This window comes from Thermomonas sp., from assembly GCF_041919455.1.
Taxonomy (GTDB): Bacteria; Pseudomonadota; Gammaproteobacteria; order Xanthomonadales; family Xanthomonadaceae; genus Thermomonas.
The window spans coordinates 111,468-166,632 of the sequence record NZ_JAYRTQ010000002.1 but is presented as its reverse complement, the minus strand read 5'-3'; the positions used below and the strand labels follow the sequence as shown (position 1 = coordinate 166,632).

54 protein-coding genes (2 of these 54 only partly in view) are annotated in these 55,165 nt (G+C 68.1%); 21 read left to right on the top strand and 33 right to left on the bottom strand.

Annotated elements, in window-relative coordinates:
- The 7 genes in view from ribH to glyA are tightly spaced (at most 29 nt apart) and all read right to left on the bottom strand, a layout consistent with a single transcriptional unit that may run on beyond the window.
- Positions 1-265: the 5' portion of a 6,7-dimethyl-8-ribityllumazine synthase gene (gene ribH / locus ACE3T8_RS02005; protein ID WP_374606384.1), read on the bottom strand. The gene continues 203 nt to the left of window position 1, outside the view; the window shows 265 of its 468 coding nt (coding positions 1-265); its start codon is at positions 263-265; its stop codon lies off the left edge, out of view.
- 29 nt (positions 266-294) lie between these two features.
- The gene (gene ribB, locus ACE3T8_RS02000; protein WP_374606383.1) at positions 295-1,410 is read right to left on the bottom strand and encodes a 3,4-dihydroxy-2-butanone-4-phosphate synthase; all 1,116 of its coding nucleotides are present in this window, start codon (positions 1,408-1,410) and stop codon (positions 295-297) included.
- Positions 1,407-2,009 (bottom strand): riboflavin synthase, encoded by a 603-nt coding sequence (locus tag ACE3T8_RS01995; RefSeq protein ID WP_374606381.1) that lies wholly within the window; start codon positions 2,007-2,009, stop codon positions 1,407-1,409. The genes ribB and ACE3T8_RS01995 overlap by 4 nt, the downstream gene beginning before the upstream one ends.
- A gap of 6 nt (positions 2,010-2,015) precedes the next feature.
- Positions 2,016-2,768 carry a class I SAM-dependent methyltransferase gene (locus ACE3T8_RS01990; protein WP_374606379.1) on the bottom strand — a complete coding sequence of 251 codons (753 nt, stop codon included), beginning with the start codon at positions 2,766-2,768 and terminating at the stop codon, positions 2,016-2,018.
- Positions 2,765-3,856, bottom strand: coding sequence for a bifunctional diaminohydroxyphosphoribosylaminopyrimidine deaminase/5-amino-6-(5-phosphoribosylamino)uracil reductase RibD (gene ribD / locus ACE3T8_RS01985; protein ID WP_374606377.1), 1,092 nt, complete (start codon positions 3,854-3,856; stop codon positions 2,765-2,767). Before ribD ends, ACE3T8_RS01990 begins: the two co-directional genes overlap by 4 nt.
- Positions 3,853-4,377 carry a transcriptional regulator NrdR gene (gene nrdR, locus ACE3T8_RS01980; protein WP_374606376.1) on the bottom strand — a complete coding sequence of 175 codons (525 nt, stop codon included), beginning with the start codon at positions 4,375-4,377 and terminating at the stop codon, positions 3,853-3,855. The genes ribD and nrdR overlap by 4 nt, the downstream gene beginning before the upstream one ends.
- Before the next feature lie 6 nt (positions 4,378-4,383).
- Positions 4,384-5,655 (bottom strand): serine hydroxymethyltransferase, encoded by a 1,272-nt coding sequence (gene glyA / locus ACE3T8_RS01975; protein WP_374606374.1) that lies wholly within the window; start codon positions 5,653-5,655, stop codon positions 4,384-4,386.
- Positions 5,656-5,836: 181 nt separating this feature from the next.
- Between glyA and ettA the strand changes: the two genes are divergently transcribed.
- The 3 genes from ettA to ACE3T8_RS01960 are packed head-to-tail and all read left to right on the top strand — an operon-like array spanning position 5,837 to position 9,128.
- Complete coding sequence (gene ettA, locus ACE3T8_RS01970; protein ID WP_374606372.1) at positions 5,837-7,498, top strand: energy-dependent translational throttle protein EttA; 1,662 nt, start codon at positions 5,837-5,839, stop codon at positions 7,496-7,498.
- 56 nt (positions 7,499-7,554) lie between these two features.
- Positions 7,555-8,370, top strand: coding sequence for an orotidine-5'-phosphate decarboxylase (gene pyrF / locus ACE3T8_RS01965; RefSeq protein WP_374606370.1), 816 nt, complete (start codon positions 7,555-7,557; stop codon positions 8,368-8,370).
- Positions 8,371-8,426: 56 nt separating this feature from the next.
- Positions 8,427-9,128 (top strand): DUF2306 domain-containing protein, encoded by a 702-nt coding sequence (locus ACE3T8_RS01960; protein ID WP_374606368.1) that lies wholly within the window; start codon positions 8,427-8,429, stop codon positions 9,126-9,128.
- Here the strand turns inward: ACE3T8_RS01960 and ACE3T8_RS01955 are convergent.
- From ACE3T8_RS01955 to gspE, 13 genes are all read right to left on the bottom strand, one after another.
- A complete protein-coding gene (locus ACE3T8_RS01955; protein ID WP_374606367.1) occupies positions 9,049-9,966 on the bottom strand; it encodes a glycosyltransferase family 2 protein in 918 nt (305 codons plus the stop codon). The genes ACE3T8_RS01960 and ACE3T8_RS01955 overlap by 80 nt on opposite strands.
- Complete coding sequence (locus ACE3T8_RS01950) at positions 9,963-10,817, bottom strand: glycosyltransferase family A protein (RefSeq protein WP_374606365.1); 855 nt, start codon at positions 10,815-10,817, stop codon at positions 9,963-9,965. The genes ACE3T8_RS01955 and ACE3T8_RS01950 overlap by 4 nt, the downstream gene beginning before the upstream one ends.
- Positions 10,814-12,991 (bottom strand): type II secretion system secretin GspD, encoded by a 2,178-nt coding sequence (gene gspD, locus ACE3T8_RS01945; RefSeq protein WP_374606363.1) that lies wholly within the window; start codon positions 12,989-12,991, stop codon positions 10,814-10,816. Before gspD ends, ACE3T8_RS01950 begins: the two co-directional genes overlap by 4 nt.
- Before the next feature lie 34 nt (positions 12,992-13,025).
- Entirely contained in the window at positions 13,026-13,781 is a 756-nt protein-coding gene (locus tag ACE3T8_RS01940) for a hypothetical protein (RefSeq protein WP_374606362.1), read from the bottom strand.
- Positions 13,771-14,379, bottom strand: a complete 609-nt coding sequence (gene gspM / locus ACE3T8_RS01935; protein ID WP_374606360.1) for a type II secretion system protein GspM — start codon at positions 14,377-14,379, stop codon at positions 13,771-13,773. Before gspM ends, ACE3T8_RS01940 begins: the two co-directional genes overlap by 11 nt.
- Positions 14,366-15,502: a PilN domain-containing protein gene (locus ACE3T8_RS01930; RefSeq protein WP_374606359.1), complete on the bottom strand. Its 1,137-nt coding sequence runs from the start codon at positions 15,500-15,502 to the stop codon at positions 14,366-14,368. Before ACE3T8_RS01930 ends, gspM begins: the two co-directional genes overlap by 14 nt.
- A 5-nt stretch (positions 15,503-15,507) precedes the next feature.
- Complete coding sequence (locus tag ACE3T8_RS01925) at positions 15,508-16,338, bottom strand: general secretion pathway protein GspK (protein WP_374606358.1); 831 nt, start codon at positions 16,336-16,338, stop codon at positions 15,508-15,510.
- The gene (locus ACE3T8_RS01920) at positions 16,338-17,048 is read right to left on the bottom strand and encodes a prepilin-type N-terminal cleavage/methylation domain-containing protein (RefSeq protein WP_374606357.1); all 711 of its coding nucleotides are present in this window, start codon (positions 17,046-17,048) and stop codon (positions 16,338-16,340) included. Before ACE3T8_RS01920 ends, ACE3T8_RS01925 begins: the two co-directional genes overlap by 1 nt.
- The gene (locus tag ACE3T8_RS01915; protein ID WP_374606355.1) at positions 17,048-17,542 is read right to left on the bottom strand and encodes a prepilin-type N-terminal cleavage/methylation domain-containing protein; all 495 of its coding nucleotides are present in this window, start codon (positions 17,540-17,542) and stop codon (positions 17,048-17,050) included. The genes ACE3T8_RS01920 and ACE3T8_RS01915 overlap by 1 nt, the downstream gene beginning before the upstream one ends.
- 26 nt (positions 17,543-17,568) lie before the next feature.
- A complete protein-coding gene (locus ACE3T8_RS01910; protein ID WP_374606353.1) occupies positions 17,569-18,117 on the bottom strand; it encodes a GspH/FimT family pseudopilin in 549 nt (182 codons plus the stop codon).
- 28 nt (positions 18,118-18,145) lie between these two features.
- A complete protein-coding gene (gene gspG, locus ACE3T8_RS01905; protein ID WP_374606351.1) occupies positions 18,146-18,574 on the bottom strand; it encodes a type II secretion system major pseudopilin GspG in 429 nt (142 codons plus the stop codon).
- Positions 18,575-18,641: 67 nt separating this feature from the next.
- Positions 18,642-19,859 (bottom strand): type II secretion system F family protein, encoded by a 1,218-nt coding sequence (locus tag ACE3T8_RS01900; RefSeq protein WP_374606349.1) that lies wholly within the window; start codon positions 19,857-19,859, stop codon positions 18,642-18,644.
- 263 nt (positions 19,860-20,122) lie between these two features.
- On the bottom strand, positions 20,123-21,847 hold the full coding sequence (gene gspE / locus ACE3T8_RS01895; protein WP_374606347.1) for a type II secretion system ATPase GspE: 1,725 nt from the start codon (positions 21,845-21,847) through the stop codon (positions 20,123-20,125).
- A gap of 215 nt (positions 21,848-22,062) precedes the next feature.
- On the opposite strand from gspE, the gene ACE3T8_RS01890 reads away from it, so the two are divergent.
- The 3 genes from ACE3T8_RS01890 (at position 22,063) to ACE3T8_RS01880 (ending at position 24,993) form a co-directional block, all read left to right on the top strand.
- Complete coding sequence (locus tag ACE3T8_RS01890; RefSeq protein WP_374606345.1) at positions 22,063-22,851, top strand: hypothetical protein; 789 nt, start codon at positions 22,063-22,065, stop codon at positions 22,849-22,851.
- A 181-nt stretch (positions 22,852-23,032) separates the two neighbouring features.
- A complete protein-coding gene (locus tag ACE3T8_RS01885; protein ID WP_374606343.1) occupies positions 23,033-23,974 on the top strand; it encodes a hypothetical protein in 942 nt (313 codons plus the stop codon).
- A gap of 149 nt (positions 23,975-24,123) precedes the next feature.
- On the top strand, positions 24,124-24,993 hold the full coding sequence (locus ACE3T8_RS01880) for a hypothetical protein (protein ID WP_374606341.1): 870 nt from the start codon (positions 24,124-24,126) through the stop codon (positions 24,991-24,993).
- Between the two features lie 125 nt (positions 24,994-25,118).
- Here ACE3T8_RS01880 and purL read toward each other — a convergent pair whose 3' ends face one another.
- From purL to xerD, 3 genes are all read right to left on the bottom strand, one after another.
- Positions 25,119-29,006 (bottom strand): phosphoribosylformylglycinamidine synthase, encoded by a 3,888-nt coding sequence (purL, locus tag ACE3T8_RS01875; protein WP_374606340.1) that lies wholly within the window; start codon positions 29,004-29,006, stop codon positions 25,119-25,121.
- Positions 29,007-29,076: 70 nt separating this feature from the next.
- A complete protein-coding gene (locus tag ACE3T8_RS01870; protein WP_374606338.1) occupies positions 29,077-29,874 on the bottom strand; it encodes a DsbC family protein in 798 nt (265 codons plus the stop codon).
- 78 nt (positions 29,875-29,952) lie between these two features.
- Positions 29,953-30,918, bottom strand: coding sequence for a site-specific tyrosine recombinase XerD (xerD, locus tag ACE3T8_RS01865; protein ID WP_374606337.1), 966 nt, complete (start codon positions 30,916-30,918; stop codon positions 29,953-29,955).
- Between the two features lie 50 nt (positions 30,919-30,968).
- Here xerD and ACE3T8_RS01860 point away from each other — a divergent pair, with 50 nt between their 5' ends.
- On the top strand, positions 30,969-31,475 hold the full coding sequence (locus ACE3T8_RS01860) for an RDD family protein (RefSeq protein WP_374606335.1): 507 nt from the start codon (positions 30,969-30,971) through the stop codon (positions 31,473-31,475).
- Here ACE3T8_RS01860 and lptG read toward each other — a convergent pair.
- Both lptG and lptF read right to left on the bottom strand, forming a co-directional pair.
- Positions 31,456-32,601, bottom strand: a complete 1,146-nt coding sequence (gene lptG / locus ACE3T8_RS01855) for an LPS export ABC transporter permease LptG (protein ID WP_374606462.1) — start codon at positions 32,599-32,601, stop codon at positions 31,456-31,458. The genes ACE3T8_RS01860 and lptG overlap by 20 nt on opposite strands.
- Complete coding sequence (gene lptF, locus ACE3T8_RS01850; protein ID WP_374606333.1) at positions 32,550-33,629, bottom strand: LPS export ABC transporter permease LptF; 1,080 nt, start codon at positions 33,627-33,629, stop codon at positions 32,550-32,552. Before lptF ends, lptG begins: the two co-directional genes overlap by 52 nt.
- 156 nt (positions 33,630-33,785) lie before the next feature.
- Here lptF and ACE3T8_RS01845 point away from each other — a divergent pair, with 156 nt between their 5' ends.
- The 3 genes from ACE3T8_RS01845 (at position 33,786) to ACE3T8_RS01835 (ending at position 38,877) form a co-directional block, all read left to right on the top strand.
- A complete protein-coding gene (locus ACE3T8_RS01845; protein ID WP_374606331.1) occupies positions 33,786-35,267 on the top strand; it encodes a leucyl aminopeptidase in 1,482 nt (493 codons plus the stop codon).
- A gap of 112 nt (positions 35,268-35,379) precedes the next feature.
- Complete coding sequence (locus ACE3T8_RS01840) at positions 35,380-35,805, top strand: DNA polymerase III subunit chi (RefSeq protein ID WP_374606329.1); 426 nt, start codon at positions 35,380-35,382, stop codon at positions 35,803-35,805.
- A 111-nt stretch (positions 35,806-35,916) separates the two neighbouring features.
- Positions 35,917-38,877, top strand: a complete 2,961-nt coding sequence (locus ACE3T8_RS01835) for a valine--tRNA ligase (RefSeq protein ID WP_374606327.1) — start codon at positions 35,917-35,919, stop codon at positions 38,875-38,877.
- A gap of 102 nt (positions 38,878-38,979) precedes the next feature.
- Here ACE3T8_RS01835 and rimI read toward each other — a convergent pair whose 3' ends face one another.
- From rimI to pssA, 3 genes are read right to left on the bottom strand one after another with little or no spacing between them, the layout of a single operon-like run.
- On the bottom strand, positions 38,980-39,438 hold the full coding sequence (rimI, locus tag ACE3T8_RS01830; RefSeq protein ID WP_374606325.1) for a ribosomal protein S18-alanine N-acetyltransferase: 459 nt from the start codon (positions 39,436-39,438) through the stop codon (positions 38,980-38,982).
- A 47-nt stretch (positions 39,439-39,485) separates the two neighbouring features.
- Positions 39,486-39,740, bottom strand: a complete 255-nt coding sequence (locus tag ACE3T8_RS01825) for a hypothetical protein (protein ID WP_374606323.1) — start codon at positions 39,738-39,740, stop codon at positions 39,486-39,488.
- Positions 39,737-40,510, bottom strand: coding sequence for a CDP-diacylglycerol--serine O-phosphatidyltransferase (pssA, locus tag ACE3T8_RS01820; protein WP_374606321.1), 774 nt, complete (start codon positions 40,508-40,510; stop codon positions 39,737-39,739). The genes ACE3T8_RS01825 and pssA overlap by 4 nt, the downstream gene beginning before the upstream one ends.
- A 101-nt stretch (positions 40,511-40,611) precedes the next feature.
- Here pssA and ACE3T8_RS01815 point away from each other — a divergent pair, with 101 nt between their 5' ends.
- The 4 genes from ACE3T8_RS01815 (at position 40,612) to ACE3T8_RS01800 (ending at position 43,655) form a co-directional block, all read left to right on the top strand.
- Positions 40,612-40,998: a DUF4124 domain-containing protein gene (locus ACE3T8_RS01815; RefSeq protein WP_374606319.1), complete on the top strand. Its 387-nt coding sequence runs from the start codon at positions 40,612-40,614 to the stop codon at positions 40,996-40,998.
- On the top strand, positions 40,995-41,264 hold the full coding sequence (locus ACE3T8_RS01810) for a DUF4124 domain-containing protein (RefSeq protein ID WP_374606317.1): 270 nt from the start codon (positions 40,995-40,997) through the stop codon (positions 41,262-41,264). The genes ACE3T8_RS01815 and ACE3T8_RS01810 overlap by 4 nt, the downstream gene beginning before the upstream one ends.
- A gap of 180 nt (positions 41,265-41,444) precedes the next feature.
- On the top strand, positions 41,445-43,154 hold the full coding sequence (locus tag ACE3T8_RS01805; protein ID WP_374606315.1) for a proline--tRNA ligase: 1,710 nt from the start codon (positions 41,445-41,447) through the stop codon (positions 43,152-43,154).
- Between the two features lie 102 nt (positions 43,155-43,256).
- Positions 43,257-43,655: an H-NS family nucleoid-associated regulatory protein gene (locus ACE3T8_RS01800; RefSeq protein ID WP_374606313.1), complete on the top strand. Its 399-nt coding sequence runs from the start codon at positions 43,257-43,259 to the stop codon at positions 43,653-43,655.
- 208 nt (positions 43,656-43,863) lie between these two features.
- Here ACE3T8_RS01800 and ACE3T8_RS01795 read toward each other — a convergent pair whose 3' ends face one another.
- Complete coding sequence (locus tag ACE3T8_RS01795) at positions 43,864-45,114, bottom strand: threonine/serine exporter ThrE family protein (RefSeq protein ID WP_374606311.1); 1,251 nt, start codon at positions 45,112-45,114, stop codon at positions 43,864-43,866.
- A 70-nt stretch (positions 45,115-45,184) separates the two neighbouring features.
- Between ACE3T8_RS01795 and ACE3T8_RS01790 the strand changes: the two genes are divergently transcribed.
- The 5 genes from ACE3T8_RS01790 (at position 45,185) to ACE3T8_RS01770 (ending at position 50,585) form a co-directional block, all read left to right on the top strand.
- Complete coding sequence (locus ACE3T8_RS01790) at positions 45,185-46,306, top strand: MlaE family lipid ABC transporter permease subunit (protein ID WP_374606309.1); 1,122 nt, start codon at positions 45,185-45,187, stop codon at positions 46,304-46,306.
- Positions 46,306-47,115, top strand: coding sequence for an ABC transporter ATP-binding protein (locus ACE3T8_RS01785; RefSeq protein ID WP_374606307.1), 810 nt, complete (start codon positions 46,306-46,308; stop codon positions 47,113-47,115). Before ACE3T8_RS01790 ends, ACE3T8_RS01785 begins: the two co-directional genes overlap by 1 nt.
- A 147-nt stretch (positions 47,116-47,262) precedes the next feature.
- A complete protein-coding gene (locus tag ACE3T8_RS01780) occupies positions 47,263-48,189 on the top strand; it encodes an MlaD family protein (RefSeq protein ID WP_374606305.1) in 927 nt (308 codons plus the stop codon).
- Entirely contained in the window at positions 48,186-48,821 is a 636-nt protein-coding gene (locus ACE3T8_RS01775; RefSeq protein ID WP_374606303.1) for an ABC-type transport auxiliary lipoprotein family protein, read from the top strand. The genes ACE3T8_RS01780 and ACE3T8_RS01775 overlap by 4 nt, the downstream gene beginning before the upstream one ends.
- A gap of 87 nt (positions 48,822-48,908) precedes the next feature.
- Positions 48,909-50,585: an electron transfer flavoprotein-ubiquinone oxidoreductase gene (locus ACE3T8_RS01770; protein WP_374606301.1), complete on the top strand. Its 1,677-nt coding sequence runs from the start codon at positions 48,909-48,911 to the stop codon at positions 50,583-50,585.
- Between the two features lie 135 nt (positions 50,586-50,720).
- Here ACE3T8_RS01770 and ACE3T8_RS01765 read toward each other — a convergent pair whose 3' ends face one another.
- Positions 50,721-51,347, bottom strand: coding sequence for a CoA transferase subunit B (locus tag ACE3T8_RS01765; RefSeq protein ID WP_374606299.1), 627 nt, complete (start codon positions 51,345-51,347; stop codon positions 50,721-50,723).
- Positions 51,347-52,063, bottom strand: coding sequence for a CoA transferase subunit A (locus tag ACE3T8_RS01760; RefSeq protein WP_374606297.1), 717 nt, complete (start codon positions 52,061-52,063; stop codon positions 51,347-51,349). Before ACE3T8_RS01760 ends, ACE3T8_RS01765 begins: the two co-directional genes overlap by 1 nt.
- A 284-nt stretch (positions 52,064-52,347) precedes the next feature.
- Between ACE3T8_RS01760 and ACE3T8_RS01755 the strand changes: the two genes are divergently transcribed.
- Complete coding sequence (locus tag ACE3T8_RS01755) at positions 52,348-53,094, top strand: EtfB protein (RefSeq protein WP_374606295.1); 747 nt, start codon at positions 52,348-52,350, stop codon at positions 53,092-53,094.
- Positions 53,094-54,032, top strand: coding sequence for an electron transfer flavoprotein subunit alpha/FixB family protein (locus ACE3T8_RS01750; RefSeq protein ID WP_374606293.1), 939 nt, complete (start codon positions 53,094-53,096; stop codon positions 54,030-54,032). Before ACE3T8_RS01755 ends, ACE3T8_RS01750 begins: the two co-directional genes overlap by 1 nt.
- A 15-nt stretch (positions 54,033-54,047) precedes the next feature.
- Here ACE3T8_RS01750 and ACE3T8_RS01745 read toward each other — a convergent pair whose 3' ends face one another.
- Positions 54,048-54,911 (bottom strand): class I SAM-dependent methyltransferase, encoded by an 864-nt coding sequence (locus ACE3T8_RS01745; RefSeq protein WP_374606291.1) that lies wholly within the window; start codon positions 54,909-54,911, stop codon positions 54,048-54,050.
- Positions 54,911-55,165 carry the 3' portion of an EamA family transporter gene (locus ACE3T8_RS01740; RefSeq protein WP_374606289.1) on the bottom strand. Its footprint extends 114 nt past the window's final position, so 255 of the gene's 369 nt are visible here — the last part of the coding sequence; the start codon falls outside the window, past its right edge — the gene reads right to left on this strand; it ends in the stop codon at positions 54,911-54,913. Before ACE3T8_RS01740 ends, ACE3T8_RS01745 begins: the two co-directional genes overlap by 1 nt.

Here is a 55,165-nt window from a genome sequence, read left to right as displayed (position 1 = left end):
GGCGGGTATCGCCGCGGACCACGCAGCCCAGCGCGACGATCGCCGCATGCTTGCCGGCCAGGGCGATGTCGCGCGCGGCCATCGGCAATTCCCAGGCACCGGGGACGCGCACCACGTCGACAGCGGTTTCCTCCACGCCGTTGCCGATGAACGTCGCGCGCGCGGCATCCACCAGCGCATCCACGATGCGCGGATTCCAGCGGCTGGCGATGATCGCGAAACGGGCGCCTTGCGGGGCGCGCAGATCGCCTTCGATGTACGGCATGGGGTCGGCCTGGGGCGGGGGCGCGCAGTTTACCGCGCAGCCGCCGGTGCCGTGGCCACGATGGTCTCGACCACCTCCAGCCCGTAGCCGGCCAGGCCGACCTGCCGGCGCGGGGTGCCGAGCACGCGCAACCGGCCCAGGCCCAGGTCGGCCAGGATCTGCGCGCCGGCGCCGTTGCGCCGCCACTGGCCCACGTCCTTGCTGTTCGCGACGGGCGCGGCCTGCTCGCGCAGGCGCGCCAGCAGGGCCTCGGCGTTGCGCGGCTCGGACAGCACCACCATCACGCCCTGCCCCTCGGCGGCGATCGCGCGCAGCGCATCGGTGGCGGCCACGCCGAAATCGTCGCGGCGCCAGTGCAGCAGGTCGCTCAGCGGGTTCTCCACCTGCACGCGCACCAGCGTCGGCGTGGCCTTGTCGGGCCTGCCACGCACCAGCGCGAAATGCAGCTCGTGTGCGATGCGGTCGCGGTAAGTGACCAGCCGGAACGGGCCGAATTCGGTGTCGATGGCACGATCATCGATGCGCTCGACGGTGTGCTCGGTGGCGAGTCGATATGCGATCAGGTCGGCGATCGAGCCCATCTTCAGGCCATGCTCGCGGGCGAAGACTTCCAGCTCCGGCCTGCGCGCCATGCCGCCATCGGCATTCATCACCTCGACCAGCACGCCGGCCGGTTCCAGGCCCGCCAGCATCGGCAGGTCGCTGGCGGCCTCGGTGTGGCCGGCGCGTGTCAACACGCCGCCGGGTTGCGCGGTGAGCGGGAAGATATGGCCGGGCTGGCTGAGGTCAGCGGGCTTCGCATCCGGGCGCACCGCGGTGCGGATGGTATGCGCGCGGTCGTAGGCGGAGATGCCGGTGGTGACGCCTTCGGCGGCCTCGATGCTGACGGTGAAGTTGGTGTGGAACTGCGCGGTGTTGGCCTGCACCATCGGCGCCAGCCCGAGTTGCGCGCAGCGCTCGCGTGTCAGCGACAGGCAGACCAGGCCGCGCGCGTGGGTGACCATGAAGTTGATGTCGGCCGGCCGCACCAGCTCGGCGGCCATGATCAGGTCGCCTTCGTTCTCGCGGTCCTCGTCGTCGACGATGACGACCATGCGGCCGGCGCGAATCTCTTCGAGGAGTTCGGGAATGGGGGCGAAGTTCATGCGTTGTCCCTGGTCGCCAGCAGGCGCTCCACGTAGCGCGCCAGCAGGTCGACTTCGATGTTGACTGCATCGCCTTCGCGCAAGGCATGGAACGCGGTGTGGTCGACGGTGTGCGGGATCAGTGCGACTTCGAACCCTGCGTCGTCGACCTCGTTCACGGTGAGGCTCACACCATCCACGCAGACCGAGCCCTTGTGGGCGATGTAGCGCAGCAGCGTCATCGGCGCGGCGAAGCGCCAGCGCACCGCGCGTGCATCGTCCCAGCGCTTCGCAGCAATGGCCAAGCCATCGACATGGCCGCTGACCAGATGGCCGCCGAGGCGATCGGTCGGCAACATCGCGCGTTCCAGGTTCAACGGTGCGCCGATGGCAAGGCGACCAAGCGTGGTCAGCGCCAGCGTCTCGTTGGAGGCATCCACGGCGAAACTCGTCGCATCGAACGCCACCACGGTCAGGCAGCAGCCGTTGACCGCGATGCTCTCGCCCAGTTGCACGCCATCGAACGGCAACGTCCCCACGTCGATGGTGAGGCGCGCGTCGCCGCCGCGTGTTTCGCGCGCGGCCAACTGGCCGACGCCCGCGATCAATCCGGTGAACATCAGCATCTATTCCTTGAAGCCTGGCTTCCTGAAGGCGTGCACGAACAGCGGCCAACGCATGCGTCGTGTCGACGCATCGCCCCAGGCCTGCTCGAACAGTGGCGCGGTGTCGGCGACGATGTCGCGACCGGTCGTTTCCCGATGGCGCTTGCTGGCCGAATAGCTGGCGAAGTAACCCAGCAAGCGCGGTAGCGGCCAGTCGGCTGTCAGTTCGAATGCGGGGGCTGCGATGGGTTCGAATGGCCACTCGTAACCGGCATACGCGGCATCGATGTCGGCGCGCTGCGATGGCCAGCACGCGCGGATCGTCTCCTGCAGCACGCCGTTCGCGGCGATCAGCGCGTCCGGCACAATGATGTCCTGGTAGCCCCAGGTGACCAGCACGCCGCCCGGCTTCAGCACGCGCGCGACCTCGGCGAAATAGGCATCGCGATTGAACCAGTGCAGCGCCTGCGCCACGCAGGCGACATCCGCGCTAGCGTCGGGCAACGCGCAGCGCTCGGCGGGCTCGACCACGAAATCGACGTTGCCGATCTTCGGTGCCTGCGCGATCTGCGCGGCGCTCGGATCGCCGGCATGCACGCGGTCGAAGCGCAGCGCGAGGTCGCGCGTGGCCTGGCCGCTGCCGCAACCGGCTTCCCAGCACAGCGCGGGCGATGGTGCGATCGACGCGATCCAGTCGAACAGTGCCGGCGGATACTCGGGACGCGCGGCGGCGTACTGGGTGGCCACCGCGGAAAAATGATCGGGGAAGGTCACGCCGGCTCCGGCCGCAGCAACAACCGCAGGTCGCTGCCGATGCTGCGGCTGTCGACCGTGCGCAGGCGCAGGCGTTCGGCCATCGCGTCGATGTGCAGGCCGTCGAACAGCGGGCGCGCGCGTTCGCCGAGCAGCACCGGCGCGATGTACAGCAGCAGTTCGTCGACCAGGCCAGCGGCAAGGAATGCACCGGCCAGGGTCGCACCGGCTTCCACCTGCACCTCGTTGATGCCGCGCGTCGCCAGCAGGCGCAGCACGGCATCGAGGTCGAAGCGCCCCTTGTCGACCGGCACCGCCACGTGATCGGCCTGCAGCCCGCGCGGTGGTTTCGCCTCGGGCGCATGCAGGTAGAGCGTCGGGGCATCGCCCTCGCGCACGCGGCCACGGGCGACGGTGGCCAGGCCGGGGTCCAGCACGACCCGCAGCGGCGGCAGGAAGTCGCTGCCGTCGTCCAGGCGCACGGTCAATTGCGGGTCGTCGGCCAGCACGGTGCCGGCGCCGGTCAGCAACGCGCCGCTGCGCGCGCGCCACTGCTGCACGTCGCGTCGCGCGGCTTCGCCGCTGATCCATTTCGAATCGCCGGAGGCCATCGCGGTGCGGCCGTCCAGGCTGCTGGCCAGCTTCACCCGCAACCACGGCCGGCCGCGTTCGATCCGCGACAGGAAACCGCGATTCAATTCGCGCGCCTGCGCTTCCATCAAGCCGGATTCCACCACGATGCCGGCGGCGCGGAGTTTCTCGAAACCGGCGCCATCCACCTGCGGGAACGGATCGCGCATCGCACCGACCACGCGTGCGACACCCGCCGCGATCAGGGCATCGGCGCACGGCCCGGTGCTGCCGGTGTGGGCGCATGGCTCCAGCGTCACGTAGGCGGTCGCGCCGCGCGCACGCTCCCCGGCCGCCTGCAGCGCGAAGACCTCGGCGTGCGGCCCGCCCTTGCGCTGGTGCCAACCCTCGCCGACCACGTCCTCGCCATGCGCGATCACGCAACCGACCATCGGATTGGGACGGGTGGTGAACGCGGCGCGTTCGGCCAGGCGCAAGGCGCGCGCCATCATCCGGTGGTCGATCGCAGAGAAGCTCATTTCCTGCGGTTCTTGTCGGCGTGCTTGTCCACGTCGCCGCCAAGCAACGGCAGCTGGCCTTCGCCCGGCAGGTCGCGCTCCAGGCGATCGAGTTCCTCGCGGAAGTCGGCCACGTCCTCGAAACTGCGATAGACCGAGGCGAAGCGCACGTAGCCGACGTGGTCGAGCTTGCGCAGTTCGCCCATCACGAATTCACCGACCCGGCGCGAGGCGAGTTCACGCTCGGTGGTCATGCGCAACTGGTGCACCACCGCGCGCACCGCGGTCTCGATCGCTTCCTCCGACACCGAGCGTTTCTGCAGCGCGCGATCGAACCCTGCGCGCAGCTTGCGTGCATCGAAATGCTCGCGCCGCCCATCCGACTTGATGATGGTGGGCAGCTTCAACTCGATCGTTTCCAGCGTCGAGAAGCGCTCGCCGCAGGCTTCGCACTCGCGGCGGCGACGGATCGTCGCGCCGTCCTCGGACACGCGCGAATCGATCACGCGAGTGTCGTGGTGCTGGCAGAACAGGCAATGCACGCGTGGTCAGTCGCCGTAGACCGGGAATTGCCTGCACTGCTTCTCCACGTTGCCGCGCACGCCGGCGATGACGTTCTCGTCGGCCGGGTTGTCGAGCACGTCGCAGATCCACTCCGCCAGCGCCACGCAGTCCGGCTCCCTGTAGCCGCGGGTGGTGACGGCGGGCGTGCCGATGCGCAGGCCGGAGGTGACGAAGGGCTTGCGCGGGTCGTTCGGCACCGAATTCTTGTTGACGGTGATGTGCGCCTTGCCGAGCGCTTCCTCGGCCTGCTTGCCGCTCACGTCCTTGCCGATCATGTCGACCAGCATCAGGTGGTTCTGCGTTCCACCGGAGACGATCTTGTAGCCGCGCGCGATGATGACCCTGGCCATCGCCTGCGCGTTCTTCACGACCTGCTCCTGGTACGCCTTGAATTCCGGCTCCAGCGCTTCCTTGAACGCCACCGCCTTGGCCGCGATCACGTGCATCAACGGGCCGCCCTGGATTCCCGGGAAGACGATGCTTTGCAGCTTCTTCTCGATCTCCTCCGCCGCATCGCCCATCGCCGCCTTGCTGGCCACGATGATGCCGCCACGCGGACCGCGCAGGGTCTTGTGGGTGGTGCTGGTCACCACGTGCGCATGCGGCACCGGGTTGGGATACACACCGGCGGCGATCAGGCCGGCCACGTGCGCCATGTCCACGAACAGATAGGCACCGACCTTGTCGGCGATGGCGCGGAAGCGCGCCCAGTCGACCACCTGCGAATACGCGGAGAACCCGGCGACCACCATCTTCGGCTTGCGTTCCAGCGCGAGGCGTTCGACCTCGTCGTAGTCGATCAGGCCGGCTTCGTCCACGCCGTACTGCACCGCGTTGAACAGCTTGCCGGAGGCATTGACCTTCGCCCCGTGGGTCAGGTGGCCGCCATGCGCCAGCGACATGCCCAGGATGGTGTCGCCCGGCTGCAGCAGCGCGAAATACACGGCCTGGTTGGCCTGCGAGCCGGAATGCGGCTGCACGTTGGCGTAGTCGGCGCCGAACAGCTGCTTGCAACGGTCGATGGCCAGCTGTTCCGCCACGTCCACGTATTCGCAACCGCCGTAATAGCGCTTGCCCGGATAGCCTTCCGCGTACTTGTTGGTGAGCTGGCTGCCCTGCGCTTCCATCACCCGCGGGCTGGCGTAGTTCTCGCTGGCGATCAGTTCGACGTGATCCTCCTGGCGACGGGTCTCGTCGGCGATGGCCTTGGCGAGTTCGGGGTCGAAACCGGCGATCAGGTCGGCGCGGGAGAACATCGGAGCTCCGGGGTGGCGGTGGGGACGGCAAGTTTAACGTTTCACGGCCCCGCGCACCCCATGCGATGGCGTACGCGGGCGCCGCCGCAGGCCGCGTCCCGGCTATAATCGGCGGATTCCGGAACCCCTTTCGCGGCCCTGCAAGCGCAGGCGCCGCCGCCTGCCTGCGGAGCACGCCACGATGTCGCAATTCATCTACACCATGCAGGGCGTCAGCAAGACCGTCCCGCCCAAGCGCCAGATCATCAAGGACATCTCGCTGTCGTTCTTCCCGGGGGCCAAGATCGGCCTGCTGGGCCTGAACGGCGCCGGCAAGTCGACCGTCCTGAAGATCATGGCCGGGGTCGACACCGACTTCACCGGCGAGGCCCGCCCGCAGCCCGGCATCAAGGTCGGCTACCTGGAGCAGGAGCCGCGGCTGAACCCGGAGCAGACCGTGCGCGAGGCCGTCGAGGAAGGCGTGGGCGAAGTGCTGCAGGCGCAGGCCCGGCTGGACGAGGTCTATGCCGCCTACGCCGAGGACGGCGCGGACTTCGACGCGCTGGCCAAGGAGCAGGAGCGCCTGGAAGCGATCCTGGCTGCCGGTGATGCGCACACCCTGGAAAACCAGCTGGAAGTCGCCGCCGACGCGCTGCGCCTGCCACCCTGGGACGCGATCATCGGCAAGCTCTCCGGTGGCGAGAAGCGCCGCGTCGCGCTGTGCCGCCTGCTGCTGCAGAAGCCGGACATGCTGCTGCTCGACGAACCGACCAACCACCTCGACGCGGAATCGGTCGAATGGCTGGAACAGTTCCTGGCGCGCTACACCGGCACCGTGGTGGCGGTGACCCATGACCGCTACTTCCTGGACAACGCCGCCGAATGGATCCTGGAACTCGACCGCGGCCGCGGCATCCCGTGGAAGGGCAACTACACCGACTGGCTGACCCAGAAGGACGAACGCCTCAAGCAGGAAGACAACCAGGAAAAGTCCCGCCAGAAGGCGATCCAGAAGGAACTGGAATGGGCGCGGCAGAACGCCAAGGGTGGTCGCTCCAAGGGCAAGGCCCGCTTGGCGCGCATCGAGGAACTCCAGTCCGTCGATTACCAGAAGCGCAACGAGACCAATGAAATCTTCATCCCGCCGGGCGAGCGCCTGGGCAACAAGGTGGTGGAGTTCAAGAATGTCACCAAGGCCTACGGCGACCGAGTGCTGATCGACAACCTCAGCTTCACCATCCCGAACGGCGCGATCGTCGGCATCATCGGCCCCAACGGCGCCGGCAAGTCGACCCTGTTCCGGATGATCACCGGGCAGGAAACCCCGGACAGCGGCAGCATCGACATGGGCCCGACGGTGAAGCTGGCCTATGTCGACCAGAGCCGCGATGCGTTGACCGGCAACCACAACGTGTTCCAGGAAATCGCCGGCGGCCTCGACATCCTCAACATCAACGGCATCGAGATCCAGTCGCGCGCCTACATCGGCCGCTTCAACTTCAAGGGGCAGGACCAGCAGAAGCTGGTGGGCACGCTCTCCGGCGGCGAACGCGGCCGCCTGCACATGGCCAAGACCCTGCTGCAGGGCGGCAACGTGCTGCTGCTCGACGAACCGTCCAACGACCTCGACATCGAGACCCTGCGCGCGCTCGAAGACGCGCTGCTGGAATTCCCCGGCAACACTTTCGTGATTTCCCACGACCGCTGGTTCCTCGACCGCATCGCCACCCACATCCTCGCCTTCGAAGGCGATTCGCACGTGGAGTTCTTCCAGGGCAACTACCGCGAGTACGAGGAAGACAAGAAGCGCCGCCTGGGCAACGATGCCGGCCCGCACCGGTTGCGCTTCAAGGCGCTGAAGTAATCCTGGAACGCCCACGGCAACGTGGGCGTTCTCGCATGCAAGGCAAGGAGATCGACATGACCTTCATCGAACAACTCCGCAACCGCTGGCAGTCCGCGGACTCCCTGCTCTGCGTTGGCCTGGATCCCGACCCGGCGAAATTCCCGGATGCCTTCGTCGATGACGAGGACGCGCTGTTCCTGTTCTGCCGCGACATCGTCGACGCCACCGCCGAGTACGCCTGCGCGTTCAAGCCGCAGATCGCCTATTTCGCCGCGCACAACGGCGGCGAAGCCGCGCTGCAGCGGCTGATCGCGCACATCGACGGCGCCTATCCCGATATCCCGGTGATCCTGGACGCCAAGCGCGGCGACATCGGCAGCACCGCCGAGCAATACGCCATCGAGGCCTTCGATCGCTTCGGCGCCGACGCGGTGACGCTCAACCCGTACATGGGCCGCGATTCCGCCGCGCCGTTCCTGCAACGCAACGATCGCGGCTGCGTGTTCCTCTGCCACACCAGCAATCCCGGTGCGCGCGATTTCCAGGAGCTGCTGGTCGATGGCGTGCCGCTGTACCAGCACGTGGCACGCACCATCGCCAACGAGTGGAACACGGACGGCAACTGCGCGCTGGTCGTCGGTGCCACGTTCCCGGAAGAGTTGAAGGTGATCCGCGGCATCGTCGGCGACATGCCGTTGCTGATCCCCGGCATCGGTGCGCAGGGTGGCGACGTGGAAGCCACCGTGCGCAACGGCAGGACCGCGGACGGCACCGGCCTGATGATCAATTCCTCGCGCGGGATCCTGTACGCCTCCAGCGGCGCGGGCTTTGCCGACGCCGCCGCGGATGCGGCAAAGGCCCTGCGGGACGAGATCAACCGCTGCCGCTGAGTGCAACCGCCATCGCGCATCCGGCATCCCTTGGCCATCGCCCCGCCAGGACCAGGATGCAGATGCTAACGTTCGGCCTGATCGTCCTTGCCCTGGCTTGCCTCGGGGTGGCGTACTACGCCATCGCCACCTATGCCGGCGGCATCCCTTCCGGCATGCAGGCGGGGGCCGCAACTCCCGAAGTGCTGTACGTGCATGTATTCGCCTCGCTGGTCGCGCTGGCGCTGGGGCCCTTGCAATTCGCCGCGTCGCTGCGCGCAAGACACCCCCGACTGCACCGCAACAGCGGTCGCCTGTACCTGCTGGGCGTGTTCGTCGGTGGTGGTGCCGGCCTGTTGCTGGCGTTCTTTGCGCAGGGCGCATGGGTGGCGAAAGCCGGTTTTGCCGCACTGGCGGTGTGCTGGTTGCACACCGCCATCCGGGCACTCGTGGCGATCCTCGCTGGAGACGTTGTTGCCCACCGCCGATGGATGGTGCGCAACTTCGCGCTGACCTTCGCCGCAGTCACGCTGCGGCTTTATCTGCCCGCGGCGATGGTATCCGGCGTCCCGTTCGAAGCCGCCTATCCGGCGATCGCATGGCTGTGCTGGGTGCCCAACCTGCTCGCAGCCGAGGCGCTGTTCAACAGGACCGGTGCCAGGCTGGCTGGCCGGGATGGCGATCGGGCCCGAGGCCGCATCACGGCCGCGCGCGGGTCCGCAACGCAGCGCGCAACGCCGCCAACGGGAACCTCGCCCAGATCATCGCGAAGACCGTAGCGCGAACCAATCCGCCATCGCGCGCTGCATCGAACTTGCGGTAGTAACGCCAGAAGCCGCGGTGCTTGTGCCACTCCACGAAGACCGGCCGCGAGCGCGAGGACACCCCGCGCACATGCACCACCCGCACGTCGTTCGCGCAGGCGACCGTCGCTCCCTCGGCGCGCGCGCGCCGGCACAGGTCGAGGTCTTCCGCGTGCAGGCGATAGCCCTCGTCGAAGCCGCCGATGCACTCGAACAGGCCGCGCGGCATCAGCATCAACGCACCCGAGACCGCATCGACCGCCTGCAATGGCTGCGATGGATCCATCGCGATACCGAGCTGCCTGCGCCCCGGATCGCGCAACATCGCCGCGAAGTCCGGATCGCGGCGGCGCGCGGCGGCATCGCGCATGCCGGCGTCGTCGACCAGGTCGGCACCTAGGACGACGTCGCCGCCCTGCCCGCGCAACGCCACGTCGACATACTCGCTGAGGTCACGCGGGCCATCCTCGCCGACGCCGACGGCCCGATGCGCATGCGCGCGCATCCGCGCCAGCGAATCGGCTTCGACCAGGCAGTCCGGATTGACGAAGGCCAGCCACGGCGCGCGGCTGTCGGCTGCGCCCTGGTTGCAGGCCACTGCGAAGCCGGGGTTGTCCGGATTGGCGATGAAACGCAGGCGCGGATCGGCCAGCGCATGGCGTTGCACGATGTCCAGGCTGCCGTCGCGCGACGCGTTGTCGACCACGCGGATCTCGGCAACGCCTGCCGCCGCACGCAGCCGCACGAGGCAGTCGTCGAGGGTTTCCTCGCTGTCGTAACTCACCACGATCGCGGCGATGCCGTCGCCGTTCATGACGCGTCCGCGAACAGGTCCGGCTGCGGCGGTGCGCTTTCCTCGCGTGCGAGCGTGTCGATCATGCGCTCGCGCAATAGGCGCAATGGATCGTCCATCAGGAAATGCGCCAGTTGCGCATGCCAGGCCGGCCAGCGCACCGACAAGGCCTCCATGTCGCCATCGGTCGGGACGCCTTCGACAGCGCGCAGCACGAAGGCGGTTTCGCACAACGCATTGCGCCAGCCGAGCCCTGACATGCGCAGCGACAGGTCGATCAACGCCGCGTACCAGGAACGGTAACTCGCCGGATCCAGCCCGCCGGCGCGCACGCGCGCCGCGCCACGAATCAGCACGGCATGGGTGATCGCCGATGGCAACGTCGGGTGTGCATGGCCCACCTGCACACAAACGCGCGCGAGCCGTGCCGGCGATGCGTCCACCTCCACCATCTCGCCGATGCGGGGCCATGAAGCGGCTTCACCGGCGTTGCTCCACGGCGTGGCGGTGGCGATCGATGGATCGCGCATCAGGCAGTCCTGCAGGCGCTCCAGCCAACCCGGCGTCGGCCGCGCATCGCTGGCCAGGATCGCGACGTCGACATCGCCGCAGGCGCGCAGGGCTTCGTCGAGATGCGCCGCTTCGCCGATGGGCGAGGCACGCCGCGTATGCGCAGCCTGCAGCGGCGTCTGCGCCAGCCAGCGTTCGATGATCGCGTTGCCGCGCGGGCCGGCCTGCGCGTCGTCGGCCAACCACACCCGCGTTCCCGCAGGCGTCGATGCATCCAGCGCGGCCAGGCAGGCGTCGAGCGCGTCCTCGTCGGTGCCGACCGGCACCAGGACGATGGGAAGGGACGCGCCCGCCGGGCTCACTGCTTCGGCTTGTAGATCGGATCCAGCGCGCGGAAACGACGACCGTATTCGTCGGTGAGGTTGCGCGCTTCCAGCGGGTTGCGCACCACGGTCGGGGTGATCAGCACCACCAGTTCGTCGCGGGTCGTGGTCTTGCCCTGCTGGCCGAACAGACCACCGAGCCACGGGATCCGGCTCAGGCCGGGCACGCCGGTCGAATTACGGCTGGTGCCGTCGCTGATCAGGCCGGCCAGGACGATCGTCTCGCCGCTCGGTGCCAAGGCACTCGTCGTGACCTTGCTGGTGTCGATGCGCACGTTGCCGTAGTCGTCGGCGATGCTGCCCGGCTTGCTGACCTCCTGCACGATGTCCAGGAAGACCAGGCCGTCGCGGGTCACCCGCGGGCGCACCTTGAGGATGATGCCGGTGTCCAGGTACTGCACCGAGCTGTAAGTCTTGTCATTACCGTTGCCCGGATTGAGGCTCACCGAGGCGATCGGGATGCGCTGGCCGACGTTGAGGCTGGCCTCGCGGTTGTTCTGGGTGAACACCGACGGCGCGGACAGGGTGCGCACATCGGTGACTTCGTCCAGCGCGCTGACGATCGCCGCCGCGTTGTTGCCGAGGAAGGTCCAGCTCAGCAAGTTGCCGATGGCACCACCATTGGGCACATTGGGCTGGCTGATGCCGCCGCCATAGCTGCCGAAGCTGTTGCGACCGGTCGGGTACGGAAAGCCGGCTTCGCCGACCGCATTGTCGAAGAACCAGCTCACGCCGTACTGCAGCGCGCCCTTCAACGCCACGCTGACCACCTGCGCCTCGATGTGCACTTGCATCGGCATCACGTCGATGCGCTCGATCACTTCGCGGATCGACTTCCACTGCGACGCATTGGCGCGGACCAGCAGTGAATTGGTGTCTTCCACCGCGGACACGCCGACTTCCGAGCCTTCGACCTTCAGCGTGACCTTGCCGTTGCCGCTGCGGTTGCTCGGCAGGTTGCCGCCATCGCCCAGTCCGCTGTTGACCGGCGCGCTGGAGGTACCGGACTTGCTGTCCAGGCCGGCATCGCTGATCTCGGTGGTGCCCACGCCCGGCATCATCGACGGTTCGTTGCCGCCGCTGTTGCCGGTGCCGCCACCGAAGACTTCGGCCAGGCGGTCGGCCAGGTCGCGCGCCTTGATGTATTTCAGTTCATACGAGAACAGGCGGCCGTCGCCGCTGCCGCCCTCGATCCGGTCGATCCACTGCTGGATGTCGTCCAGGTACTTCGGCTGGCTGGTGATGACCATCACCGCGTTGCTGCTGTCCAGCGGCATGAAGCGGAACATGCCGGCGGTGGGTGACTTTCCCTGCTCGCCGAACACCCGCTCCAGGTCCTGCACCACGTCGCTGGCGCGGCCCGACTGCAGCGGATACACGCCCACCGACATGCTGGCCATCCAGTCGACATCGAACACCTGGATGGTGCGCAGGTAGTTGTCGAGTTCGGCACGGGTGCCGGCGATGGTCAGCATGTTGCGCGCGCCGTCGACGCTGACGATCGCGTTCGGCCGCGCGTACGGCTTGAGGATCTTTTCCATCTCGGTGGCGGAGACGAAACGCAACGGCACCACCCGCGATTCGAAGCCGCGCGCGAGTGCGGTCGAGCCGGTGCGCGGCACCACGCCGCTGACCAGGGCCTGGTCGGCGGTGACGATGTTGTAGCGGCCATCGCTGTAGACCATGCGCGCGTTGTTCTGCGCCAGCACGCCTTCCAGCAGGCTCAGCGCACCGGCGGCACCGACCGGGCGCTGGGTGGCCACGGTGACCGTGCCCTGCACGCCCGGGGCGATGCTGTAGCTCTGGCCGAGCATGTCGCCCAGGATCGCCTTGACCACCGCGTGCAGGGATTCGCCCTCGAAGTTGAAGCTGGCCTGGCCGCTGCTGGCCAGCGACGGCGGCGGCGCGCTGGCGGCCGCCTGGTTGATCGGCGCGCCGCTGCCGCGGCGGATCACCGGCTTCGGTCCATCGCGGCCGAGTTCTTCCAGCACCTCCTTGCGGATGCCGGCGACATCGGAACCTGCGTCACCCGCCTGCTGGCCCGCCTGCCCCGCGGGCAACCGGTCCGCATGGCGGATCTGCGGCTGCGGGTTGCTGGCGCAGGCCGCCAGCAGGCCGACCAGGCCGGCGATCAGGATGGGGCGCAGGTTCATTCGGGGAAACTCCACATTCATGGCATGCACTGCTTTATTGCGTACGTGACGACGCAGCCGGCGAAGGCGCGACACCATTGTTGTTGGGCGTCGCGTTTGCCGAGCCGGCGCGCAGTTGCGCGCGGCGGGCCTCGATGCGACGACGGATGGTTTCGATGCGCGCGGCCTCGGACTGCGGCGGGGCCGCGTCGGCGCCCTGCGCCACGGGCGGCGGTGGCGGAACCGCGGCAGCGTGGACGGCGACCGCACCCGGCACCTGGCCACTGCCACCGAAGGTGCGCAGGTCCAGGGTGACTTGGCCGCTGCTGCCTTCGAACACGACCCGGCGCGGCTGCACTTCCAGCAGGCGCCAGCCATTCGCACCTTCCGGCGAACTGCCCTCGCGCACGCGCTGGGGCTCGCCGCCGCCGCTGGGCTGGAGGGTCGCCAGGCGCACCTGCGGGCTGATCAGCACGCCGGTCAGGATGAAGTCCAGCGACTGGCTCTGCGCGGCTTCGCCCTCGCCTTCGGGGACGCTGGCCAGGAAGCCGCGCGGGCGGCGGTCCTGGGTGAACAACGGGCGTGCCGCCGCTTCGGCGTATTGCACCAGCGGCCCGATCCGGTCCGGCGTGGCCGGCCGCGGCTGCGGCAGCGGGTTGCCCGGCTGCGGTTCGATCGGCGCGATGCGCCCGCCCATGCCCAGCAGCGCACCCAGCCACAGCAGCAGGGCCCAGCCGCACAACCCGGCCAGCAGCCAGGTCAGCGGCCGCGCCTGGGCGAAACGTTGCAGCAGGCCGCGCTCAGTCCGCACGCGCCACCCCCGTTGCCGGTCGCAGGTAGCCGTACAGGTCGAAGCTCACGTCCAGCCCGCCTTCCTGCGGTTGCGCGCTGCCCGGGATCGCGAAATAACGCTGTGCGGCGATGCTCAGCATGTCCACGAAGAGGTACGGGCGGGTGGATTCCAGGGTGTGCAGGACGGCCAGGGTTTCCGCATTGCCGCAGCGCAGGCGCACCTGCACGGTGACCCGGCGGTAGCGGCCCGGGGGCGGGTCGCCGGTCAGCGGCGCGCGGTTGACGATGGCACAGCCGCGGTTGCCCGGGCTGGCCTCGCCGACCACCCCCTCCAGTTGCTGGATCAGCGCCGCGGTGGCCAGTTCGGTCGTCGGTTCGGCCAGGAAGCCGGACGCGCCGCCGCGTGCATCGAGTTCTGCCAGCCGCTGTTCGATCTGCGGTCGCTGCGCCAGCAGGCTGCGCACCCGCGCATCGCGCTCGCGCAGCTCGGCGATGCGGGCGTCGGCCTCGCGCAGCGGCACGGTGAACAGGGGATGCACCAGCAACAGGTAGACCAGCCCGATCACCGCCAGCAGCAAGGCCAGCGCCAGCCAGCGATCGCGGTCAGCGCGTGCCATCGGCGGCCTCTTGCTTGTCGTCGGGCGAGGTGTCGGCGGCGGTACTGCCGCGCAGTTGCGCGACCAGGGTGAAGCGATCCATCCGCGTGCGCGGATCGGTCTGCAGCGCGCCGCTCAGCGCAGCGTCATGCCATTGCGGTGCGCCGCCGAGCTTGCCGACCAGCGCCGCTGCCTGGTTGGACAGGCCGAGCAGGGTCAGCTGCTCGCCTTCGATGGTGAATTTCTCGAGGTAGGTGCCGTCCGGCAGGCGCGGCGACAACGCATCGATCACTTCGATCACCGAGGCGCGGCCATTGCGCTGGCGCTGCAGGTAGGCACCGCCTTCGACGGCATCCACCAGGCGCTGGCGTTGTTCGGATACGCCACGGGCCTGGGCGCTGCGCGTCGCAACCTCGGCCTGCAAGGCATCGGCGGCGGCGCGGCGGTTGTCGACCACCTGGGCCAGCGTTAGCCCCAGCGCAAGCAGGGCGACCACGCCCAGGACCAGGTTCCACACCCGCCACGGATTGCGCTGCTGCAGGCGTAGCGCCGGCGGCAACAGGTTCACGCCGAGCGTGCGGCCGTCGGCATCCAGCAGGTCTACGCCGGCCAGCGTCCCGGCCAGTGCGCCGAGTTGCGCGGTCTGCGCCTCCAGCGCACGGCGCGGCGCCACCACCAGTTCTGCCTGCAACTGGCCGTCCTCGCGCACGCCCAGCAGGCGACCGTCGTGGACCACGTCGGCGGCGGCGAAGGGCGTCTGCCGTTCGATTTCGAAGGCCAGCACGTCGCGCAGGCGTTCGCGCGCGGCGGCGGGCAACAGCAACGGGCGACGCAGGCCCTGCGATGCCGGCAACACCAGCCAGCGCGGCAGGTCCGCGGCGGCATCGGCCAGCACCCCGGCCAGCGGGTCGCGGCCGTCGGCGGCGCCATGCGCGTGCAGCGGCAACATCGCCACGTCCTGCACGCTGTCCCCGCGCTGGCGACGCAGTTGCACGCCGTCGCCCTGCACCTGCAGCAACACCCGGTCCCCATTCGCGGACAGCAGGCGTTGCCAGCGCAACGGCAGCCAGGCACGCAGGCCGGCGCTCCACCACGCAACGAATCCACGCAGGCCGGCACCGGCACTGCCCAGGCGTGCAGGCATCGCGCTCACCGTGGGTCGCTCCCCGCCTGCCAACGCAGCGGCGTGTACGTCGATCCGGGCAAAGCGTTGCCTCCCATTCGCAGGACTACCGACAGATGCGCGCTGCGACCATCGGGGAGTCGGGCACGGCTGTCGATACTATACGTGCCGCTGCCAGCGCTTGCTGGCGGTGCGTCCGGGTCGATCGGCGCGGTTCGCGGCTGCAGGCCCATCGCCGCCAGCACCACCGGCGAGGCGATATTGGCGTCGGGCGTGGCGTTGTTGGAATAAACGGTGAGGTGCGGCACGGCGGCCGCGACCAATGCCGGCCGCATGCCCAGCACCTGGGACAACTCCGCCACGCTGTCGAACGGCGCATCCTTCGCGCCCCAGACCAGGCCCGCCGCTGCGTAGGCAGGATCCTCGGCACCACCGGCCAGCTGGCTGAGGTTGTCCGGGTCGCGCCAGTCGGCGATGGCGGCGGCCAGGCGCGCCGCGCGCTCGCGCGGTTCGCCGAGTTCCTCGAACAGGCCGGCCAGCAGGGTCGGCGCCGCGGCGTTGAGGTCGATCTTCGCGGCCTCGTCGAGGATCGCCACTGCGACCTCGGCGCGGCCGAACGGCACTTTGTAGGCACGTCCATCCGCTGCCCAGCGCTGCTTCGGATCCTGCGCCAGCAGGCGCGATGCCGCGAGCTCCACGCCGGCCCGCGCAGCCTCGCCGGCGACCACGCCGCGCGCCGCGCCATTGCCCTGCAGCGACTCGATCCGCGCCGACATCGCATAGGCGGCGACCAGCCCGCTCAGCAGCAGCACCAGCCACATCACCAGCAACAGCGCCGCGCCCCGCTGCCGGCGCATCACTGCACATCCCCGACGGCGGCGAAGCTGCCCGCCATCGGCAGCGCCACCACGAGGTCCGGCCAGGCGCCGCGCGCGTCGACCATCTGCACGCGCACCTGCACCGGCAACATCCGCGGGTCTTCCCATGCGTCTTCCCACGGGCCGAAGCCGCCATTGCCGGCCAACCCGCGATAGGCGAAGCGCACCTGGCGCAGGCCTTCGACCAATGGCTCCGGCGGACGCGCGGCACTGCCGGCCAGCACCTGGCCGCCCTGGACGATGCGGAAGTCGACCAGCAGGTCGAGTCCGCCGGCAGCCCCGCGACCGACGCCCAGCGCATGCAGGTGCGGGCCGCCGCGACCGAGGTAATCCGGCAGGTCGGCGACGAAACGCATCGAATTCTCGGTGCCCTCGAAGCGCTTGGATGCGCCGGTGCCGGGATCGAGTTCGAAGACGACGCCCTGTGCGCCCCCGATGCGCCGGCGCAGGAAATCGGAGACTGCGCGGATGCGTTCGTTGCGTTCGGCGATCGCCTCGCCGCGCTGCGCGGTGGCAGCCGCCGCACGCAGGGTGGCGAAGCCCAGCGCCATCGCCGCTGCCAGCAGGCTGACCGCCAGCATGACTTCCATCAAGGTGAAGCCGGCCGTCCTGGCGGCACTGCCGCCTGGCCGGATGAACGCCCGAGGGCTGCGCCCGAGGGCCGTACTGAAACCGGCGGCGCGGCGCATCAGCGCAATCCGTCCTGTGCGGGCAGGGCCAGGCGCAGGCTGCTGACCTGCAGGCGCTGCTGCGGCCCGCCTTCGGCCCATTCGATGTCCAGTTGCACGTGCAGCAGGCGCGCGGCACCCGGATCGCCCTGCATCCCCCCGTCGCGCGCGGCCGGGTCGGTCCACGGGGTGGCCCGCAAGGTCCAGCGATAGCGCCCGTCCTCCAGTTCGCCATCGTCGTTCGCTGGCCCCTGCAGCGCACTGGCGTGCTCGGCCAACAGGGTCTGTGCGTGCAGCGCCGCGCGCCCGGCTTCGCCGGCCTGGCGCACCTGCCGGGTCGCGCCGGAGAGGGTGCCCAGTAGCAGGGTCAGGCCCAGCGCGAGCACTGCGAAGGCCACGATGATCTCGATCAGGGTGAAGCCGGCCGCTTTGGCGGCACTGCCGCCAGGTCGGCTGAACGCCCGAGGGCCATGCCCGAGGGCCGGCACGAAGCCACCCGCGCGATGTCTGCGCATCGACTGGCGGTGGACGGTCGAGCGCGTCATCGCTCGCCACGCACGCGTCGCACCACCACTTCGCCGGTCAACCAGCGCACGTCCACGTCCCAACCCGCGCCATTCGCGAGCAGGCGCACCCGCCCGCCGGTCGCCGCGCCGTCCGGGAAGAACCGCACCACGCCCTTGCCGTCGTCGTCCGCCGCATCGGCGAACTGCGCGCCGCTGGCACCGGTGAACACCACCTCGCCTTCGCCCGGCAGGCTGCCGCTGCGGCCTTTCGCACCGCGCCAGCTGCGTCCTCGCGGGTCGATGACCACGTCCTGCGCCTCGCCGGTACTGATCGCCACCGCGCGGGCGAAGCGCAGTTGCGCGGCCATCTCCTTGGCCGCGGAGTGCAGTTGCATGCCGCGCGTGCCGCCACTGAACGCCGCCATCGCCAACAACGTGGCGGTGGCGATGATCGCCAGCACCACCAGGATTTCCAGCAGGGTGAAGCCGGCCGCTCGGGCGGCACTCCCGCCTGCCCGGCTGAACGCCCGAGGGCGATGCCCCAGGGCCGGAATGAAGCCAACCGGGCGTCCGCGCGCGCGCATGGGGGTGTCCGCGCCGCGCCGGTCGCGCTTACTTGAAGGCGATGTCGGCGGCGACGCTGGAACCGCCGACCTTGCCGTCGGCGCCCAGGCTGGCCAGGTCGAACGGTGCGTTCTCGCCCGGCACCTTGTAGGTGTAAGGGTTCTTCCAGGGATCGAGCAGCTCCGGATCACGCGCATACGGACCCAGCCAGCCTTCGGCATCGCCCGGGGCCCTGGTCAGGTCGGCCAGGCTTTCCGGGAGTTTGCCGGTATCCATCTGGAACTGCTGGATCTTCTCCGCGAGCGTCTGCACCTGCGCCTGCGCGAGCCTGGCGTTGGCCCGGTCCTGGCCACCCAGGATCTTGCTGGCGGCGAAGGCGACGATGCCGCCGATCAGCACCACCACCACGATGATTTCGATCAGCGAGAAACCGGCCTGCGAGGCCTTGGGAACGGGACGGAAGGAACGAGTGCGCATGGACGGTTTCCGCATGGGACAGGTAAGGGTTGGATGCAGGGATTGTCGCCGAGTTCCGCGGCCGGCCCTAGCCGACCACGCTGGCCAGGTCGTAGATCGGCGACAGCACGGCCAGGATCACCAGCCCGACGATCAGCGCCAGCACCAGGGTCACCACCGGCACCAGCGCGGCCAGCAGGCGATCCATCGCCACCGAGGTTTCCTGCTCGAAGGTGTCCGCGGTCTTCAGCAGCATCGCGTCGAGCGCGCCGGATTCCTCGCCCACCTGGATCATCTGCAGGGCCAGCCGCGGGAAGCGCTTGCCCTTGCCCAGCGCGGCGGACAGGCCGATGCCGTTCTTCACCTCCTCGGCGGCGGCATCCACGTCGGCGGCGAGCACGCGGTTGTCCAGCACGTTGCGGGCGATGCCGAGCGCCGGCAGCAGCGGCACGCCGTTGCGCAACAGCGTGCCCAGCGTGCGCGCCAGCCGCGCGGCCTCCAGCTTGGCCACCAGCGGGCCGGCCAGCTTGCGTTGCAGCAGCCAGCCATCGAACTTCAGCATGAACACCGGATCGCGACGCTTGCGGTCGATCCACAGCACCGCCAGCAGCGGCACGGCGAGGATCACGATCCACCAGTCGCGGACGAATTCGCCCAGGCCCAGGATGAAGGTCGAGAACCACGGCAGGTCGGCGTCCAGGCTTTCGTACATCGCCGAGAACTGCGGCACCACGTAACCGAGCAGGAACAGCAGCGAGAGGCCGACCATTGCCAGCAGGATCGCCGGGTACACCAGCGCATTGACCACCCGCGTGCGCAGGGCGCGTGATCGCTCGAGGTATTCGGCAAGGCGTTGCAGGGTCTCGTGCAGGTTGCCGCCCGCCTCGCCGGCGCGAACCATGTTCACGAACAAGCGGCTGAAGGTGCCGTGCTGGCGATCCAGCGCGGTCGACAGCGACGCACCGCCGCGCACCGCGTCGCGGATGTCGCCGATGGTGCGGGTGGCGGCCTCGTCCTCCGGCAGTTCCAGCAGGATGCCGAGCGCGCGGTCCAGCGGCTGCCCGGCACCGAGCAGGGTCGCCAGTTGCTGGGTGAACTGCACCAGCCGCTGGCCGGCGAACGGCTTCGGCTTGAACAGCGCGCGCCACGTGGATTCGCCGCCGGCCTCGGACGCCAGCTTCGCCTCCACCGGCAGATGGCCCTGTTCCTGCAGGCGAGCGGCGACCTCGGCATCGCTGCCGGCCTCCATCTGCCCGTCCAGCACTTCGCCGCGCGCGTTCAGCGCCTTGTAGCGATAAAGAGCCATCAGGGCCTGCCCATGCCATTGAAGTCGATCACGCCAAGCATGGGGATGCGCGAGGCAAGGAAGAACGAGGAAATGTATGTCGATACATGCCCGAGTAATGACGCAGCATCGCGCTTCCCCATGCATGGCCCGAAGGGTTGCCATATCCGGGCACTATGCGGCCGCGCACGGCTTGAACAGGCGGCCAGCCTGTCCTGCGCCGCGCGCATCCACCTAGCGCCCGGATATGACAACGTGATCGACTTCAATGGCATGGGCAGGCCCTAGGCGTCCTCGGTCACGCGCAGGACTTCCTCGATCGTGGTCTCGCCGCGCAGCGCCTTGGCGATGCCGACTTCGTACATCGTGCTCATGCCGCCCTGCCGCGCGAGTTTCTCGATCTCGTCCATGCCGGCGTGGCGCATCACCGCGCGGCGGACTTCGTCGTCCATCACCAGCAGTTCCATGATCGTGGTGCGGCCCAGGTAGCCGGTCGGCGACAGCGCCGACGGCTTCGGGCGATACAGGAAGATCTCGCCCTGCGGCTGGTAGCGGCGCAGGCCGAACTTCTCGATTTCCTCCGGCGACGCGGCGTACTGCTCCGCGTGCACGGGCTCGAGCCGGCGCACCAGCCGCTGGCCGACGATGCCGTTGACGGTCGAGGTCAGCAGGTAGTCCTCCACGCCCATGTCGAGCAGGCGGGTAATGCCGCCGGCGGCGTTGTTGGTATGCAGCGTGCTCAGCACCAGGTGGCCGGTGAGCGCCGACTGGATCGCGATGCGCGCGGTCTCGAGGTCGCGCATTTCGCCGATCATGATGATGTCCGGGTCCTGGCGGACGATGCTGCGCAGCGCGTTGGCGAAGTCCAATCCGATCTGCGGCTTGGCCTGGATCTGGTTGATGCCTTCGATCTGGTACTCGACCGGATCCTCGACCGTGATGATCTTGACGTCGGGCGTGTTGAGCTTGCTCAGCGCGGTGTACAGCGTGGTGGTCTTGCCGGAACCGGTCGGGCCGGTCACCAGCAGGATCCCGTGCGGCTGCTCCAGCACTTTCTGGAAGCGCGGCATGAACTGCGGGCCGAAGCCCAGCCTGCCGAAGTCCAGCACCACGGTTTCGCGGTCCAGCAGGCGCATCACCACCGATTCGCCATGCGCAGTCGGCACCGAGCTCACGCGCAGGTCGAGTTCCTTGCCCTGCACCCGCAGCATGATCCGCCCGTCCTGCGGCAGGCGGCGTTCGGCGATGTTGAGCTTGGCCATGATCTTGATGCGGCTGATCACCGCCGCGGTCAGGTTGGCCGGCGGGCTTTCGCCCTCCTCCAGCACGCCGTCGATGCGGTAGCGCACTTTCAATCGTGTTTCGAACGGCTCGATGTGGATGTCCGAGGCGCGCAATTCCACCGCGCGCTGGATCACCAGGTTCACCAGCCGGATCACCGGCGCTTCGGAGGCGAGGTCGCGCAGGTGTTCGACGTCGTCGAAGCCGGCCTCGCCCTCCGCGTTCTCGACGATGCCCTCCATCGCGCTGCGGCCCTGGCCGTGCCAGCGCTCCACCAGCTCGTCGATCTCGCTGCGGACGGCCACTGCCGGGCGCGGTTCACGGCCGGTCGCCAGACGCACCGCATCCAGCGCGTAGACGTCCTGCGGATCCGCCACCAGCACGTCCACGTGGGTCGCGTCCGCGGACACCGGCACCACGTGGTACTGCTTCATGAACTTGACGCCCAATGCCACGTCTTCGGGCGGCAGTTCCGGCACGTCGCGCGCACTGCGCAGCGGCAGGTCGAGTTCGCTCGAACAGGCCTCGGCGTGGTCGCGCTCGGAGACCAGGCCCAGTCGCGCCAGCAAGGTCAGCAGGCCGCCGCCGCTGCTGTGATAGGACGCGTCCTCCTGCAGGCGACGGGCACGGATCAGGTCGGCATCCTTCAGCTTGCCGCGCTGCAGGAGCAACGCGACGATGCGCTCGTCGGGGCTGGCCGGGACAGGGTCGGACAGGACAGCGCTCATGGGATCGCAAGGTCACAGAATGAAGGCTGCGAGGGTAGCAGGGCCACAGGGGTGGCGCGATGGCCCCTCAGATCCTAGAGGACGACCAATTCGGCTGGGTTTGCGCCACGCGCCTTTTGCAGCCATCGGCAAGTCAGCCCCTCTGCGTGTCCGGTGGGAAGGAGCGACGGCGTTACACTTCTAGGACCGCACTGTGCGGGTAACGGGAGATCACCATGAAGGTCGCAAGTCTCGGCAGGACTGCCGCGTTGAGCGTGATGTTTTCCGCGTGCGCCATGCCGGCGTTCGCCCAATCCACTACCACCTTGACCTTCGAGGGGCTCGGAAACCAGGAAACCGTCAACCAGTTCTACAACGGCGGCACTGGCGGCAATGGCAGCGGTCCGGGGACCAACTACGGCGTTTCGTTTTCGGCGAACGCCTTGGCGCTGATTGACTCTGATGCCGGCGGCGGCGGCAATTTCGGGGGTGAACCCAGCCCCGACACCATCCTCTTCTTCCAAAGCGGTGCAGCGGCCACGCTGAACGTGCCTGCCGGGTTCACCACCGGTTTCTCGTTTTACTACGCCAGTCCTGTCTCCGCGGGAACCGTCATCGTCTATGACGGCCCCAACGCCACCGGCAATGTGCTGGCAACGATCAGCCTGCCGACCACACCGAACAACGGCGCGCCGGATCCAACCGGCTCCTACAGCCCGTTCCTCCCGTATGGGGTCAGCTTCAGCGGCACCGCGCGTTCGGTGGACTTTGGCGGTTCAGCCGGCAATATCGGCTTCGACAACATCACCTTGGGCGCTTCTTCTCCGGTGGACCCGGGCGACATCACCTGCGCGAGCGAGGGTTACACCGGCACCAAGCTGACCTGGTGCAAGAACATCTGTGAGAAGGGGTACACCGGCGCCACCCTGGACACCTGGATCCATCGCTGGATCAACCGCTATCGCGACCTGCCCTACTGTGCGGTCGAGGGCGAGGAAGGACCGCCGCAGGAACAACCCAAGTAAGTCGATGATGTCCCGACAAGGCCGGCGCGAGCCGGCCTTGTCGTTTCCGGCCGCAGTAAAAGGACGCTTCGCTCGCGCACCCACCGGCCGCGCCGACCACGTCTCGTGGCCATGAACGGATTCGCATCCGTCTTGCGCATACACCTCCAACGTCGCGGCCGCGACTTCCGGAGGCATGCAGATGCAAGCGAATCGTTGGACAACCCGCCTGGCGATGGCCGGCATGCTGGGACTGGGTGCGTTGCTGTTACCCGCCGACGGCCACGCCGCCATCATCGGCCACTTCAAGGAGGGCACTTGCGCCGCATTCGCGGGCGACTATGCGGCAAGGATCTCGGCCGCCGGCCACACCGCCGTCGCCTTGAGCACGCTGGATGCCGCCTCGCTGGCCCAACTGGACGGGCTGGTGGTGGCGAGTGGGTGCATCGACCAGGACTTCCTCGCCACCAACAGCGCGGTGAACGATGCGGTTGCCGGCGGCCTGGCTCTGTTTCTGCAGGTACAACGGATCGGCCTGGGCCAGGGCACGCCCTTGCAACTGCCGGGCATTCCATCGTTTTCGTCCACCGTGGTTGCGCCCACGATCGGGTTTGGCTGTTCGCTGGATGTCTCCCTACCCAGCGGATCGCCGATCGCGAACGGACCTGGCGGCAGCCTGACCCAGACCGGCCTGGACAATCCCGACCTGTGCGCGCTGACGTACTGGTTCGACGGCAACGCCTTGCCGTTCGGCGGCACCCCGCTTCTGGTCGACGCAAGGGACCCGGCCAAGGTCGGCGCATTCGCCTATTCGCACGGCAACGGACGCGTCGTGTTCTCGATGGACCAGATCCTGCTGACGATGAGCGGGGGCGCGCTTGCAAGCCGTTATCCCCGGCCAGGCAGCGACGCCTACATCACCAACACCATCGCCTGGCTGATGCCCAGGGCACCTGCGATCAGCTGCGCCAGCGAGGGCTACACCGGCACCAAGCTGACCTGGTGCCAGAAGATCTGCGAAAGTGACCTCGAAGGCGCCGCGCTGGACAGCTGGATCCACCGTTGGATCAACCGCTACCGCACCCTGCCGGCCTGTGCAGCGGAAGAAGAGCCGGTGGAAGAAGACGACTTCCCGGACGCCTGATCGATCGAAGGCACTGGGATCACGCACAAGGCCGGCGCAAGCCGGCCTTGTCGTTACGGCATATTCCCTGGCACCGTTATTCCTGGCCGTTTACGCGAAAGAAAAGCGTTTATGCTAGCGAAAGCCGCATCCGGCGGCGGAGGATATCAATGAATACAAGAATTTCAGCGGCGATCCTGACAGTGTTGGCGGGTGCGGCAGTCCTGGCGCCCACAGCAAGCCATGCAGGCAACATCGGCTACGTCACCGGTCAGACGTGCTCTGGTCCCGGCGACAAGACCGCCGCCATCACCGCAGCAGGCCATACACCGGTCGCGATAGGCGCGATCACCCCTGCCTCGCTCTCGGGGCTTTCCGCACTGATCGTGGAATCATGCGGCTCTTACGCCAACAATGCCGACATCAACGCCGCTGTCAACGGCGGAATGGGGTTACTGCTCTCGGACTGGAGTCCGGCAGCAGGAACGGGGACCCAGTTGCCCGGGACACCGGCTGTTTCCTACGTCTACAACGGCTGCATTGAAACGTCGAATTTCCCGGCTGGATCTCCCGCCGCCGAGGGGCCGGGCGGCACGCTCACCGACACCTCGCTCGACGGAGGCAACTGCTCCGCGCACGGTTACATGAGCGGCGCGTTGCCTGCTGGCGTACAAGCGCTTACGACTACCGATGACAGCCCGTCGCAATCGATATCCTTGCTGTATCAGCATGGCGCGGGAACCGTGGTCTACGCACCGCTGCCCTGGAGTTGGTTCCTGCCCGGCGGGACTGGCCAAGACAACGCGGCTGCTCCCGGCATCCGTGCGTTCATGATCAATTCGCTTGCTCTTGTCGCGGGCGAAGGCGTCCTCACCACCTGCGCCAGCGAAGGCTACACCGGCACCAAGTTGCTGTGGTGCCAGAAGATCTGCGAAAGCAACTTGGAAGGCGCCGCGCTGGACAGCTGGATCCACCGCTGGATCAACCGCTACCGCGACCTGCCGTATTGCGCGATGGAAGAAGCACCGCAACCGGAATGAGTTTGGCAACGCGATGATTCGACAAGGCCGGCGCAAGCCGGCCTTGTTGTTTTTGCCCCGGCCCGCTGCCCTGCAGGGCAGCGTGCGTTCGCGGGCTCGCGGCTAGCGCCGCTCGAATTCCCCGCTCACCCCAGCCATACCCGCGCGTTGCGGAACATCCGCTGCCACGGGGAAGCTTCCGGCCAGTCGCGCGGGGCCCAGCTGAAATTGGCGCTGCGCAGGGTGCGCTCGGGGTGCGGCATCAGGATAGTCGCGCGGCCGTCGCGGCTGGACACGCCGGCGATGCCGTCCGGGGAGCCGTTCGGATTGGCCGGATAGGTCTCGGCGACGCGGCCGTCGCCGGTCACGTAACGCAGCGCGACATCGACCGCACTGTGGTCGATGCCGCTGTCGAACTGCGCGCGGCCCTCGCCGTGCGCCACGGCCACGGGAATGCGCGAGCCGGCCATCCCGCGCAGGAACAGCGAGGGCGATTCGCCCACCTCGAGCAAGGCCAGGCGCGCTTCGTACTGCTCGCTGGCGTTGCGCTGGAACGTGGGCCAATGCTCGGCGCCCGGAATGATCCCGCGCAGCTGCGCCATCATCTGGCAGCCGTTGCAGATGCCCAGCGAGAACGTGCCCTGGCGCGCGAAGAACGCGGCGAACATGTCGCGCAACGCATTGCGCTCGAGGATCGAGGTTGCCCAGCCGCGGCCCGCACCGAGCACGTCGCCGTAGCTGAAGCCACCGCAGGCGACGAAGCCGTTGAAGTCGGCCAGGTCGAAGCGGCCAGCGACCAGGTCGCTCATGTGCACGTCGAAGCTGTCGAAGCCGGCAGCATCGAACGCGAACGCCGTTTCGATCTGGCTGTTGACGCCCTGCTCGCGCAGGATCGCGACCTTCGGGCGCGCGCCCGTTGCGATGAACGGCATCGCGATGTCTTCGCCGGCATCGAACGTGAGCTTGGGCTGCAGGCCGGGCGCATCGAAACGGCGTGCGGCGTCGCGCTCGCTGTCGGCGCCATCGGGGTTGTCGCGCAACTTCTGCATCGCATGGGTCACCGACCACCATGCGTCGAACAACTCGTCCCAGCGCCATTCGGCCAGCGTCTCGTCGGCGTCGCTGACGCGGATGGTCGGTGCCGTGGTCGGCCGGGCGATGCGTTGCGCGCATTCGATCAGGCCGTGTCGCGCGACCAGGTCGGCGAATGCCGCGCGTTCCTCGACCGGCACCTGCACCACCACGCCGAGCTCCTCGTTGAACAGGGTGCTGAACACGTCATCGCCGCGGCCATCGCCCCAGCCGTCGAGGCGGATCTCCAGGCCGAGGTGCGAGGCGAATGCCATCTCGCACAGGGTGGCGAAGACGCCACCGTCGGAACGGTCATGGCAGGCCAGCAGCATGCCGTCCTCGCGCGCGTCGCGGACCAGTTCGAACAGCGCGCGCAGGCGCTGCGGATCGTCTAGGTCGGGCACGTCGCCGCCAAATGCCGGCAGCGCTGCACCGGCATTCGCATCCGGATAGCACTGCGCCAGGGTCGAACCGCCCATGCGCTGGCGACCGGCGCCGAGGCCGATCAGCCACAGTTCCGACTCGAAGTCGCGACGCAGCAGCGGGGTGAGCTGCTGGCGGACATCGACCACCGGCGCGAACGCGGACACCACCAGCGAGACCGGCGACACGGATTTATGCGCGGCGCCATCGGATTGCCACTGTGCCTGCATCGACAGCGAATCCTTGCCGACCGGGATGCTGAGCTCCAGTTCGGGGCACAGTTCCATGCCCACTGCCTTGACCGCATCGAACAGGCGTGCGTCTTCGCCCGCATGGCCGGCCGCGGCCATCCAGTTGGCCGACAACTTGATCCGGTCGAGCGATTCCACCGGCGCGGCGAGCAGGTTGGTGATCGCTTCGCCCACTGCCATCCGCGCGGACGCGGCGGCGTCGAGCAGGGCCAGCGGCGTGCGTTCGCCGATCGCCATCGCCTCGCCGGTGAAGCCGTCGAAGCCGCTGAGGGTGATCGCGCAATCGGCCACCGGCAGCTGCCACGGACCGACCATCTGGTCGCGCGCGGTCAGGCCGCCGACGGTGCGATCGCCGATGGTGACCAGGAACGATTTCGACGCCACGCTGGGATGCGCGAGCACGCGCAGGCCGGCCTCGCGCAGGTCGAGCGCGTCGGTGTCGGCCTCGGGCCATTGCGGCGGCGCGGGGTGCGCGGTGTCGCGGTGCATCTTCGGCGCCTTGCCGAACAGCACGTCCATCGGCAGGTCGATCGCCGGCGGTTCGCCCGCGTAGCCGACCACCAGCCGTTCTTCCTTCGTGGCGGTGCCGACCACCGCGAACACGCAGCGCTCGCGCACGCACAGCGCGGCGAACTCGGCCACCCGCGACTGCGGGATGCCCAGCACGTAGCGTTCCTGCGATTCGTTGCACCACAGCTGCATCGGCGAGAGCGACGGATCGTCGCTGGGAACCTTGCCGAGGTCGATCACCCCGCCCACGCCGGAATCGTGCAGCAGCTCCGGGATCGCATTCGACAGCCCACCGGCACCGACGTCGTGCACCGACAGGATCGGGTTGTGTTCGGCCAGCGCGACGCAGCGGTCGATGACTTCCTGCGCGCGTCGCTCCATCTCCGGGTTGTCGCGCTGCACCGAGGCGAAATCGAGGTCTTCGCTGGTATCGCCGGAGGCGACCGAACTCGCCGCGCCACCGCCCAGGCCGATCAGCATCGCCGGGCCGCCGAGCACGATCACCGCATCGCCATCAGAGAGCGACAACTTCGCCACCATCGGCCGGTCCATCGCGCCGATGCCGCCGGCGAGCATGATCGGCTTGTCGTAGGCGCGCGCCAGGCCCGTCCCCTCGCGCAACTCGAAGCTGCGGAAATAGCCGACCAGGTTGGGCCGGCCGAATTCGTTGTTGAACGCGGCCGCGCCAAGCGGGCCGTCCAGCATGATCTCCAGCGCCGGCGCCATCCGCGGGTTGAGCGTGCGTTCGCCTTCCCACGGCTGCGGCAATGTGGGAATGCGCAAGTGCGAGACCGAGAATCCGCACAGGCCGGCCTTCGGGCGGCCGCCGCGACCGGTCGCGCCTTCGTCGCGGATCTCGCCACCGGCACCGGTGGAGGCGCCGGGGAACGGCGCGATCGCGGTCGGGTGGTTGTGGGTCTCGACCTTGATGCAGAACGCGCTCTCGGCGACCGCTTCGGCGCGGTATTGCTGGGTGGCCGGATCGGGACGGAAGCGCGATGCCGCGTAGCCCGCCACGACCGCCGCGTTGTCGCTGTAGGCGGAGAGCGTGTGCTCCGGCGTGACCGCGTGGGTGTTCTTGATCATCTTGAACAGCGAGGTCGTTTGTTCACGACCATCGATGGTCCACGACGCATTGAAGATCTTGTGCCGGCAGTGCTCGGAATTGGCCTGCGCGAACATCATCAGCTCGACGTCGTGCGGGTCGCGGCCGAGTTCGCCGTAGCGCTCGCGCAGGTAGTCGATCTCGTCCTGCGCCAGGGCCAGGCCGAGGCGTACGTTCGCGGCTTCAAGCCCAGCGAGCGGGATCACTTCAAGCGCCCCGCGCGGATTGGCGGTGAACAGCGCCGCGCCCTCCTCGCGGGTGGCGAGCAGCGACTGCGTCATCGGGTCGTGCAGCAACTTCGCCAGCGCGGCCTGGCTGGCGGCATCGTCAGGCCAGCCAGCCACGTCGATGCGCATGCCGCGCTCGACCCGCTTCACCGGCAGGCCGGCGCCGCGCAGCAGTTCGGTGGCCTTGCTCGCCCACGGCGACAGGGTGCCGAGGCGCGGCACCACGAAGCGCGAGACGCTGCCCGGTTCGGCATCGGCCACGCCGTCGCCGGCCTGGAGGATGCGCTTGAGCGCGTCCAGGTCCGGGCGTGCGCCGGCATCGGGGTCGATCCAGTAGCCATGCCAGGCACCGCGGATGCGCAGGCCGGGGACGATGGCGTTGAGGCGGGCTTGCAGGCGGTCGCGGCGGAACGGCGACAGGGCGGGCGCGCCCTCGAGGAGGATCATGTCCGGCTGACGGTGGCAACGGGCCGGCTAGTGTAGCCGAGCCGGGCGCGAGCCCGGCCGGCGCATGCGCTCAGACGCCGGCCGCGGCGGCCTCCAGGCGCTCCAGCAGGGCCTCCGGCGGCAGGTAACCACCGATCAGTTCGCCATTGCTGTTGAGGATCATCGGGGTGCCGGTCAGGCCCATCCGCTGGCCGGCACGGTACTGCATGTCGACCGGCGTCTTGCAGGTCCGCGCCGGCACCGCGCGGCCGTTCTTGGCATCGGTCAGCGCCTTGCGCCGATCCGGCGCGCACCAGACCGAGACCATGTTGCGGTAGTCGGCGCTGGCCAGGCCGGCGCGCGGGAAGGCCAGGTACTCGACCTCGATGCCGCGCCTGGTGTACTCGGCGATGTCGGTGTGGAACTTGCGGCAATAGCCGCATTCGATGTCGGTCAGCACGACCACGGTGTGCTTCGGCTTGCCGGCCGGCGAGAACACGATGCGATCCTCGACCGGCAGCGTCTTGAGGATGTCGACACGCAGGTTCGCCATCGCCGCCTCGGCCAGGTCCTTGCGCTTGGCGATATCCAGCAGGCCGCCCTGGAACAGGTACTTGCCGTCGTCGCTGACATACACGACCTGGCCGGTGGCGATGACCTCCCGGAACCCGGGGACGGGCGCGGCCTTGATGCTTTCCACGGTGATCTGCGGGTTCAGCTCGCGCAATACGGCGCGGGCGCGGGCCTCGGGGGTGCCGGTGGCATACACGGGTTCCGCCGCGGCCTTGGGTCCGATAGTGATTTTCTGGCCGGCCTCGGGCGCGGATTGCTGCGCGCAGGCGGACAGGCTCAGGCTGCACAGGGCAGCAAAGGCGAGGAAACGGTTCATCGAAACTCCTGGAGGCGGGCAGGTGGTCCGACCGGAAGCCGGCCACGGGGTTCCCGGCATTCTCGCATGCATGGGCGATCAGGCCCGCGGGTGGTGGCGGGCGTGCAGGGACTTGAGGTGCTCGCGCGCCACCAGGGTGTAGATCTGTGTCGTCGACAGCGAGGCGTGGCCCAGCAGCATCTGCAGGGCACGCAGGTCGGCCCCGCGGTTGAGCAAATGGGTGGCGAAGCTGTGGCGCAGGCCATGCGGACTGACCCGCGCAGGATCGATCCCGGCCGCGGCCGCGTGATGCTTGACCAACGCCCAGAAGGCTTGCCGGGTCGGCGCCAGCCCCTTTGCATCGACGAACAGCGCCTGCGCAACGGCGGCATCGCGCAGGCCGGACAGCAGCGCCGGGCGCGACTCGCGCAGGTAGCGTTGCAGCCAGTGCTGGGATTCCTCGCCCAGCGGGACCAGCCGGTCCTTGCCGCCCTTGCCGGTCACCCGCAGCACGCCCTGGCGCAGGTTGATCGCGGTCGCCGGCAGGCCAACCAGTTCGCTCACGCGCAGGCCGCAGGCATACATCAGTTCCAGCATCGCGCGATCGCGCAGCCCGGCCGGGGTAGCGGCATCGGGCGATTCCAGCAGCGCCGATACCTGCGCCTCCGACAACGCCTTGGGCAGCAGGCGCGGCAGGTGCGGCGCTTGCAGCAGGGCGCAGGGATCGTCGCTGCGCAAGCGCAGGCGCACCGCGTGCGCGTAGAACGCATGCAGGGTGGACAGCAGTCGGGCATTGCTGCGCGGCTTGTAGCCGGCCCCGCTGCGCATGGCCAGGTAGTCGAACAGGTCGCTGCGCACGGCCAGGGTCAGTCGCGGCGCGGCAGATCGGCCCTGCAGCCAACGCGCCAGCCCCTGCAGGTCGCTGCGGTAGGCCGAGAGCGCCGCGGGCGAAAGCCCCTGCTCTGCCCAGGCGGCATCGAGGAAGCGCTCGATCGCGGCAGCATCCTCGTCCGCAAGCGGGGGCAGCGAACGGGCAATGCGACGGCGATCGGCGGTGGTGCTCATTGCGCGCAAGCGTAGCCGGTGGCTGCGCAGGCCGCCTGTATCCTGTCGCGATGCCCGATGACACCACCCCAACCGCTGCGGCTCCCGCCAAACCGCGCGCATTGATCGGCTGGCGTTTGCTGGCCCTGCTCTACGACGCCCTGCCGGTGGTCGCGTTGTGGATGCTGGCCTCGACCGCGTTCACCCTGGGCTACACCTTCCTCGGCCACCACCCGTCGCACGAGAACATCGCCCCGTTCAGCGCACTGCAATGGCTGCTCTGGGTGTGTTGCTGGGCGATCACCGGCCTGTACGCCGTGCTCAGCTGGCGCGGCGGCGGGCAGACCCTGGGCATGCGCCCGTGGCGGCTGCAGGTGGTCGACCTGGCGGGGAATGTGCCGGGAACGCGCGCGCTGTGGCGTCGCTATGCCGTGGCCAGCGTGTCGCTGCTGCTGGCCGGCATGGGGTTCTGGTGGGCGTGGATCGATCGTGACCGTCTCACCTGGCACGACCGCGCCAGCGCGACGCGACTGCTGCGCCGGCCCAAGCGCGCGCCGCTCAGCCGGAGCGACGCCTGAACAACAGGTACGACACCAGCAGCATGATGATCGGCGGCATCGCGTAGGCGATGCGGTAGTCGTAGCGGAACACCCCTGCCACCTGCGTCGACATCTTCTGCAGCATCCAGAAGCCCAGCGCGAACACGATGCCGATGAACACGCGCTTGCCGTAGCCGCCGCTGCGCAGCGAGCCGAATGCGAACGGCACCGCCGCCAGGCACAGCGCCAGCACGTTGACCGGGTAGAACCAGCGGCCCCAGTAGATATCCTCGAACTCGCCGGCTTCCAGGTCGTTGCGCTTGCGGTACTCGATGCTGCCGCGCAGCTCGCCGCTGCCCATGTTGCGCGGCTTGGTCACGCTGGCGGCCAGCGCAGTCTCGTCGAGCGCCGATTCCCAGCGCTCCTCGCGGACCTTGTCGCGGGTCACCGACTTGGCGCCGAAGGTGGTGCGCTCGACCTCGCGCAGCACCCAGCCGCCGGGGCGGTGTTCGGCGATGCTGGCGTTGGCGATCGACTTCAGGCGGCCGTCGTCGTCGAACTGGAACAGGCGCACGCCGCGCAGTTCCAGCCAGCGGTCGTCGCCGCGCTGCTTCTGCTCGCCGTTGCGCGCGTTGAGGAACATGTCGCCCTCGCGCGCCCACAGGCCGCTGTACTGGGCGACCACCAGGTCCTTGTTGCGCACCGACTTCAGCGCCTGCGCGCGTTCCTCGCCCCACGGCGCGAGGGTTTCGCCGTTGACCACCATCAGCGCGGTCAGCATCGCCAGCGACAACGCCACCGAGATGCTCAGCCGCCGGCGCGACAGGCCGACGGCGCGCAACGCGGTCAGTTCGGACGATGCCGACAGCTGGCCCAGGCCGAGCAGCGCACCGATCACCGCGGCGGTCGGGAACAGGTTGTAGGCACGCCACGGGATGGTCAGCCCGGTCGCCGCGATCGCATGGTTGATGGTGAACCCGCCCTTGCCGATGTCGCCGGCGTCGCCGGCGAAGGCGAGCACCACGTCCAGCCCGAGCAGCACGCCCCAGGCCAGCAGCACGCTGCCGACCACGGCGCGCGCGATGTAGGTGTCGTGCAGGCGGGGCCAATGCTTCATCGACGCCACCACGCCTTGGCCACGCGCCCGTCGCGGGCATACAACCAGATGCCCAGCGCCAGCATCGGCAGCAGCAGCCACCACAGGCCGAAGGCGGCAGGCAGACTGCCCTCGGCCAGCCACTGGGTGCCCAGCATCATCAGGAACACGCCCACCAGGTAGGCCAGGAAGGCCAGCAACATCGAGCCGTAGCGGGCCTGGCGCGGCGAACTGCGCGCCAGCGGCACCGCCAGCAGGGCGAACGCCAACGCCAGGAGCGGCGGCGCGATGCGCCAGTGCAGCTCGGCGGCGGCGGGCGCCCCCTTCATTCCCAGCAACGCCAGCGTGGGCTTCATGGCAGGCGAGTCCGCCACCGCCTCGTCGTCCGCGGTCGGCAACTGCATCTCGTTGCGCGCATAGCGCATCAATCGGTAGTCGAGGTCGGCACCGCTCGCCGGGCCTTCCACCCGGAACCCATCGAGCAAGGCCAGCAGGCGCGCGCCCTGGTCGCGGTACAGCTCGCCGGTGCGGGCCGTGGCCACGTCCATGCGATCGCCGCGCTCGCGATAGACGAAAACGCGGCCCAGCTTGGTGCCGTCTCCAGACATTTCCCCGGCATAGGCCACGCCACCGCCGGACATCGGGGTGAAGCGGCCCGGTTCCAGGCCGGCCACCAGCAGGTTCTTGTTGGCTTCGGCGACCATCGAGCGGGCCACGCCGTTCGCCCACGGCCCCAGCCACAACGAACTGCCGCCGATCAGCAGCAGCAGCGGAATCACCACGATCAGCAACGGCCGCAGCAAGCGGCGCGGGCCGACGCCCGCCGCCGCCAGCACATGCATCTCGGAATCGCGGTACAGCCGGCCGACCGCCAGCAGCAGGCCCAGCAACAGGCCCAGCGGCAGGATCAGCGGCAGATAGCTCACCAGGCGCAGGCCCAACTGCGACAGGAGCAGGGTCGGCGGCACCTTGCCACGGGCCATTTCGCCGATCAGGTCGGCGAACAGGCCGCCCAGGCTGACCATGCCCAGGATCACCAGCGCGGCGAACACGGCGCGGGCGAACTCGGCACTCAGATATCGGTCCAGCTTCGGCATCGGGCCTGCTTGCTCTAAACTTCGGGGTTCGTCACGCGCTGCATCCCGCGCCTTGCCGCGGCCGCGCATTGTAAGCGACACCGCCCGCGCGACCGCTGGCCCTGCCTGCGGTCGCCATGCCCGTCTTCGGACGTCACTTCCCGGACACCTTGGTCGATGAGCCTCGAATTCAGCCTGAACCAGACCCCGCCCGCCACCGCCAGCGTCGACTGCGTGATCGTGGGTGCCTACGCCGATGGCAGCCTCACGCCTGCCGCCGCCGCCCTCGATGCCGCCAGCGACGGCCGCATCCAGGCCTTGATCGCCCGCGGCGACATCGTCGGCAAGACCGGCAAGACCGCCCTGCTGCACGATCTGCCGAACGTGACCGCGCCGCGCGTGCTGGTGGTCGGGCTGGGCGATGCCGGCAAGTTCGGCGTGCCGCAATACCTCAAGGCCGTCGGCGATGCCGCGCGCACCCTCAAGACCGGTGCCGTGACCTCCGCGCTGTTCACCCTCGGCGAAGTCGCCGTCGCCGGCCGCGACGCGGCCTGGAACCTCCGCAACGCGGTGATCGCCGCCGATCATGCCTGTTATCGCTACACCGCCACCCTCGGCGCCAAGAACAAGAAGCGCGACGAGAAGGGCCTGGTGCGCTTCGAAGTGTCCGGCGACGACGCCACCGCGCTGTCCCACGGCATCGCGATCGCCGCGGGCGTGCAGTTCACCCGCGAGCTCGGCAACCTGCCGCCGAACATCTGCAACCCGGCCTACCTCGCCTCGCAGGCGATGGACTTCGCCACGCGCAGCGACGGCGCAACCTGCGAGGTGCTGGACGAAGTGGCGATGGAACAGCTCGGCATGGGCTCGCTGCTCGCGGTCGCGCGCGGCTCGGCAAACCGCCCGCAGCTGGTGGTGCTGAAGTGGAATGGCGGCGGCGATGCCAAGCCCTACGTGCTGGTCGGCAAGGGCATCACCTTCGACACCGGTGGCGTCAACCTGAAGACCCAGGGCGGCATCGAGGAAATGAAGTACGACATGTGCGGCGCGGCCAGCGTGCTCGGCACCTTCGTCGCCACCGTCGGCATGCGCCTGCCGGTGAACCTCGTCGTCATCGCCGCGGCGGTGGAGAACGCCATCGACGGCAATGCCTACCGCCCCAGCGACGTCATCACCAGCATGTCCGGCAAGACCATCGAGGTCGGCAACACCGATGCCGAAGGCCGCCTGATCCTGTGCGACGCACTGACCTATGCCGCGCGCTTCGAACCGGCCGCACTGGTCGACGTGGCGACGCTGACCGGCGCCTGCGTGGTCGCGCTGGGCAAGTACGCCACCGGCGTGATGACCAAGAAGGACGACGACCTGGCCCGCGAACTGCTCGCCGCCGGCGAGACCGCTTTCGACCGCGCCTGGCAGCTGCCGCTGTGGGACGAATACCAGGGCATGCTCGATTCCGCCTTCGCCGACGTCTACAACATCGGCGGCCGCTGGGCCGGCGCGATCACCGCCGGCTGCTTCCTGTCGCGCTTCACCGAAGACCAGCGCTGGGTGCACCTGGACATCGCCGGCGTGTCGAATGGCGACGGCAAGATGGGCATGGCCACGGGCCGCCCGGTCGGCCTGCTGTCGCAGTGGCTGCTGGATCGCGTCGCCTGACGCTGTTGGAAAAGGGGTCAGAGTGAAGTTTTGCGACCGGCTTGTCCGCAGACATCGAATGGCGTCGCCGCAAAATTCACTCTGACCCCTTTTCCTTCCCGATTCCTTGCCCATGCCGCGCGCCGACTTCTACCTGATCGACAAGCCACGCTTTCGCGAGCAGCCGCTGCTGCTCGTCTGCGAACTGGCCAAGCGCGGCTACGCGGCCAACCTGTCGATCCTGGTGCTGGCGCGCGACGCCGCGCAGGCGGAAGCGATCGATGACCTGATGTGGTCGTTCGATCCCGACGAGTACCTGCCGCACCAGATCGCCGGGATGGACGAAGGCGACGACGACACCCCGATCCTGATCGCCACGCCGGACATGGACATCCCCGCGCGGCCGATGCTGATCAACCTGCGTGACGGCGCGCCGAACGGCAGCTTCGACCGCGTGCTGGAAGTGGTGCCCGCCGATCCCGCGGCACGCGCGCCGCTGCGCGAGCGCTGGAAGCATTACCAGGCGCTCGGGTTCGAGGTGAACAAGCACGACATGTGAGTGCTGTCATTCCTGCGAAGGCAGGAATCCAGCGTCTTTCGCTAAAGAATCCACGACCAAACATCAAAGACACTGGATCCCGGCCTTCGCCGGGATGACGAGCAAACACCCATGACCACCCTCGCCTCCGGCTACGAACCCAAATCCTTCGAATCCCGCCTCTACGCCGAATGGGAAGCCAGCGGCGCATTCGCCCCGCAGGGCGATGGCCCGGCCTACACGATCCTGCTGCCGCCGCCGAACGTCACCGGCACCCTGCACATGGGCCACGCCTTCCAGCACACCCTGCAGGACGCGCTGATCCGCTACCACCGCATGCGCGGCTATCGCACCTTGTGGCAGATGGGCACCGACCATGCCGGCATCGCTACCGAGATGGTGGTGTCGCGCAATCTCGCCATCGCCGGGCAAGGCGAAACGCGAGACTCGCTGGGGCGCGATGCGTTCATCGAGAAAGTCTGGGAGTGGAAGCAGCAGTCCGGCGACACCATCGAGCGGCAGATGCGCCGGCTCGGCGCCAGCGGCGACTGGTCGCGCAGCGTGTTCACCATGGACCCGATGGCGAGCGACGCGATCGTCGAAGCCTTCGTGCGCCTGCACGAACAGGGCCTGGTCTATCGTGGCCAGCGCCTGGTCAACTGGGATCCGGTGCTGAAGACCGCGATCTCCGATCTTGAAGTTGCCAGCGAGGAAGAGAACGGCCACATGTGGTCGATCCGCTATCCGCTCGCGGATGGCGTCAGCTATGAACACGTCGAGGTCGATGCCGAAGGCGTCGAGACCCTGCGCGAAACCCGCGACTTCATCGTCGTGGCCACCACCCGCCCTGAAACCATGCTCGGCGATACCGCGGCGATGGTGCATCCGGAGGACGCGCGCTACCTCGCGCTGCACGGCAAGTTCGTGCAGTTGCCGCTGACCGGTCGGCGCATCCCGGTGATCACCGACGACTACGTGGATCGCGCCTTCGGCACCGGCGTGGTCAAGGTCACGCCCGCGCACGACTTCAACGACTACGCGGTTTGGCAGCGCCACGTTGAGTCCGGCGTTTTCGACGCGATCAAACATCGGGGATTGATCAACATCTTCACCCCAGAAGCTAAGATCAAATCCAGCTACTGGGATGACTTTTCTTTTAAGAGGAGTGCAGCAACGTCTCAGCTTGCTGACGCCCCAATCATCGGCAAGTCAATCTCAGAACAAGTTCCTGAGAAGTACCACGGGCTGGATCGTTTCGACGCACGCAAGCTCATCGTCGCCGACCTCGAAGCCGCGGGCCTGCTGGTCGAGATCAAGCCGCATCGCCTGCAGGTGCCGCGCGGCGACCGCAGCGGCCAGGTGATCGAGCCCTTCCTCACCGACCAATGGTTCGTGAAGATGGACACGCTCGCGGCGCGCGGCCTGGAACTGGTCGAGTCCGGCGAGGTGAAGTTCGTCCCGCCGAACTGGATCAACACCTACCGCCACTGGCTGGAAAACATCCAGGACTGGACGATCAGCCGGCAGCTCTGGTGGGGCCACCGCATCCCGGCGTGGTTCGACGATGCAGGCAAGATCTATGTCGGCCGCAGCGAAGACGAAGTGCGCGCGACGCATGGCCTGGGCGACGCAGCGCTGCGCCAGGATCCGGACGTGCTGGAGACCTGGTTCTCCTCGGCGATGTTCCCGTTCAGCACCCAAGGCTGGCCGAACGAAGACCGAATGGGCGAGCTCGGCTTCGATGTCGCGCTGCCGACCTCGGTGCTGGTCACCGGCTTCGACATCATCTTCTTCTGGGTGGCGCGGATGATCATGATGACCGACCAGTTGGTCGATCGCGTGCCGTTCCGCGACGTCTACATCACCGGCCTGGTGCGCGACAAGGACGGCCAGAAGATGTCGAAGTCGAAGGGCAACATCCTCGACCCGCTCGACATCATCGACGGCATCAGCATCGACGCGCTGGTCGCCAAGCGCACCACCGGGCTGATGAAGCCCACCGATGCGCCGAAGATCGAGAAGGCCACGCGCAAGGAATTCCCCGACGGCATCCCCGCGTTCGGCGCCGATGCGCTGCGCTTCACCATGGCCGCGCTGGCCGGCCCCGGCCGCGACATCAAGTTCGACCTGCAGCGCGCCGAGGGCTACAAGAATTTCTGCAACAAGCTGTGGAACGCGACGCGCTTCGTGTTGATGAACATCGAGTCGATTCCGGCTGATGAGCGGAAATGGCTGCATGCGGAACGGCGTTTTTCAACGGGCGGCATCGTCATCAATCAATGGATCGTCGGTCGTCTGCAGGAGACCATTGCGGACGTTCATTCGCATTTTGCGAACTACCGTTTCGATCTTGCTGCGCAATGTGTCTACGAATTCCTCTGGAACGAATACTGTGACTGGTTCATCGAACTTTCGAAACCGTATTTCCAGGGCGACTCGATCGGGCACAAGGACATCACCGCGCAGACCGCCTTGCAGGTTCTTGAATCCGCGCTGCGACTCCTGCATCCGATTGCCCCCTTCGTGACCGAGGAACTTTGGCGCCAGATCGCGCCGCAACTCGGTATCGATGGCGAGAGCGTCATGACGCAACCCTATCCTGATGCGGAAAGCCACCTGATCAATCAGGACGCGAACGCCGATATCGAATGGCTCAAGGCCGTCATCACCGCGCTTCGCAGCATCCGCAGCCAACTCGGCGTGTCGCCGGCCAAGCAGGTGTCGTTGCTGGTGCGCGGCGGCAATGCCGATGATGCCGCGCGCGTCGCCCGCTTCGACGCGCAACTGCGCTTCCTGTGCAAGCTGGAGCGCATCGACACGCTGGCCGGCGATCCACCCGCCGCCGCGCCCGCGGTGGTCGGCGAGCTGCAGCTGTTCGTGCCGCTGGAAGGCCTGGTCGACCTCGATGCCGAGCGCGTGCGACTGGACAAGGAACTCGCGCGGGTCGCGTCCGAAAAGGACAAGAGCGAAGCCAAACTCGCCAAGTTCGGCGGCAGCGTGCCGCCGGCGGTGGTCGAGCAGGAACGCGCGCGGCTGGCCGACTGGAGCGCGAAGCTGGAGGCGCTGACGGCGCAACGCGAGCGGCTGGGGTAACGAAAAGGGGTCAGAGTGAAGTTTCCTGACCAAGGTCTGGAACGATCGAAATGATCGGCAGGAAATTCACTCTGACCCCTTTTCGTCCGGGCCGTCTCGGATCTACAGCGCCGGCATCTTCGTTACGTCGTCCGACAGCAACTCCATCGCCATCACGATCGCGTCCTCGCGCCCGTTGTTGGCGGCGGGGTAATAGCGCGGGCGGCGGCCGATCTCGTTGAATCCGCTGGCGTCGTACAGCGCGATCGCGCGCGGATTGGACGGGCGCACTTCCAGGAACACGCGCTGCGAGCCGAAGCCGCGGGCGACCCGCAACAGCGCCTGCAACATGCGTCGGCCCAGCCCCTGCCCTTCGTTGCCGGGCGCGGTGCACAGGTTGAGCACGTGCGCCTCTTCCACGCCGATGCTGAGCACGCCGTAGCCGACGATCTCGCCGTCGCGTTCCTGCAGCCACATCGGGTAACCGGCATGCAGGCAGTCGCGGAAGATGCCGCGCGTCCACGGGAACGGATAGGCGCGCACCTCGATGCGCATCACCTCGTCCAGGTCGGCTTCACGCATCGGCCGCAGGTGCGTCGCGGCCGCCACCGCGTCCGCGCGCTGCGCGTTCACGCCATGCCCCGCCGCATCGCCCGCAGCCGCGGCCACAGCGCGCGCTTGGCACTGGCATCGCCGTGCAGCCTCGCCAGCGGGGTGAGATCACCGAACTGGCGGCTGAAATCGTCCGGCGCCAGGCCCGCGGCACGCGCCAACCGCGCCAACACCGCATCGTCCACCTGCACGCCCTGCGCCACGACCGGCGGCCGGTACACCGCATGGCCCAGCTCGGCCAGCACCGCGCGCTGGAACGGATCCCAACTCACGCAGCGGGATCCAGGCGGCGCCGGCGGAACCACATCAGCGGCCCGGACACCGCGTAGAGCGTACTGGCGACCAGCAGGGTCACCGGTGGCTCGATCCACAACGCGATCAGCACCACCACCGCGATCAGCAGGGTGAAGAACGGCACCCGGTCAGACTTCGGCCCGGTGCCGCTGCCCTTGAAGCTGTTGTAGCGAAGCCGGCTGACCATCAGCAGGCCCGCGCAGACGGTCAGCGCCAGCGCGACGTAGCGCAGTTCCTCGCCGGTCCAGCCGAACACGTTGCAGGTCCAGACGAAGCTGGCCATCAGTCCGGCAGCCGCCGGGCTGGCCAGGCCGATGAACCAGCGCTTGTCGACCTGGCCCACCTGGCTGTTGAAGCGCGCCAGCCGCAGCGCGGCGCAGGCAGCGTAGAGGAACGCGCCCAGCCAACCCAGCTTGCCGGCGGTGACGCCGTCCAGTTTCATCCCCACCAGCGCCCAGTGGTACATCACCAGCGCCGGCGCCATGCCGAAGCTGACCAGGTCGGCCAGCGAGTCGTACTGCACGCCGAATTCGCTCTGGGTATTGGTGAGGCGGGCGACCCGGCCGTCCAGTCCGTCCAGCACCGCAGCCACGAAAATGGCGATGCAGGCGGTCTCGAAGCGCCCCTGCGAGGCCGCGATGATCGCGAAGAACCCGCCGAACAGGCCGCCGGTGGTGAGCAGGTTGGGCAGCAGGTAGATGCCGCGGCCGCGCGGGCGTGGCGGGGTGGCGTCGTGGTTCTCTTCCATCGGGCCAGTGTAGGGCCTATCCCGCCCGCGCCGAAGCCGCCGGACTTGCGGTGGCCCCGCCGCGGTGCTGCAATCGGCGCGGGATTCCCCTGGAGCACGCCATGCACGCCACCCGCACCATCGCCGCCGCGCTTGCCCTGTTGCTGGCGGCCGCGCCCACCCTGGCCCAGCAGCAACGCGTGTACCAGTGGAAGGACGCCAAGGGCGTGACCCACTACACCGACCTGCCGCCGACGCAGGCGCACAAGAGCCGTGACATCGACAACAAAGGCAACACACCCGAAATCGCCACGGTCAAGCCGGTCGAAAACGAGCAGTGCGCCAACTCGCGCAGCAACCTCACGCGATTGCAAACCAGCCAGGCCGTCGGCGTCGATACCGATGGCGACGGCAAGTCGGACCGCAACCTCAGCAGCGACGAGCGCGCCTCGCAGATCGAGCTGAACCAGGCCGCGATCAAGGCCTATTGCCCCGCCACCAAACCGTGAAGCAGCTGGGCATGCTGGTGCTGGCCATCGCCCTGGGCGTGGCCGCCTGGTGGTGGTACACGCAGGAGATGCCGCGCCGCGAACGGGAACGCGCAGTCGCTGCGGAAGCGGCGGCGAAACAGGCCGAACGCGCTGATTCCCTGTACCGCTGGCGCGACGATGCCGGCAACCTGCAGATCACCGAAGACCCGCCAACGGGCCGCAAATACGAGCGGATCAGCCGCACGCCGAAGGACGGCATCCAGGTCAAGGGCAACGCGGACTGAGACGGCCGGGATGCATCGACTCCGTTCGTGGTGAGCCTCTCAAACCATGAACGGAGTCCATTCCCGCGCGCCATCCGTGGTTCGACAGGCTCGCCACGAACGGCTGCAACTTGATGCGTACGAACGGCCATGCCCGCGCGCATGGCAAAATGCGCATTCCGCCTTGTTCCGAAGCCCCCCATGCGTCTCTCGCAGTTCCACCTCCGCACCGAAAAGGAAACCCCCGCCGACGCCGAAGTGATCAGCCACAAGCTGATGCTGAAGGCCGGCATGATCCGCAAGCTGGCCGCCGGCCTGTACACCTGGTCGCCGCTGGGCCTGCGGGTGATGCGCAAGGTCGAGGCGGTGGTCCGCGAGGAAATGAACCGCGCCGGCGCGATCGAGATGGCGATGCCGTCGATCCAGCCGAAGGAGCTCTGGGAGGAGACCGGTCGCTGGGCCAAGTTCGGCCCGCAACTGCTGAAGATCCGCGACCGCAAGGAGCAGGACTTCTGCTTCACCCCCACCGCGGAGGAAGCGGTCACCGATTTCGCCCGCAACGAGCTGGCCAGCTACAAGCAGCTGCCGGTCAATTTCTACCAGGTCACGACCAAGTTCCGCGACGAGATCCGCCCGCGTTTCGGGGTGATGCGCGCGCGCGAGTTCGTGATGAAGGATGCGTATTCCTTCCACATCGACGACGACTCGCTGCACGCCGAATACCAGAACATGTACGACACCTACTCGCGCATCTTCACCCGGCTGGGGCTGAAGTTCCGCGCGGTGTTCGCCGACACCGGCGCGATCGGCGGCAGCGCCTCGCACGAGTTCCATGTGCTGGCCGACTCGGGCGAGGACGCGCTGGCGTTCTCGGAAACCTCGGACTACGCGGCGAACGTGGAACTGGCCGAAGCGGTGTCGCCCGGCGAACGCCCGGCGGCATCGGAAGCCCTGCGCGATATCGACACGCCCACCCAGAAGACCTGCGAGGACGTGGCCGTGCTGATGGGCATCCCGCTGCAGCGCACGGCGAAGTCGATCGCGCTCATCGGCCGCGATGGCGAGGGCAAGGAGCAGTTCGTGCTGGCGCTGGTGCGCGGCGACCACATGGTCAACGAAATCAAGCTGGCCAAGTTGCCCGGCCTGGCGGAATACCGCCTCGCCACCGAAGCCGAGATCGCCGAGCACCTCGGCAGCGAACCGGGCTTCCTCGGCCCCTTGAATGCATCGATGCCGATCCGCGTGGTCGCCGACCGCAGCGTCGCCGCGCTTGCAGACTTCGTCGTCGGCGCGAACAAGCCGGGCTTCCACATCGCCGGGGTGAACTGGGGCCGCGACCTGCCGGAGCCCGAAGTCGCCGACATCCGCAACGTGGTCGCGGGCGACGCGTCGCCGGACGGCAAGGGCGTGTTGGGGCTCGCGCGCGGCATCGAGGTCGGCCATGTGTTCGCGCTGGGCCGCAAGTATTCCGAGGCGATGAAGTGCACGGTCCTCGACGCGAATGGCAAGGCGGTCAATCCGGCGATGGGCTGCTACGGCATCGGCGTGTCGCGCATCGTCGCCGCGGCGATCGAACAGAACCACGACGCCAACGGCATCCGCTGGCCTGCGGCGATGGCGCCATGGAATGTCGCGGTATGCGTGATCAATCCCAAGAACGATCCGGCGGTGAGCGAGGCCGCGGACGCGCTGTATTCCGAATTGAATGCCGCCGGCTTCGATGCGGTGCTCGACGACCGTGGCCTGCGTGCAGGTTCGATGTTCGCGGACATCGAACTGATCGGCATCCCGCACCGGGTGGTCGTATCGGGACGCGGCGTGGAAGCCGGCACCTTCGAATACCGCGCGCGCGATGCCGCGGAATCGGAAAACCTCGACCGGGAAACCCTGCTGGGGAAACTGCGCGGTTGAATCCGCGGCATTCCCGATTATTGGCCAAACTTAACCCCGGAAGTTAATATGCGGCGTCCGGCAACCGGATTCCGCATCTTTCCATCGAGGAATGTCCCCAACATGAGCGTCAACATCAACAACCTCAGCTCCAAGGAACTGGCCGACCTGATCGTCGAGGCCAACAAGCGCAAGAAGGTGCTGGCCAAACGCAAGCCGGCCAACCAGGTGAAGGCCGCCGTCGCCAAGTTCCTGAAGAGCACCGGCTGGACCTTCGACGAGTTGTACGGCAGGTCGGTGGCCGCCAAGCCGGCCGCTGCCGCGACCACCGCCACCGCTGCACCGGCCGCCGCGCCGAAGGCACGCAAGTCGACCAAGGGCCGCAGCCTGGGCAAGGTCGCCGCCAAGTACCAGAACCCGGCCAACGGCAAGGAAACATGGACCGGCCGCGGCAAGCAGCCGCGCTGGCTGGCCGCGGAAACCGCCAAGGGCAAGAAGCTCGAAGACTTCCTGATCAAGTAAATCGATCAGGGATGTTCCCGAAAACGCCGGCATTCGCCGGCGTTTTTGTTTGGCGGATTATCGCGGGATGCAGCCGATGTGGTGACGGTTGACCCTTGCTGTCATCCCTGCGAAGGCAGGGATCCAGTGACTTCAGGTCATTCAACGCAAAGACGCTGGGTTCCTGCCTTCGCAGGAACGACGAGCACGATCCGAGTTGTTGGCCTACCTACAAGTTCCGTCGCGCGGAGACCAGCAGGTTGCCGAACAGCAGTCCCGCCAGCAGCGCCATCAAGGTGTTGAGCGCCAGCATCGCCGCGTCCTGGCCGGCACCGATGTCCTGTGCCTGCACCAGGGTGATCACCCCGCGCAGGGCGATGCTGCCCGGCACCAGCATGATCAGGCCGGGCAGGCGGACCAGCGCGCCCGGGCGGTTGCGCCAGCGCGCGTAGACATTGCCGGCGGCGGTGGTGATGAGTGCCGACAGGAACAGGCCAGCCTGGGCCCCGAACCATTCGCCGCCGAAGCGCGAGATCAGGTAACCCGCGATCGCCGAAGCCATCACCAGCGGATAGTCGCGGCGGTGCGCACGGAACAGCACGGCGAAGGCGTAGGCACCGAGCAGCAACGCGCCCCACACCACCCATTCCGGCTGCGGGCGCAGCGCGCGCACGTCCGGCTGGAAGCCGGCGAATTCGGCGATGCCGAGCGCGATCGCGGTGCCGATGGTGAGCTTCAGGATGGTGGTGATGGCACCCGCGAAGCGCGCGGTGCCGGACACCAGGTGCCGGCTGGTCAGCTCGTTCATCGCATTGGTCAGCGCCATGCCGGGCAGCAGCACGATCAGCGAGGCGATGATCACGGTGTTGAGGTTGAGCGGTCCGACCAGCGCCGACACCGCGATCGCAACGCCGCCGGCCAGCAGCCCGGCAATCGCCTCGAACGCCTCGGACAGGCGCGGGCGTCGTTGCGCGGCGATGTCCAGCACGCCGATCAGCAAGCCGATGGCACCGGCCGTGCCGATGTCGAGCCACGGCAGGCGCAGCAGCCCGGCCACCGCCGCCGACGCCAGCGCGAAGCCCAGCACCTGCATCGCCTTGCCGCGCCTGCTCGCAGGCCGATCCAGCGCACGCAGGGCGGCGCGACCCGCGGGAATGTCCAGGCGCCCGGCCATCACGTCCTCGGCGATGCGGTCGGCTTCGCACAATTTGTAGAGGTCGGTATCGCCAAGCCCGAGGCGGATGACCCGGGTGGTGTCGGACTCGCCCGCCGGGCGCGCGGGATCGCTGAAGGCCAGGATCATCCCGGTCGGGTTGGCCCAGGGTTCGCAGGCCAGCGACAGCCGGCGGGTCACCGATTCGATCGCACCTTCCAGGCGCTGCGCGGTGGTGCCATAGGCGTGCAGGTGCTGCGCCAGTTCCACCACGAAGGCGATCCGTTCGGTGTAGCCGGCTTCGGCCAGGGCATCGCGCACATGCATCCGGCAAGGATCGCATGCGGCAAATCCCTTTCACACCATGCACCCGGGTTTGCGTAAGCTTGCCCGGCGCATGAGCAAAGGCCCCAACCACCACCCACCCACCGCGACCGTCGATCCGGGGGAGCCCGGCACCTTGCGCCTGCAGGGCCGCTGGACCCTGCGCTATGCCAACGAACTCGGTGATGCGCTGCGCGCCGCGCCGGAAGGCGTGACCCAGGTCGATGCCGGCGGTTGCGAGCGGCTGGACACCCTGGGCGTGCTGCAACTGCTGCGCTTCGCCGAACGCCGCGGCCTGGATTTCCAGGGCTTCCGTTTCCGCGACGACCAGCAGCCGCTGGTCGCGGCGATCGAGGACGTCCACGACGAGCGCCCCAAGCGCAAGCGCGACACCGGATTCAAGGCCGCGCTGGGCCGCCTCGGCTTTGCGGTGGTGGACAACTATCGCGAGGTGATGGCGCTGATCGCCTTCCTGGGCGAAGTCCTGGTCAAGCTGCTGCGCCTGTTCAAGGAGCCCAGCCGCTTCCGCGTGATCGCCACCGTCCACCACATGGAACAGGTCGGCCTGGACGCCGCGCCCCTGGTCGCGCTGCTGTCGTTCATGGTCGGCGCGGTGATCGCCTTCCTCGGCGCGATGGTCTTGCGCGACTTCGGCGCCACCATCTTCGTGGTCGAACTGGTCAATGCCGCCTTCCTGCGCGAATTCGGCGTGCTGCTCACCGCGATCCTGCTGGCCGGCCGCACCGCCAGCGCGTTCACCGCGCAGATCGGCATGATGGTCAACCGCGAGGAAGTGGACGCGATCCGCGTGCTCGGCCTGGACCCGATCGACCTGCTGGTGATCCCGCGCGTGCTGGCCCTGCTGGTGATGCTGCCGCTGCTGACCTTCATCGCGATGGTCGCCGGCCTGCTGGGCGGCATGGCGGTCGGCGCGTTGAACCTCGACATCCCCGCGGTCGCGTACATGGCGCGCATGCACGAGATGATGGAAATGCGCCACTTCGTGGTGGGCATGGTGAAGGCGCCTATCTTCGCGATGATCATCGCCCTGATCGGTTGCCTGGAAGGCCTGCAGGTGCAAGGCACCGCGCAGTCGCTGGGCGAGCGCACCACCTCGAGCGTGGTCCAGTCGATCTCGATGGTGATCGTGATCGATGCCTTCGCCGCGCTGTGGTTCATGCAGATGGACTACTGATGGCCACCGAGACCGCCAACGCGCGCACCCTGGACGGCGTGGTCATCGGCGATGCGCCGCTGATCCGGGTGCGCGGCCTGGTCAACCGCTTCGGCGAACAAGTGGTGCACGACGGCGTGGACCTGGACGTGCGCCGCGGCGAGATCCTCGGCGTGGTCGGCGGCTCCGGCACCGGCAAGTCGGTGCTGATGCGCGCGATCCTGGGCTTGCGCCCGCCGCAGGCCGGCACCATCGACGTGCTCGGCGTGGACGCGTTGTCGGAAGACCCGGTGAACCGCCGCCATATCGAGCGCAATACCGGCGTGCTGTTCCAGGACGGCGCGTTGTTCTCCTCGCTGACCGTGGGCGAGAACGTGCAGGTGCCGCTGAAGGAGTACTACCCGGTCCTGCCGGATTCGCTGCGCTACGAGCTGGCCCTGCTGAAGATCAAGCTGGCCGGGCTGCCCGCCGATGCGCTGGACAAGCTGCCCTCGCAACTCTCGGGCGGCATGCGCAAGCGCGCCGGGCTGGCGCGTGCGCTGGCGCTGGATCCGCCATTGCTGTTCCTGGACGAACCCACCGCCGGCCTGGACCCGATCGGCGCGGCGGCGTTCGACGAACTGATCCGCACCCTGCAGCAGGCGCTGGGACTGACCGTGTTCCTGATCACACACGACCTCGACACGCTATACGCTATCTGTGACCGGGTGGCCGTGCTGGCGGACCGCAAGTTGCTGGCGGCCGCGCCGGTATCGGAACTGGAAACGCTCGACCACCCGTGGGTGCAGGAATACTTCAACGGGCCACGGGGGCGAGCCGCGCGTGCCTAGCAAACGCCCTCAAGGCGTTTGCTGCGCGGCGAGCGCCCGGCCATGGAGGGCCGGGCCGGAGGCTGGAAAGACGATGCTGTTGCGCCATGGACGGCAACCACGAATTCTCGATCTGCGATTGTTGGTAAGCGAACCCGGAATAGACTGATGGAAACCCGTGCCAACTACGTGCTGATCGGTGGCTTCACCCTGCTGGCCAGCATCTTCCTGCTGCTGTTCGCACTGTGGGCGGCGAAGTTCTCGTCCGACCGCAACTGGCGCGAATACCAGGTGGTCTTCACCGAAGCGGTGACGGGCCTGACCGAAGGCGGCAGCGTGCAGTACAACGGCATCTCGGTGGGCACGGTCGACAAGCTCAGCCTGGCCCCGGACGACGCGCGCAAGGTGATCGCCCTGCTCAAGCTGAAGGCCGATACGCCGATCAAGGTCGATACCCGCGCCAAGCTCTCGCAGCAGGGCATCACCGGCGTGCCGTTCATCCTGCTCAGCGGCGGCAGCCCGCAGGCGGCGCTGCTGGAGCCGGGTCCGAACGACGAGATCCCGATCATCCGCACCGAGCCGTCCGCGCTGCAGAACATCGCCGACACCGCCAACCGGCTGGTCGAACGCATGGACCACCTGTTGAGCGAAGAGAACATCCGCCGCATCTCGGCCACCCTCGACAACCTCGAGCAGATGACCGGCAGCATCGCCGGGCAGAAGCAGGACATCGCCACGCTCATCGTCAACGTGCGCGAGATCACCGACGGACTCAAGGTCACCGTCAACAGCGCGAATGGCGCCATCGACGGCTTCGACAAGAACCTGGTGGACCGCCTGCCGGCGCTGATGGACAAGCTGGATTCGACCGTGGCCAACCTCGATTCCGTGGCCGGCAACGCCAATGCGCTGATCGCCGAGAACCGTCCGGCAGTGAACAGCTTCGCCAACGATGGCCTGGCCCAGCTCGGCCCGACCCTGGCCGAACTGCGCCGCCTGATCCGCGACCTGCGCAACCTCTCCGACCGGCTGGAGGACAAGCCCGCCAGCTACATCCTCGGCCGTGACGCGCCAAAGGAATTCGAACCCAAATGAGCCGCCTGCCCCGCACCCTGATCGCCGCCGCCCTGCTGGCCACGCTTGCCGGTTGCAGCAGCCTGCTCGGCCCCAAGGAAACGCCGTCGATCTTCGCCCCGGAGCTGGCGACCACTGCCGACCCGGCATGGCCGTCGGCCACCTGGGCGCTGGGAACGGTGCGCCCCACCGCGGCGCGGATCCTGGACGGCACCCGCATCGCGGTGAGCCCGGTGCCGGGCGAATTGCAGGTCTACAAGGGCGCGATGTGGGCGCGCACACCGCCGGAAATGCTGGAAGAAACCGTGCTGCGGATGCTGGAGGACAGCGGCAAGATCCCGTCCGTCGCCCGCCAGGGCAGCGGGATCGGTGCGGAATACCGGCTGGTGATGGACATCCGCCATTTCGAGTCGCGTTACGACGCCGGCGGCAGCACACCGGCAGCGGTGATCGAGGTCAACGCCAAGCTGCTGCATGTCCCCGACCAGTCGGTCGCGGGCAGCCGCACGTTCCGCCAGACGCAAGCGGCGAGCGGCACCGATGTGGCCCTGGTCGCCGATGCCTTCGGCCAGGCGCTGGGCACGCTGTCGCGCGAGGTTGTCGGCTGGACCCTGGCGACCGGCAACGAGCACCAGCGGCAGCCGCATCGCTGAGACGCATCGCATCGAGAGTTCCGGGTTCCCTGGATTGTCCGCTCTAGGCAAAGCCGGGAAAATCCCCGGTAACCAGAGGAGAGCCCGATGAGCCAACCGGAACAGGACACCGTCGCGCGCGAGTCGATGGAGTACGACATCGTCGTCGTGGGCGCAGGCCCGGGCGGGTTGGCCACGGCGATCCGGCTGAAGCAACTGGCCGCCGAGTCCGGCCGAGAGGTCTCGGTCTGCGTCCTCGAAAAAGGCTCCGAAGCCGGCGCGCACATCCTGTCCGGCGCGATCATGGATCCGAAGGCGCTGATCGAACTCTTCCCGGACTGGCAGGCACGCGGCGCCCCGCTGAAGCAGGCGGTGACCACGGACGAATTCCTGTTCCTCGACGAAACCGGCGCCAAGTCCACGCCGCATTGGTTGCTGCCGGAGTGCTTCCACAACGATGGCAACTACATCGTCAGCCTGGGTGCCGTGGTGCGCTGGCTGGCGCAGCAGGCGGAAGCGCTGGGCGTGGAGATCTTCGCCGGCTTCGCCGCCGCCGAAGTGCTCTATGACGATGCCGGCGCGGTCATGGGCGTCGCCACCGGCGACATGGGCATCGGGAAGGATGGCCAGCCGACCGACCAGTACCAGCGCGGCATGGAACTGCACGCCAAGTACACGATCTTCGCCGAAGGCGCGCGCGGCCATCTGGGCCGTCAATTGATCGCGAAATATCGGCTGGATGCCGGCAAGGATCCGCAGAGTTACGGCATCGGCATCAAGGAACTGTGGCAGGCCGACCCGGCCAAGCACCAACCCGGCCTGGTCGTGCACACCGCGGGCTGGCCACTGGACGGCGCCACCTACGGCGGCTCGTTCCTGTACCACGCCGACGACGGCAAGATCACCATCGGTTTCGTGGTCGGCTTGGACTACAAGAACCCGTGGCTGAGCCCGTTCAACGAGTTCCAGCGCTTCAAGACCCACCCCGCGATCCGCAAGCACCTGGAAGGCGGCAAGCGCATCGGCTACGGCGCGCGCGCGATCACCGCCGGCGGCCTGCTGAGCTTGCCGAAGCTGGTATTCCCCGGTGGCGCGCTGGTCGGTTGCGAGGCCGGCACGCTCAACGCCAGCCGCATCAAGGGCAGCCACGCCGCGATCAAGACCGGCATGCTCGCCGCCGAAGCCGCCTTCGCCGCCCTGGGCGACGGCCGCCAGCGCGACGAACTGACCGCTTACCCCGCCGCCTTCGAGGCCAGCTGGCTGCATGCGGAACTGCTGCAGGCGAAGAATTTCAAGCAGTGGTTCAAGAAGGGCCGCACGTTCGCGACGCTGATGACCGGCATCGAGCAGTGGTTGTTGCCGAAGCTGGGCATCCGCAATCCGCCGTGGACGATCCATCGGACCAAGCCCGACCACGCCTGCCTGGAACCGGCGGCCAGCCAGCCGAAGATCGACTACCCGAAGCCCGACGGCGTGCTGACCTTCGACCGCCTGAGCTCGGTGTTCCTCTCGAGCACCCACCACGACGAAGACCAACCCAGTCACCTGACACTGAAGGATGCTTCGGTGCCGGTCGAGGTGAACCTGCGCGAATACGCTGGCCCCGAAGCGCGCTACTGCCCGGCCGCGGTCTACGAGTTCATCGGTGACGAAGGCAGCGAGCGACTCCAGATCAACTTCGCCAACTGCGTGCACTGCAAGACCTGCGACATCAAGGATCCGACCCAGAACATCGTCTGGGTCGCGCCGCAGGGCGGCGGCGGGCCGAACTACGCGGGGATGTAAGGCCGGCTCCGGAACCGCGGGGGTCGCCGGCAGGCAAGCCCCTTTCGCGAATGTCCTCCGGCCTCGGCCTGGCGGCCAAGGCCTCCTCCTTGATTTCGCTGCAGGGGCTTGCCTACCAGCGGCCCCCGCTGCCAGTCAGCGCAGCGGCACGCCGGTCTTTTCCACCGCTTCCTCGCGACTCACGCCATCGGCGAGTTCAACGAGCTTCAAACCCTCGGCGGTGACATCGAACACACCGAGCTCGGTGATGATCCGGTCGACCACGCCCACGCCGGTCAGCGGCAGGGTGCACTGCGGCAGGATCTTCGACGAACCGGACTTGGTGACGTGCTCCATCAGCACCACCACGCGCTGCACGCCGGCCACCAGGTCCATCGCGCCGCCCATGCCCTTGACCATCTTGCCGGGCACCATCCAGTTGGCCAGGTCGCCCTTGTCGGTGACTTCCATCGCGCCGAGGATCGCCAGGTTGATGTGGCCGCCGCGGATCATCGCGAAGGAGTCATGGCTGCCGAAATAACTCGCGCCGGCGACCGCGGTGACGGTCTGCTTGCCGGCGTTGATCAGGTCGGCGTCCACGGTGTCGTCGGTCGGGAACGGGCCGATCCCGAGCAGGCCGTTCTCGCTCTGGAGCCACACGTCCATGCCTTCCGGGATGTAGTTCGCCACCAGGGTCGGCAGGCCGATCCCGAGGTTCACGTAGGCGCCGTCGGTGAGTTCCTGCGCGGCGCGCTGCGCCATCTGTTCGCGGGTCCAGGCCATCACACGGCTCCTGCGCGCACGGTGCGCTGCTCAATGCGTTTTTCGGGTGTGGCGTTCACCACGACGCGTTGCACGTAGATGCCGGGCAGGTGCACGTGGTCGGGATCGATGTCGCCGATCTCCACCAGTTCCTCGACTTCGACCACGCAGGTCTTGCCGGCCATCGCCGCCGCCGGGTTGAAGTTGCGCGCGGTCTTGCGGAACACCAGGTTGCCGGCCTTGTCCGCCTTCCACGCCTTGACCAGCGACACGTCCGCCTTCAACGCGGTTTCCAGCACGTAGTGGCGGCCGTCGATCTCGCGGGTTTCCTTGCCGTCGGCGACGATCGTGCCGTAGCCGGTGGCGGTGAAGAACGCCGGGATGCCGGCACCACCGGCGCGCAGGCGCTCGGCCAGCGTGCCCTGCGGGTTGAATTCCAGTTCCAGCTCGCCGCCCAGGTACTGGCGCTCGAACTCCTTGTTCTCGCCGACATACGACGAAATCATCTTGCGGATCTGGCGGGTGCTCAGCAGCTGGCCGAGGCCGAAGCCGTCCACGCCGGCGTTGTTGGAGATCACCGTCAGGTCCTTGACCCCGGAATCGCGCAGCGCGGCGATCAGCGCCTCGGGGATGCCGCACAGGCCGAAGCCGCCGACGGCGAGGGTCTGGCCATCCGCCACCAGCCCGGCGAGGGCGGCGTCGGCACTCGGGTATTGCTTGCTCTTGGCAGACGCCACGGGCCTTGCTCCGATGCGGGGGGGAGAACCGCCATTCTAACGGGCGGGCCGATGTCGCCCACCGTACTTTCGGGCAAGCGGTGGATCGCAGCGGGGTTGCCGGGATGTCGGCGGGACTGCCGCGCATTCGCTTCGCCGCTCGAAATGCGGCTGCGCGAACACACGGCAATCCCGCCGACGGCAAGTTCCATTCGCGGATCCGAAAGCAGTCAACGCCTTGGAGTAAATACCCCGTAACCGTCGGGTAAAATGCGCCGTCTGTACTTCCCCAAGGTTCCCGTTCGATGAAGATCCTCGTCGGTTACAAGCGCGTGGTGGACTACAACGTCCGCATCCAGGTCAAGCCGGACGGTTCCGGCGTGGTCACCGAGGGCGTCAAGCTCTCGGCCAACCCGTTCGACGACATCGCGCTGGAAGAAGCCCTGCGCCTGCGCGACAAGGGCATCGCGACGGAAGTGATCGTCGCCACCATCGCCCCCGCCGACGCCCAGGCGCACCTGCGCAACGGCCTGGCGATGGGTGCCAACCGCGCGATCCATGTGGTCGCCGATGGCCCGGTGCAGGCGCTCGCCGCCGCGCGCACTTTCCTCAAGCTGATCGAGAAGGAACAGCCGGACCTGGTGATCCTGGGCAAGCAGGCGATCGATGACGACGCCAGCCAGACCGGCCAGATGCTGGCCACCCTGTGGGGCCGCCCGCAGGCGACCTTCGCATCGAAGCTCGATATCGCCGATGGCAAGGCCACGGTGGTGCGCGAGGTCGATGCCGGCCTGGAAACGCTCGAAGTCGATTTGCCGGCGGTGATCACCACCGACCTGCGCCTCAACGAGCCGCGCTTCATCAAGCTGCCGGACATCATGAAGGCCAAGAGCAAGCCGATGGAAACCATCGCCTTCGCCGACCTTGGCGTCGAAGCGGGCGAAGGCCTGAAGACCACCCACTACGCGGCGCCGGCCAAGCGCAGCCGCGGTGTGATGGTGAAGGACGCGGCCGAACTGGTCGCTGCACTCAAGCAGAAGGGGTTGCTGTAATGAGCAAGGTCCTGATCGTCGCCGAACATCTGAACGGCAAGCTCAACGCCGCCACCGCCAAGTGCGTCTCCGCTGCGCAGGCACTGTCGCCGGAGGCCATCGACATCCTCGTGCTGGCCGCGGATCCCGCGTCCGTCGCCGCCGAAGCTGCGCAACTCGCCGGCGTGGCCAGGGTGCTCACCGTCGCCAATGACACGAATGCCGACGCCCTTGCCCAGGTGCAGGCCCCGCAGGTCGCGGCGCTGGCCTCGGGCTACAGCCACGTGTTCGGGCCGAGCACCACCTTCGGCAAGGACCTGATGCCCTGCGTCGCCGCCCTGCTTGGCGTCGCCCAGGTCTCCGACCTGATGGCGGTCGAAGGCAGCCACACCTTCAAGCGCCCGATTTACGCCGGCAACGCCATCGTCACCGTCGAAGCACCGGCCGGCCAGACCGTGGTCGCCACGGTGCGCGCGGCCTCCTGGCCGGAAGCCGCGCGTGGCGGCAGTGCCAGTGTCGAGGCCGCATCGGTCGATGTCGCCCTGCCCACCCACACCCGCTACATCGGCCTGGCCGCGGGCAGCTCCGACCGCCCCGACCTGCAGAGCGCGAAGCGCGTGGTCTCCGGCGGCCGCGGCGTGGGTTCGGAGGAAAACTTCCGGGTCATCTACGCGCTCGCCGACAAGCTCGGCGCGGCGGTGGGCGCATCGCGCGCGGCGGTCGATGCCGGCTACGTGCCGAACGAACTGCAGGTCGGCCAGACCGGCAAGATCATTTCGCCGGAGCTGTATGTCGCCGTCGGCATCAGCGGCGCGATCCAGCACCTCACCGGCATCAAGGACGCCGGCACCATCGTCGCCATCAACAAGGACGGCGACGCGCCGATCTTCGAGATCGCCGACATCGGTCTGGTCGGCGACCTGTTCGCCATCCTGCCGGAGCTGGAAGCGGCGCTCTGACGCGATCTGCGCCGGTCACGACGGACGGCGCAGGATCCAGACCTCGATGTCGGGCGGAAGGATCGCCAGGAACGGTGCGATCAGCGTGACTGCCACCGTCAGCGCCAGCGCTTTGATCACGGACACATCCCGCGAATAGCGTACGCGCGCATACAGGCCGCGCACGGCGACGGACGGCAAGCGGCTTCGCGACTCGAGCGCGAAGCCGGCCTTCCCGGCCAGCTTGGTCACGCTTGCGGTATCGAAGTAATGGACATGCGGCGACGGGAATCCCAATTGCCACATGCGGTCGAACGCGCCTCCCCTGCCCAGCTTCAGCAGTATCTTCGAGACCCGGTAAAGGAATCCCTTGCGTGAGGGCGCATTGACGAGCACGTGGCCGCCGGGCAGAAGGTGCTTCCAGCACGCCGCCAACGTCGCGTTGACATCGGGGATATGCTCGAGCACGTCGTTGAAGACGATTACGTCGAAGCGCTCTTCGTCAGCCAGCACATCCGGGAAGAAGCCACCTCGAACCGCGAGGCCGCGCGCGCGCGTCGCCGTTGCCACCGCAACATCGGGCTCGATGCCGGTGACGTCGAAGCGTGGCGAAACGGTCTCGATGAACCAGCCATGCGCGCAGCCGACCTCGAGCAAGCGGGGCCTTGCATCGCCAGGGCCCGCAAAGCCAGCGAGCAAGGCGTTCAATCGCTGGAAGTTGGCCTGCCGCAAGTGTTCCAGCCCTTGCTCACGCGAGGCCTCATCGAGGTCGCCCCCGTGCGCCTGTTCGAGGATGTGCGGCTCGAGCGAGCTGCCTTCATAGGTGCAAGCCGGACACTGCAAGTGCCACGCAAGAAGTCCCGTGGTGAGCCGAGCATCGCAAACAGGACAGACAGGCATCAGGACCGGCTTCCCCAGGAGGTGATGGCAATGCCGCACAGGATGACGACGCCACCCAGCAACACCGGCCACCGCAGCGGCTCGCGCAGGAACACTGCGGCAAGCGCGGGAACGAACAGGAAGGCGAGCCCGTAGAACGGGAAGGCGAACGATAGCGGTACCCGCGACAACACCACCAGCCACGCGACAGTCGCCAGTCCATAGACCGTCAGCGCGGCCGCCAGCGGCAGCGAAATCCAGGTCGAGGGTTGCGA

What these genes read in the sequence shown, in the direction of transcription:
- ACE3T8_RS01755 (WP_374606295.1), top strand. Translation starts at nt 52,348, where the DNA reads ATGAAGATCCTCGTCGGTTACAAGCGCGTGGTGGACTACAACGTCCGC.
- ACE3T8_RS01790 (WP_374606309.1), top strand. Translation starts at nt 45,185, where the DNA reads ATGAGCAAAGGCCCCAACCACCACCCACCCACCGCGACCGTCGATCCG.
- ACE3T8_RS01900 (WP_374606349.1), bottom strand. Translation starts at nt 19,859, where the DNA reads ATGGCTCTTTATCGCTACAAGGCGCTGAACGCGCGCGGCGAAGTGCTG.
- ribB (WP_374606383.1), bottom strand. Translation starts at nt 1,410, where the DNA reads ATGAACTTCGCCCCCATTCCCGAACTCCTCGAAGAGATTCGCGCCGGC.
- ACE3T8_RS01765 (WP_374606299.1), bottom strand. Translation starts at nt 51,347, where the DNA reads ATGGCCTGGACCCGCGAACAGATGGCGCAGCGCGCCGCGCAGGAACTC.
- ACE3T8_RS01910 (WP_374606353.1), bottom strand. Translation starts at nt 18,117, where the DNA reads ATGCGCGCGCGCGGACGCCCGGTTGGCTTCATTCCGGCCCTGGGGCAT.
- ACE3T8_RS01770 (WP_374606301.1), top strand. Translation starts at nt 48,909, where the DNA reads ATGAGCCAACCGGAACAGGACACCGTCGCGCGCGAGTCGATGGAGTAC.
- ACE3T8_RS01960 (WP_374606368.1), top strand. Translation starts at nt 8,427, where the DNA reads ATGCAGATGCTAACGTTCGGCCTGATCGTCCTTGCCCTGGCTTGCCTC.
- ACE3T8_RS01795 (WP_374606311.1), bottom strand. Translation starts at nt 45,114, where the DNA reads ATGCATGTGCGCGATGCCCTGGCCGAAGCCGGCTACACCGAACGGATC.
- ACE3T8_RS01785 (WP_374606307.1), top strand. Translation starts at nt 46,306, where the DNA reads ATGGCCACCGAGACCGCCAACGCGCGCACCCTGGACGGCGTGGTCATC.
- ACE3T8_RS01780 (WP_374606305.1), top strand. Translation starts at nt 47,263, where the DNA reads ATGGAAACCCGTGCCAACTACGTGCTGATCGGTGGCTTCACCCTGCTG.
- ribD (WP_374606377.1), bottom strand. Translation starts at nt 3,856, where the DNA reads ATGAGCTTCTCTGCGATCGACCACCGGATGATGGCGCGCGCCTTGCGC.
- ACE3T8_RS01800 (WP_374606313.1), top strand. Translation starts at nt 43,257, where the DNA reads ATGAGCGTCAACATCAACAACCTCAGCTCCAAGGAACTGGCCGACCTG.
- ACE3T8_RS01870 (WP_374606338.1), bottom strand. Translation starts at nt 29,874, where the DNA reads ATGAACCGTTTCCTCGCCTTTGCTGCCCTGTGCAGCCTGAGCCTGTCC.
- glyA (WP_374606374.1), bottom strand. Translation starts at nt 5,655, where the DNA reads ATGTTCTCCCGCGCCGACCTGATCGCCGGTTTCGACCCCGAACTCGCC.
- ACE3T8_RS01920 (WP_374606357.1), bottom strand. Translation starts at nt 17,048, where the DNA reads ATGCGCCGCGCCGCCGGTTTCAGTACGGCCCTCGGGCGCAGCCCTCGG.
- ACE3T8_RS01890 (WP_374606345.1), top strand. Translation starts at nt 22,063, where the DNA reads ATGAAGGTCGCAAGTCTCGGCAGGACTGCCGCGTTGAGCGTGATGTTT.
- xerD (WP_374606337.1), bottom strand. Translation starts at nt 30,918, where the DNA reads ATGAGCACCACCGCCGATCGCCGTCGCATTGCCCGTTCGCTGCCCCCG.
- gspE (WP_374606347.1), bottom strand. Translation starts at nt 21,847, where the DNA reads ATGAGCGCTGTCCTGTCCGACCCTGTCCCGGCCAGCCCCGACGAGCGC.
- ACE3T8_RS01860 (WP_374606335.1), top strand. Translation starts at nt 30,969, where the DNA reads ATGCCCGATGACACCACCCCAACCGCTGCGGCTCCCGCCAAACCGCGC.
- ACE3T8_RS01775 (WP_374606303.1), top strand. Translation starts at nt 48,186, where the DNA reads ATGAGCCGCCTGCCCCGCACCCTGATCGCCGCCGCCCTGCTGGCCACG.
- ACE3T8_RS01815 (WP_374606319.1), top strand. Translation starts at nt 40,612, where the DNA reads ATGCACGCCACCCGCACCATCGCCGCCGCGCTTGCCCTGTTGCTGGCG.
- gspM (WP_374606360.1), bottom strand. Translation starts at nt 14,379, where the DNA reads ATGGCACGCGCTGACCGCGATCGCTGGCTGGCGCTGGCCTTGCTGCTG.
- ACE3T8_RS01930 (WP_374606359.1), bottom strand. Translation starts at nt 15,502, where the DNA reads ATGCCTGCACGCCTGGGCAGTGCCGGTGCCGGCCTGCGTGGATTCGTT.
- ACE3T8_RS01925 (WP_374606358.1), bottom strand. Translation starts at nt 16,338, where the DNA reads ATGCGCCGGCAGCGGGGCGCGGCGCTGTTGCTGGTGATGTGGCTGGTG.
- ACE3T8_RS01915 (WP_374606355.1), bottom strand. Translation starts at nt 17,542, where the DNA reads ATGCGCAGACATCGCGCGGGTGGCTTCGTGCCGGCCCTCGGGCATGGC.
- ACE3T8_RS01845 (WP_374606331.1), top strand. Translation starts at nt 33,786, where the DNA reads ATGAGCCTCGAATTCAGCCTGAACCAGACCCCGCCCGCCACCGCCAGC.
- ACE3T8_RS01835 (WP_374606327.1), top strand. Translation starts at nt 35,917, where the DNA reads ATGACCACCCTCGCCTCCGGCTACGAACCCAAATCCTTCGAATCCCGC.
- rimI (WP_374606325.1), bottom strand. Translation starts at nt 39,438, where the DNA reads ATGCGTGAAGCCGACCTGGACGAGGTGATGCGCATCGAGGTGCGCGCC.
- purL (WP_374606340.1), bottom strand. Translation starts at nt 29,006, where the DNA reads ATGATCCTCCTCGAGGGCGCGCCCGCCCTGTCGCCGTTCCGCCGCGAC.
- gspG (WP_374606351.1), bottom strand. Translation starts at nt 18,574, where the DNA reads ATGCGCACTCGTTCCTTCCGTCCCGTTCCCAAGGCCTCGCAGGCCGGT.
- ACE3T8_RS01955 (WP_374606367.1), bottom strand. Translation starts at nt 9,966, where the DNA reads ATGAACGGCGACGGCATCGCCGCGATCGTGGTGAGTTACGACAGCGAG.
- ACE3T8_RS01840 (WP_374606329.1), top strand. Translation starts at nt 35,380, where the DNA reads ATGCCGCGCGCCGACTTCTACCTGATCGACAAGCCACGCTTTCGCGAG.
- ACE3T8_RS01805 (WP_374606315.1), top strand. Translation starts at nt 41,445, where the DNA reads ATGCGTCTCTCGCAGTTCCACCTCCGCACCGAAAAGGAAACCCCCGCC.
- ettA (WP_374606372.1), top strand. Translation starts at nt 5,837, where the DNA reads ATGTCGCAATTCATCTACACCATGCAGGGCGTCAGCAAGACCGTCCCG.
- ACE3T8_RS01750 (WP_374606293.1), top strand. Translation starts at nt 53,094, where the DNA reads ATGAGCAAGGTCCTGATCGTCGCCGAACATCTGAACGGCAAGCTCAAC.
- ACE3T8_RS01745 (WP_374606291.1), bottom strand. Translation starts at nt 54,911, where the DNA reads ATGCCTGTCTGTCCTGTTTGCGATGCTCGGCTCACCACGGGACTTCTT.
- pssA (WP_374606321.1), bottom strand. Translation starts at nt 40,510, where the DNA reads ATGGAAGAGAACCACGACGCCACCCCGCCACGCCCGCGCGGCCGCGGC.
- lptF (WP_374606333.1), bottom strand. Translation starts at nt 33,629, where the DNA reads ATGCCGAAGCTGGACCGATATCTGAGTGCCGAGTTCGCCCGCGCCGTG.
- ACE3T8_RS01885 (WP_374606343.1), top strand. Translation starts at nt 23,033, where the DNA reads ATGCAAGCGAATCGTTGGACAACCCGCCTGGCGATGGCCGGCATGCTG.
- pyrF (WP_374606370.1), top strand. Translation starts at nt 7,555, where the DNA reads ATGACCTTCATCGAACAACTCCGCAACCGCTGGCAGTCCGCGGACTCC.
- ACE3T8_RS01995 (WP_374606381.1), bottom strand. Translation starts at nt 2,009, where the DNA reads ATGTTCACCGGATTGATCGCGGGCGTCGGCCAGTTGGCCGCGCGCGAA.
- gspD (WP_374606363.1), bottom strand. Translation starts at nt 12,991, where the DNA reads ATGAACCTGCGCCCCATCCTGATCGCCGGCCTGGTCGGCCTGCTGGCG.
- ACE3T8_RS01880 (WP_374606341.1), top strand. Translation starts at nt 24,124, where the DNA reads ATGAATACAAGAATTTCAGCGGCGATCCTGACAGTGTTGGCGGGTGCG.